55 protein-coding genes (1 of these 55 cut by a window edge) are annotated in these 56227 nt (G+C 73.7%); 32 read left to right on the top strand and 23 right to left on the bottom strand.

Annotated features, from left to right (window positions below; all coding sequences use genetic code 11):
- Window positions 1-196: 196 nt before the first annotated feature.
- From ACIGG8_RS34165 to ACIGG8_RS34175, 3 genes are all read right to left on the bottom strand, one after another.
- The gene (locus ACIGG8_RS34165) at window positions 197-409 is read right to left on the bottom strand and encodes a hypothetical protein (protein ID WP_396552512.1); all 213 of its coding nucleotides are present in this window, start codon (window positions 407-409) and stop codon (window positions 197-199) included.
- Window positions 409-1182 (bottom strand): MerR family transcriptional regulator, encoded by a 774-nt coding sequence (locus ACIGG8_RS34170; RefSeq protein WP_396552513.1) that lies wholly within the window; start codon window positions 1180-1182, stop codon window positions 409-411. Before ACIGG8_RS34170 ends, ACIGG8_RS34165 begins: the two co-directional genes overlap by 1 nt.
- Window positions 1183-1245: 63 nt before the next feature.
- Entirely contained in the window at window positions 1246-2526 is a 1281-nt protein-coding gene (locus ACIGG8_RS34175; protein WP_396552514.1) for an FAD-dependent monooxygenase, read from the bottom strand.
- 236 nt (window positions 2527-2762) lie between these two features.
- Here ACIGG8_RS34175 and ACIGG8_RS34180 point away from each other — a divergent pair, with 236 nt between their 5' ends.
- Window positions 2763-3155, top strand: coding sequence for a RidA family protein (locus tag ACIGG8_RS34180; protein ID WP_350519460.1), 393 nt, complete (start codon window positions 2763-2765; stop codon window positions 3153-3155).
- A 118-nt stretch (window positions 3156-3273) separates the two neighbouring features.
- On the opposite strand, the gene ACIGG8_RS34185 is transcribed toward ACIGG8_RS34180, so the two are convergent.
- Complete coding sequence (locus ACIGG8_RS34185; protein ID WP_396552515.1) at window positions 3274-4059, bottom strand: NAD(P)-dependent oxidoreductase; 786 nt, start codon at window positions 4057-4059, stop codon at window positions 3274-3276.
- Between the two features lie 65 nt (window positions 4060-4124).
- On the opposite strand from ACIGG8_RS34185, the gene ACIGG8_RS34190 reads away from it, so the two are divergent.
- Both ACIGG8_RS34190 and ACIGG8_RS34195 read left to right on the top strand, forming a co-directional pair.
- Entirely contained in the window at window positions 4125-5021 is an 897-nt protein-coding gene (locus ACIGG8_RS34190) for a LysR family transcriptional regulator (RefSeq protein ID WP_396552516.1), read from the top strand.
- A gap of 123 nt (window positions 5022-5144) precedes the next feature.
- The gene (locus ACIGG8_RS34195) at window positions 5145-6086 is read left to right on the top strand and encodes a hypothetical protein (RefSeq protein WP_396552517.1); all 942 of its coding nucleotides are present in this window, start codon (window positions 5145-5147) and stop codon (window positions 6084-6086) included.
- A gap of 86 nt (window positions 6087-6172) precedes the next feature.
- Here ACIGG8_RS34195 and ACIGG8_RS34200 read toward each other — a convergent pair whose 3' ends face one another.
- The gene (locus ACIGG8_RS34200) at window positions 6173-6961 is read right to left on the bottom strand and encodes a hypothetical protein (RefSeq protein WP_396552518.1); all 789 of its coding nucleotides are present in this window, start codon (window positions 6959-6961) and stop codon (window positions 6173-6175) included.
- Between the two features lie 252 nt (window positions 6962-7213).
- Between ACIGG8_RS34200 and ACIGG8_RS34205 the strand changes: the two genes are divergently transcribed.
- Both ACIGG8_RS34205 and ACIGG8_RS34210 read left to right on the top strand, forming a co-directional pair.
- Window positions 7214-7726 (top strand): SigE family RNA polymerase sigma factor, encoded by a 513-nt coding sequence (locus ACIGG8_RS34205; RefSeq protein ID WP_396552519.1) that lies wholly within the window; start codon window positions 7214-7216, stop codon window positions 7724-7726.
- Window positions 7719-8561 (top strand): hypothetical protein, encoded by an 843-nt coding sequence (locus ACIGG8_RS34210; protein ID WP_396552520.1) that lies wholly within the window; start codon window positions 7719-7721, stop codon window positions 8559-8561. Before ACIGG8_RS34205 ends, ACIGG8_RS34210 begins: the two co-directional genes overlap by 8 nt.
- A gap of 64 nt (window positions 8562-8625) precedes the next feature.
- Here ACIGG8_RS34210 and ACIGG8_RS34215 read toward each other — a convergent pair whose 3' ends face one another.
- Window positions 8626-9006: a VOC family protein gene (locus ACIGG8_RS34215; protein ID WP_396552521.1), complete on the bottom strand. Its 381-nt coding sequence runs from the start codon at window positions 9004-9006 to the stop codon at window positions 8626-8628.
- 176 nt (window positions 9007-9182) lie between these two features.
- On the opposite strand from ACIGG8_RS34215, the gene ACIGG8_RS34220 reads away from it, so the two are divergent.
- The 3 genes from ACIGG8_RS34220 to ACIGG8_RS34230 all read left to right on the top strand — a co-directional run bounded on the left by ACIGG8_RS34220 (window position 9183) and on the right by ACIGG8_RS34230 (window position 10657).
- A complete protein-coding gene (locus ACIGG8_RS34220) occupies window positions 9183-9644 on the top strand; it encodes a MarR family transcriptional regulator (protein ID WP_396552522.1) in 462 nt (153 codons plus the stop codon).
- Window positions 9645-9748: 104 nt separating this feature from the next.
- On the top strand, window positions 9749-9991 hold the full coding sequence (locus tag ACIGG8_RS34225) for a hypothetical protein (RefSeq protein ID WP_396552523.1): 243 nt from the start codon (window positions 9749-9751) through the stop codon (window positions 9989-9991).
- 144 nt (window positions 9992-10135) lie between these two features.
- A complete protein-coding gene (locus tag ACIGG8_RS34230; protein WP_396552524.1) occupies window positions 10136-10657 on the top strand; it encodes a cupin domain-containing protein in 522 nt (173 codons plus the stop codon).
- Between the two features lie 328 nt (window positions 10658-10985).
- On the opposite strand, the gene ACIGG8_RS34235 is transcribed toward ACIGG8_RS34230, so the two are convergent.
- The 5 genes from ACIGG8_RS34235 to ACIGG8_RS34255 form a co-directional block, all read right to left on the bottom strand.
- Entirely contained in the window at window positions 10986-11765 is a 780-nt protein-coding gene (locus tag ACIGG8_RS34235) for a hypothetical protein (protein WP_396552525.1), read from the bottom strand.
- Between the two features lie 55 nt (window positions 11766-11820).
- Entirely contained in the window at window positions 11821-12360 is a 540-nt protein-coding gene (locus ACIGG8_RS34240; protein ID WP_396552526.1) for a hypothetical protein, read from the bottom strand.
- 158 nt (window positions 12361-12518) lie between these two features.
- On the bottom strand, window positions 12519-12725 hold the full coding sequence (locus tag ACIGG8_RS34245; protein WP_396552527.1) for a DUF397 domain-containing protein: 207 nt from the start codon (window positions 12723-12725) through the stop codon (window positions 12519-12521).
- A 19-nt stretch (window positions 12726-12744) separates the two neighbouring features.
- Window positions 12745-12882 (bottom strand): DUF397 domain-containing protein, encoded by a 138-nt coding sequence (locus ACIGG8_RS34250; protein WP_396552572.1) that lies wholly within the window; start codon window positions 12880-12882, stop codon window positions 12745-12747.
- Window positions 12839-13738, bottom strand: a complete 900-nt coding sequence (locus tag ACIGG8_RS34255; RefSeq protein ID WP_396552528.1) for a Scr1 family TA system antitoxin-like transcriptional regulator — start codon at window positions 13736-13738, stop codon at window positions 12839-12841. The genes ACIGG8_RS34250 and ACIGG8_RS34255 overlap by 44 nt, the downstream gene beginning before the upstream one ends.
- A 208-nt stretch (window positions 13739-13946) precedes the next feature.
- On the opposite strand from ACIGG8_RS34255, the gene ACIGG8_RS34260 reads away from it, so the two are divergent.
- From ACIGG8_RS34260 to ACIGG8_RS34285, 6 genes are all read left to right on the top strand, one after another.
- Window positions 13947-14417: an ATP-binding protein gene (locus ACIGG8_RS34260; protein WP_396552529.1), complete on the top strand. Its 471-nt coding sequence runs from the start codon at window positions 13947-13949 to the stop codon at window positions 14415-14417.
- 17 nt (window positions 14418-14434) lie between these two features.
- On the top strand, window positions 14435-15001 hold the full coding sequence (locus ACIGG8_RS34265; protein ID WP_396552530.1) for a hypothetical protein: 567 nt from the start codon (window positions 14435-14437) through the stop codon (window positions 14999-15001).
- A 107-nt stretch (window positions 15002-15108) separates the two neighbouring features.
- Window positions 15109-16224: a hypothetical protein gene (locus tag ACIGG8_RS34270; protein ID WP_396552531.1), complete on the top strand. Its 1116-nt coding sequence runs from the start codon at window positions 15109-15111 to the stop codon at window positions 16222-16224.
- Window positions 16225-16716: 492 nt separating this feature from the next.
- Window positions 16717-16977, top strand: a complete 261-nt coding sequence (locus tag ACIGG8_RS34275) for a hypothetical protein (protein ID WP_396552532.1) — start codon at window positions 16717-16719, stop codon at window positions 16975-16977.
- Between the two features lie 19 nt (window positions 16978-16996).
- Window positions 16997-17782 carry a helix-turn-helix domain-containing protein gene (locus tag ACIGG8_RS34280; RefSeq protein ID WP_396552533.1) on the top strand — a complete coding sequence of 262 codons (786 nt, stop codon included), beginning with the start codon at window positions 16997-16999 and terminating at the stop codon, window positions 17780-17782.
- 139 nt (window positions 17783-17921) lie between these two features.
- On the top strand, window positions 17922-18335 hold the full coding sequence (locus ACIGG8_RS34285) for a hypothetical protein (protein WP_396552534.1): 414 nt from the start codon (window positions 17922-17924) through the stop codon (window positions 18333-18335).
- A gap of 343 nt (window positions 18336-18678) precedes the next feature.
- Here ACIGG8_RS34285 and ACIGG8_RS34290 read toward each other — a convergent pair whose 3' ends face one another.
- Entirely contained in the window at window positions 18679-19998 is a 1320-nt protein-coding gene (locus ACIGG8_RS34290) for a lipase family protein (RefSeq protein WP_396552535.1), read from the bottom strand.
- Between the two features lie 270 nt (window positions 19999-20268).
- Between ACIGG8_RS34290 and ACIGG8_RS34295 the strand changes: the two genes are divergently transcribed.
- The gene (locus ACIGG8_RS34295; RefSeq protein WP_396552536.1) at window positions 20269-20700 is read left to right on the top strand and encodes a hypothetical protein; all 432 of its coding nucleotides are present in this window, start codon (window positions 20269-20271) and stop codon (window positions 20698-20700) included.
- 202 nt (window positions 20701-20902) lie between these two features.
- Here ACIGG8_RS34295 and ACIGG8_RS34300 read toward each other — a convergent pair whose 3' ends face one another.
- Window positions 20903-21286, bottom strand: a complete 384-nt coding sequence (locus ACIGG8_RS34300; RefSeq protein ID WP_396552537.1) for a winged helix-turn-helix transcriptional regulator — start codon at window positions 21284-21286, stop codon at window positions 20903-20905.
- A 94-nt stretch (window positions 21287-21380) separates the two neighbouring features.
- Here ACIGG8_RS34300 and ACIGG8_RS34305 point away from each other — a divergent pair, with 94 nt between their 5' ends.
- The 3 genes from ACIGG8_RS34305 to ACIGG8_RS34315 all read left to right on the top strand — a co-directional run bounded on the left by ACIGG8_RS34305 (window position 21381) and on the right by ACIGG8_RS34315 (window position 24402).
- Window positions 21381-22043, top strand: a complete 663-nt coding sequence (locus tag ACIGG8_RS34305) for an NADPH-dependent F420 reductase (protein WP_396552538.1) — start codon at window positions 21381-21383, stop codon at window positions 22041-22043.
- A 372-nt stretch (window positions 22044-22415) separates the two neighbouring features.
- Entirely contained in the window at window positions 22416-23426 is a 1011-nt protein-coding gene (locus ACIGG8_RS34310) for an aldo/keto reductase (protein ID WP_396552539.1), read from the top strand.
- Window positions 23427-23598: 172 nt separating this feature from the next.
- Window positions 23599-24402, top strand: a complete 804-nt coding sequence (locus ACIGG8_RS34315; protein WP_396552540.1) for a DUF4253 domain-containing protein — start codon at window positions 23599-23601, stop codon at window positions 24400-24402.
- Between the two features lie 55 nt (window positions 24403-24457).
- Here the strand turns inward: ACIGG8_RS34315 and ACIGG8_RS34320 are convergent, their stop codons facing one another.
- Window positions 24458-26248 carry a beta-galactosidase family protein gene (locus ACIGG8_RS34320; RefSeq protein WP_396552541.1) on the bottom strand — a complete coding sequence of 597 codons (1791 nt, stop codon included), beginning with the start codon at window positions 26246-26248 and terminating at the stop codon, window positions 24458-24460.
- 256 nt (window positions 26249-26504) lie between these two features.
- On the opposite strand from ACIGG8_RS34320, the gene ACIGG8_RS34325 reads away from it, so the two are divergent.
- From ACIGG8_RS34325 to ACIGG8_RS34340, 4 genes are all read left to right on the top strand, one after another.
- A complete protein-coding gene (locus ACIGG8_RS34325) occupies window positions 26505-37232 on the top strand; it encodes a LamG-like jellyroll fold domain-containing protein (RefSeq protein WP_396552542.1) in 10728 nt (3575 codons plus the stop codon).
- Window positions 37233-37245: 13 nt separating this feature from the next.
- Complete coding sequence (locus tag ACIGG8_RS34330; protein ID WP_396552543.1) at window positions 37246-37803, top strand: SMI1/KNR4 family protein; 558 nt, start codon at window positions 37246-37248, stop codon at window positions 37801-37803.
- Between the two features lie 191 nt (window positions 37804-37994).
- Window positions 37995-38663: a hypothetical protein gene (locus ACIGG8_RS34335; protein ID WP_396552544.1), complete on the top strand. Its 669-nt coding sequence runs from the start codon at window positions 37995-37997 to the stop codon at window positions 38661-38663.
- 243 nt (window positions 38664-38906) lie between these two features.
- On the top strand, window positions 38907-39233 hold the full coding sequence (locus ACIGG8_RS34340) for a DUF1330 domain-containing protein (RefSeq protein WP_396552545.1): 327 nt from the start codon (window positions 38907-38909) through the stop codon (window positions 39231-39233).
- A gap of 7 nt (window positions 39234-39240) precedes the next feature.
- Here ACIGG8_RS34340 and ACIGG8_RS34345 read toward each other — a convergent pair whose 3' ends face one another.
- Complete coding sequence (locus tag ACIGG8_RS34345; protein WP_396552546.1) at window positions 39241-40194, bottom strand: NAD-dependent epimerase/dehydratase family protein; 954 nt, start codon at window positions 40192-40194, stop codon at window positions 39241-39243.
- Window positions 40195-40269: 75 nt separating this feature from the next.
- The gene (locus tag ACIGG8_RS34350; RefSeq protein WP_396552573.1) at window positions 40270-40464 is read right to left on the bottom strand and encodes a hypothetical protein; all 195 of its coding nucleotides are present in this window, start codon (window positions 40462-40464) and stop codon (window positions 40270-40272) included.
- 163 nt (window positions 40465-40627) lie between these two features.
- Here ACIGG8_RS34350 and ACIGG8_RS34355 point away from each other — a divergent pair, with 163 nt between their 5' ends.
- Both ACIGG8_RS34355 and ACIGG8_RS34360 read left to right on the top strand, forming a co-directional pair.
- A complete protein-coding gene (locus ACIGG8_RS34355) occupies window positions 40628-41149 on the top strand; it encodes a peptidylprolyl isomerase (RefSeq protein WP_396552547.1) in 522 nt (173 codons plus the stop codon).
- 30 nt (window positions 41150-41179) lie between these two features.
- Window positions 41180-41590 carry a hypothetical protein gene (locus ACIGG8_RS34360; protein WP_396552548.1) on the top strand — a complete coding sequence of 137 codons (411 nt, stop codon included), beginning with the start codon at window positions 41180-41182 and terminating at the stop codon, window positions 41588-41590.
- A gap of 33 nt (window positions 41591-41623) precedes the next feature.
- Here the strand turns inward: ACIGG8_RS34360 and ACIGG8_RS34365 are convergent, their stop codons facing one another.
- Together ACIGG8_RS34365 and ACIGG8_RS34370 are read right to left on the bottom strand one after the other, a co-directional pair.
- Complete coding sequence (locus tag ACIGG8_RS34365) at window positions 41624-42733, bottom strand: RICIN domain-containing protein (protein ID WP_396552549.1); 1110 nt, start codon at window positions 42731-42733, stop codon at window positions 41624-41626.
- 99 nt (window positions 42734-42832) lie between these two features.
- Complete coding sequence (locus ACIGG8_RS34370; protein ID WP_396552550.1) at window positions 42833-43969, bottom strand: alpha/beta hydrolase; 1137 nt, start codon at window positions 43967-43969, stop codon at window positions 42833-42835.
- A 224-nt stretch (window positions 43970-44193) separates the two neighbouring features.
- On the opposite strand from ACIGG8_RS34370, the gene ACIGG8_RS34375 reads away from it, so the two are divergent.
- From ACIGG8_RS34375 to ACIGG8_RS34400, 6 genes are all read left to right on the top strand, one after another.
- Window positions 44194-45177 carry a hypothetical protein gene (locus ACIGG8_RS34375; protein WP_396552551.1) on the top strand — a complete coding sequence of 328 codons (984 nt, stop codon included), beginning with the start codon at window positions 44194-44196 and terminating at the stop codon, window positions 45175-45177.
- 454 nt (window positions 45178-45631) lie between these two features.
- Window positions 45632-46501 carry a hypothetical protein gene (locus tag ACIGG8_RS34380; protein ID WP_396552552.1) on the top strand — a complete coding sequence of 290 codons (870 nt, stop codon included), beginning with the start codon at window positions 45632-45634 and terminating at the stop codon, window positions 46499-46501.
- Between the two features lie 72 nt (window positions 46502-46573).
- On the top strand, window positions 46574-47431 hold the full coding sequence (locus tag ACIGG8_RS34385) for a hypothetical protein (protein ID WP_396552553.1): 858 nt from the start codon (window positions 46574-46576) through the stop codon (window positions 47429-47431).
- Complete coding sequence (locus ACIGG8_RS34390; protein WP_396552554.1) at window positions 47428-48327, top strand: hypothetical protein; 900 nt, start codon at window positions 47428-47430, stop codon at window positions 48325-48327. Before ACIGG8_RS34385 ends, ACIGG8_RS34390 begins: the two co-directional genes overlap by 4 nt.
- A complete protein-coding gene (locus tag ACIGG8_RS34395; RefSeq protein WP_396552555.1) occupies window positions 48324-49358 on the top strand; it encodes a hypothetical protein in 1035 nt (344 codons plus the stop codon). Before ACIGG8_RS34390 ends, ACIGG8_RS34395 begins: the two co-directional genes overlap by 4 nt.
- 363 nt (window positions 49359-49721) lie before the next feature.
- Window positions 49722-50192 (top strand): hypothetical protein, encoded by a 471-nt coding sequence (locus ACIGG8_RS34400; protein WP_396552556.1) that lies wholly within the window; start codon window positions 49722-49724, stop codon window positions 50190-50192.
- A gap of 95 nt (window positions 50193-50287) precedes the next feature.
- On the opposite strand, the gene ACIGG8_RS34405 is transcribed toward ACIGG8_RS34400, so the two are convergent.
- On the bottom strand, window positions 50288-51208 hold the full coding sequence (locus ACIGG8_RS34405; protein ID WP_396552557.1) for an endonuclease/exonuclease/phosphatase family protein: 921 nt from the start codon (window positions 51206-51208) through the stop codon (window positions 50288-50290).
- 122 nt (window positions 51209-51330) lie between these two features.
- On the bottom strand, window positions 51331-51951 hold the full coding sequence (locus tag ACIGG8_RS34410) for a M15 family metallopeptidase (RefSeq protein ID WP_396552558.1): 621 nt from the start codon (window positions 51949-51951) through the stop codon (window positions 51331-51333).
- Window positions 51952-52109: 158 nt separating this feature from the next.
- Here ACIGG8_RS34410 and ACIGG8_RS34415 point away from each other — a divergent pair, with 158 nt between their 5' ends.
- Both ACIGG8_RS34415 and ACIGG8_RS34420 read left to right on the top strand, forming a co-directional pair.
- Window positions 52110-52784 (top strand): response regulator transcription factor, encoded by a 675-nt coding sequence (locus ACIGG8_RS34415; RefSeq protein WP_350519503.1) that lies wholly within the window; start codon window positions 52110-52112, stop codon window positions 52782-52784.
- Window positions 52781-53974: a sensor histidine kinase gene (locus tag ACIGG8_RS34420; protein ID WP_396552559.1), complete on the top strand. Its 1194-nt coding sequence runs from the start codon at window positions 52781-52783 to the stop codon at window positions 53972-53974. Before ACIGG8_RS34415 ends, ACIGG8_RS34420 begins: the two co-directional genes overlap by 4 nt.
- Window positions 53975-53988: 14 nt before the next feature.
- On the opposite strand, the gene ACIGG8_RS34425 is transcribed toward ACIGG8_RS34420, so the two are convergent.
- The 3 genes from ACIGG8_RS34425 to ACIGG8_RS34435 form a co-directional block, all read right to left on the bottom strand.
- Window positions 53989-54411, bottom strand: coding sequence for a carboxymuconolactone decarboxylase family protein (locus ACIGG8_RS34425; protein ID WP_350519505.1), 423 nt, complete (start codon window positions 54409-54411; stop codon window positions 53989-53991).
- 193 nt (window positions 54412-54604) lie between these two features.
- Window positions 54605-55708, bottom strand: a complete 1104-nt coding sequence (locus tag ACIGG8_RS34430; RefSeq protein ID WP_396552560.1) for an NADH:flavin oxidoreductase/NADH oxidase — start codon at window positions 55706-55708, stop codon at window positions 54605-54607.
- Between the two features lie 152 nt (window positions 55709-55860).
- On the bottom strand, window positions 55861-56227 hold the final stretch of the coding sequence (locus ACIGG8_RS34435; protein WP_396552561.1) for a hypothetical protein. It continues 1073 nt past the right edge of the window; the window shows 367 of its 1440 coding nt (coding positions 1074-1440); the start codon falls outside the window, past its right edge; its stop codon occupies window positions 55861-55863.

Raw genomic sequence — 56227 nt, forward strand, 5'->3', positions numbered from 1 at the left:
CCGCCGGACGGGCGTAGGCCACCCGGCCCACGCCCGACAGCAAGATCAACACCTAGTCCAACCGGGTGTCGTACACCTAGATCGTGATAGTCCCCTGCCCGCCGCGGTGTCCCCGGGGCGGGCAGGGCGGTGGTGTTTGCCCCGGGCGGGCCCGGTCCGGTCCACCCCCGTGGGGCCGGGCCGGGGCCGCCCGGGGTCACGGGGTGAGCAGGCAGGCCCGGACCACCAGTGCGGCGGTGATGGCGGGCAGGGTCGGCCAGGGCAGGAGGCCGGCCGTGGCGGCGAGGGTGGCCGGGGAGAGGACGGGCAGGGCGGCGGCCAGGTGGAGGCGCAGCTGCACGTGGTGGGGCAGCCGGTGCGGGTCGGCGGGGTCCGTGGGCGTGGGGTCGGTGGGCGGGGTGGCGGTCATCATGAGCTCCGGCGGGCCTGGTCGAGGTAGGTGCGCAGCGGTGCCCAGGCGTCGGCCGGGGCGTCGGGGACGCCGGACATCGCGGCGGGTTCCTCGCGCCAGGCGGTGCGGACGGCGGCCGCGAGGGTGGTGTCGCCGCCGCTGAAGAGGCGGGAGAGTTCGTCGAGGCGTCCGGCGATGCGGCGGACCCGGGGGTCGGTGGGGTCGACCCCGGCGGTGCGCAGGGCTTCGGCGCTGCGGTAGAGCTGGGGCCATTCGACCTCCAGCAGGTAGTGGGCGGCGGGGCCGAGGGCGGCGGCGTGGTCGGCGAGGGCGTGGACCTGGTCGTCGTCGAGGTGGCGGTGCAGGACCTCCTGGGCGGCGGGGCCGGTGGGGCCGGTGGCGCCGACGGCCTGGACCAGGCGCAGCAGGTCGGCGGTGTCGGGGGTGCGTTCGGCGGTGAGTTCGGTGTGCACGTGGGCGAGGCGTTCGCGCAGCGCCTGCAGGGCGGTGAGGGAAGCGTCGGTGGCGGCCAGGTGCTCGCGCACCAGCCGGACGGGGTCGATGCCGGCGTCCAGGCAGGTGGCGATGGTGTCCAGGCCCAGGCCCAGGCGGCGCAGGGCGAGGATCTGGTAGAGGCGGACGACGTCCGGCTCGGTGTAGGCGCGGTGGCCGGAGGAGGTGCGCAGGGAAGGGCTGAGCAGGCCGATTCCGTCCCAGTGGTGCAGGGTGCGTACGGTCAGGCCGCTGGCCTCGGCGAGGGGGCCGACCTTCCACGTCTGTTCGGTGGTCATGGCACGAGCATTCCTCCTGACGCCGCGTGAGGTGCAAGCCCCCCGTGCAAGCCCGGTGGCCCTTCAGGCCGCGGTGGTGCGGGCCGGCAGCGGGTAGTCGGGCAGGTCGATGGCGTCGGCCTTGGTGAACTGGGCGGCGAGCAGGCTTCGCAGCGGCCGGCGGCTCATCCAGCGCATGGAGGCGGCGCGCAGGCGGATCATGAGGGCGGTGTCGGGGGCGTAGCCGCTCAGGCCGCCGGGCGGCAGTTCCTGGGCCCGGGCGACGTAGGGGCGCATCAGTTCCTCGTAGCGGGCGAAGGCGGTGCGGAAGTCGCCGTCGGCGGCGGCGAGTTCGCCGGCGAGCAGGTAGGCGCCGACGAGGGCGAGGCTGGTGCCGAGGCCGGTGAGGGGGCTGGGGCTGTAGCCGGCGTCGCCGAGCAGGACGACGCGGCCGCGGCTGTAGTGGTCGAGGCGGATCTGGCCGAAGGAGTCGAAGGCGAAGTCCTCGGCGGTGCGCATTCCGGCGAGCAGCCGGTCCACCTCCCAGCCGGCGCCGGCGAAGCGGTCGGCGAGCAGGCGCTTGAGGGCGGCGCTGTCGCGGCGGTCGTACGTCAGCGGGGCGGAGCGGAAGCCGAGGGAGGCCTTGACCTCGCCGGGCAGCCGGCCCGGGCGGGCGCCGGCGACCAGGCCGCCGGGGGCGTTGTACATCAGGAACCAGCTGTCGAGGTCGCGGGCGAGCGCGGGGTCGTGGACGGTGAACCAGGCGTGGTAGCCGCCGAGCGGGTGGTAGTGGCTGCTGTTGTTGCGGCCGCTGCTGCCGCCGTTGCCGAGGCTGCTGCCGCTGCCGCTGCCGTCGGGGGCTTCGAAGGCGAGGCGGCGTACGGCGGAGTGCAGGCCGTCCGCGCCGACGACCAGGGCGAAGCGGCGGGCGGGGACGTTCTCGAAGGTGACGGTGACGCCGTCGGCGTCCTCGGCGAGCGCGGTGACGGTGTCGTCCCACAGGTACTCGACGCCGTCGGTGGCCTCCCGGAGCACGTCGGCGAGGTCGCCGCGCAGGATCTCGACCTCGGAGACGATGCCCTCGCCCTCGAACAGCTCGACGGGGATCCGGGCGGTCCGGCGCCCTCGCCGGTCGACCAGGGCGACGCCGCGCTGGTCGACGCACAGCGCGCGGACGCGTTCCGTCAGGCTCATCCGCTCGACGACGGTGCGTGCGGCGCCGCGCAGGTCGACGGCCTGCCCGCCGGGGCGCGGGCCGGGGGCGCGCTCGACGACGGTGGGGTTGAAGCCGTGGCGGCGCAGCCAGTGGGCGAGGGCGGGGCCGGCGATGCCGCCGCCGGAGACGAGGATGTCGGTGTTGTCCATGGGGGCTTCCCGTCGGTGCGTGCGTACGGTGGTCGGTGGTGTCCGATGCCGACGAATGTACGCCGTACGCATGGGCTCAACAAGCCCTGTACTGCGGGAACTTGGCTTTGGTGTACTAGTACAGTAGGGCACTCGGGGCCCGGTTCCGGCGGGCTGCGGCGCCCGGCTCCGGCATCCGCGCAGGCCGGAGGCCGTCAAGGACGGCCACGGGTGCACTAGTGCGGCACGATGGCGGCATGGAGAACACTCGACAGATGGTCAGTTCCGGCTCCCCCCTCGAACCGCGGATCGGCTTCTCCCGGGCCGTGCGCAAGGGCCCGTACGTCGCGGTCGCGGGCACCGCCCCGCTCGGCGAGAACGGCACCACGGTGGGGCAGGGTGACGTCCACGCCCAGACCGCCCGCTGCCTGGACATCGCCGAAGCCGCCCTCAAGGAGGCCGGCGCCTCGCTCCGGGACGTCGTGCGCACCCGCATCATGCTCACCGACATCACGCGCTGGAAGGAGGCCGCCCGCGCCCACGGCGAACGCTTCGCGACGATCCGCCCGGCCTGCACCTTCGTGGAGGTCTCGCGCTTCCTCGACGAGCAGTGGCTGGTCGAGATCGAGGTCGACGCGGTCATCGGCTGAAGGCGGGGCGGGGCCCGGGGAGGCCGGGGCTCCCGGCCGGGGAGGGCGGGCCGGGCCTCCCGGCCGGTGGCGGGGTGCGGACCCGCCACCGGCCTTACGGCGCCCGGGACTTCGGGCCCTACCCCCGCCGCAGGGCGCCCACCACCGCCGACAGGTCCTCCTCGGCGATCGACGGGTCCGCCAGCAGCACCTCCCGGGCCGCCGCCAGGACCGGGCCGCCGCCCGCCAGGGCCAGGTCCTTCGCGGCCAGGCGCACCGGGAAGTCCGAGTCCGTGCTGTGCGCCCGGGCCACCACCCCCGCGAGCGGCCCGGCCGCCAGCACCTCCCGCGCCACCTCCGGCGGCACGCCCAACTCCCCGGCCACCGCCAGCACTTCGCCGACCACCGTGACCGAGGCCACGATCGCCCCGATCGCCACCACCTTCAGCGCCGCCCCCGCCCCCGGGCCACCGCAGCGCCGCACCCGCCCCAGCTGCTCCAGGACGGGCTGCGCGCGATCCAGGTCGGCGTCCTCGCCGCCCGCGAGGACGGTCAGGCCGCCGGTGGCCGCCGGGCCCACGCTGCCGAGCACCGGGGCGTCCACCAGGGCGACGCCGTCCGGGAGTTGCTCGCGCAGGCCGGCGGTGGCGGCCGGGCCGATCGAGGACATGTCGATCCACAGCGTGCCCGGCGCCAGCTCCGGCGTGAAGCGCCCGGCCACCTCGGCGACCGCCGCCGGGTCGGAGAGCATGGTGACGACGACGTCCGCGCCCCGCACCGCCTCCGCCGGGGTGGCGGCCTCGGTGAGGCCCCCGGCGCGGCCGGGGGAGCGGTTCCAGACGGTCAACGGGTGGCCGGCGGCGGCGAGGCGACGGGCCATCGGCAGGCCCATGCGGCCCAGCCCCAGAAAGGCGATCTTCTCCATGGCCACCACGCTAGGCAGTCCCAAGCCAGGCGACAAGCGAATGTCCGGCATGGTAACCATGCGGAATGGACATGGCTTGGCTGGACGTCTTCCGCACCGTCGCACACCTCGGCTCCTTCACCGCCGCCGGAGAGCGGCTGGGCTTCACCCAGTCCGCGATCTCCCGCCAGATCGCCACCCTGGAAAGCGAGTTGGGCACCCCGCTGTTCGACCGCCTGGCCCGCGGCGTACGGCTGACCGAGCACGGCCGCGCCCTGCTGCCGCACGCCGAAGCCATGCTCGAACGCCTCGACACCACCCGGCGCGACCTCGCCGCACTCACCGAACTCACCGCCGGACAGCTGCGGGTGGGCGCCTTCGACAGCGCCAACGCGGCCCTCGTCCCCGGCGCGCTCGCCGCCTTCCGCACCGCGCACCCGCAGGTGGCGATCAGCCTCACCGAAGGCCTCTCCGCCCACCTGCTGGAACTGCTCGGCGACGGCACGATCGACCTGGCCGTCGTCGCCTCCTACGACCAGGACGCCTACGACGCGGACCAGTTCGACGTGCGGCCGCTGCTGGAGGACCCGGTGCTGGTAGCCCTGCCACGCGGACACCGCCTGGCCGGCCGGCGCCGCCTGCGGCTGGCCGAACTCGCCGACGAACCCTGGATCGCCGCCCGCCGCCACGCCGAGACCACCCTCCTCGCCGCCTGCCTGCGCAGCGGCTTCCAGCCCCGGATCGAGTACGCGGTCGCGGCCTGGACGGCCAAACTCGGCCTGGTCGCCGCCGGCCTGGGCCCCACCCTGATCCCCTCGCTGGCCGCCCGCGCCGCCCGCCCCGACATCGCCCTCGTCCCGCTCCACCCCGACGACACCCCGGTCCGGCACGTGCACACGGTGACCCGCCGCGGGCAGCGGGTGCCGCCGGCGGTGGCGGCGTTCGCGGGGTTCCTGCGGGAGGGGGCGGGGGCGGGGGAGTAGGGGGACGGTGGGGTCGAGCCGGGTGGAGGCCAGCAGAGGACCCCCGCGCAGCCGCGCCGGGCCCGCGCCGTACGGCCGATTCGTTCAAGGCCGCCGGGCCCTTCCCGGCCTACCGTCGTAGGCATGACCTGGGTGAACGACAGCATGCTCGAACGCGCCGGCCGGTACCTGTGGACCTCGGGACGCGTCCTGGAACAGCGGCGCTTCGCCTTCCACTTCGGCGCCGGCCCCGCCGGGGAGGGCACCGACGGCGAAACGCCCGCCGGGCTGCTCGCCGCCCTGGACGCCTACGCCACCGCCGACGACGGCTACGCCTTCGGTCTCGAACCCGACGTCCGCGGCCCCGCCCCCCAGCCCATCGCGGTGCCCGCCGCCCTGCAGGTGCTGCAGGAGGCCGGCGCCCTGCACGGCGAACGGGCCCGGCGGATCTGCGACTGGCTGAGCGCCCACACCACCGCCGAGGGCGGCGTGCCCGCCGTCCTGCCCACCCTGCGCCCCTACCCGCACCCGCCGTTCCTGCCCGTCCCCGACGACCCCGGCGCCGACCTGCTGGCCACCGGACAGATCGCCGCCCCGCTGCTGCGCGCCGGCATCGACCACCCCTGGGTGGCGGCCGCCGCCGACTTCTGCCGCCGCGCCGTCGAGCGGCTGGAGCAGACCCACCCGTACGAGGCCGGCGCCGCCGTCACCTTCCTCGCCGCCGCCCCGGACCGCGACTGGGCCCGCGGCCAGGCCCGCCGCCTGGGCGAGCTGGTCCGCGAGCAGCGCATCGTCCTGCTCGACCCCGACCACCCCGAACAGGCCCGCACCGCCCCCGGCTACGCCCCGGGCGAGCACCACCTGCCGCACGACTACGCGCCCACCCCGGACAGCCCGGCCCGGCCCTGGTTCACCGACGCCGAGCTGCACCGCGGCCTGGCACACCTGGCCGCCCAGCAGCAGGACGACGGCGGCTGGCCGATCCGCTGGGCCCGCTGGTCGCCCACCATCGAGACCCAGGCCCGCCCCGGCGTCACCCTCGCCGCCCTGCTCACCCTGCGCGCCTACGACCGCGCCGCCGGGTAGGGCACCCTTCTGCGGGAGCGACCGGCCCCGCGGCAGGGTCCGCGAGCGGGCCGGTCGGGACCCGGAGCGGAGGCCTGACGCAACGCCTACTGGTGGGTGTTCTTGACGGTGGGCTGCGTCTTCTGGTTGTAGATCTCCTTGCCGTTCGCGTCGTAGGCGTGGACGTAGGGGGCCGGGGGGAAGGCGTTCGCGTCGAGGCCGGTGGAGATGGCCGCCGTGTAGGCGAACGCGCCGCCGGCCATGACGGTGGGGTACTGCGTGGGGTCGTCGCCGTAGCTGATGGTGACCTTGGCGACGTCGGGTGTGTAGTGCCCGGCGCCCAGCGAGAGGCGCTGCCCGGTGCCGGCCGGCGTGCTGAAGCTGTCGAAGAACTCGATCAGGTGACCGGTGCCCCACAGGCGATCGTTGATGAACGTCGCGGGGACGGACCTGCTGCTGCCCTTGTGGCCCTTCGACTCGCATTGCACGTACTGGCCGGCGGAGTTGACGGCGATGACCACGCCGTCGGTGTCCGGCGAGGCGACGGGAGTGCGGACCGCGATCACCGCGTGGTACTGCGACGCGTCGGAGCCCAGGCAGGAGGCCAGGATCCCGGCGACGGTCCCGGCGTCGATCGGGGCCGTCGCCGTGCTGGTGACGGTGAAAGCGGCCGGGGGAGCGGTCACGCGGGGAGCGGACGAGCCGCTGCCGGAGACCACCGGGGCGTCGGCCGATCCGGCGCCGGGGGCCGTGGCGGTGGGCGCGCCGGAGGGCTTGCCGTGGGCCGTGGGGGTGGCCGTGGGGGTGCCGGTTGCGGCAGTGGCCATTCCCCCCGCGGTCGCGACGGCTGCGGCGGTGGCGGTGGCGGCGATGAGCACGATCGGGCGGATACGCATGGATCCGTGTCCTTTCCTGCGGGCGTCCGGTTGACGCCTGCGGCCCTGTACGCCTCCCGACGCCCGGCAGGTCGTACCCCGCACACGTGATCCAGGTCATAGGCCGCGGGTGCAACCCCGGGGCGGCGCTCGTGCGTACAGGGCGGGAGGCTCCGCCCAGGACGCACGGCTCCACCGCCGCAGCCGAGGAGTTCTTCCTCGCGAGCCGCCAGTGCCGCGAGCTGACGGACAGCCCCGGAGGAGAGGCCCTTGATGACGCCACAGGAGTTCGACGCGTTCTACGCGGCGTCCTTCTCCCGCCTGACCGGGCAGCTCTACGCGCTGACCGGAAACTGGTCCGAAGCACAGGACGTGGTCCAGGAGGCGTTCATCCGCGCGTGGGACCGAAGGCGCACCTTCGACCCGGACAGCGCCCCGGAGGCATGGATCCGGACCACGGCCCGGCGGCTGGCTCTCTCCCGCTGGCGACGTCTCGCCCGGGGCCTGCACCTGGCCGGACGCCACCACCGCCACGAGCCGCCCACCGTCGAGCCGCCCACCGAGGAGCACCTGATGCTGGTCACCGCGCTCCGTGACCTGCCCGAGGCGCAGCGAGGCGCCCTGGTCCTGCACCACATGTGCGACCTCTCCGTCGAGCAGGTCGCGGCCGAGACCGGCGCCAGCGTCAGCGCCGTCAAGAGCCGCCTCGCCCGCGGCCGGACCGCGCTCGCGGCCAAACTCGCCGACCGAACCCCGACCAGCGAGGAAGGAAAGCTCCGTGTCTGACCCCATCCACGACACCCTCGCCGACCGGCTGCGGCTGCTCGGCACGCAGATGCCCGCACCGGCCCTGCCCGCTGCGGAGATCCGCCGACGCGCCGACCGGCGCCGCCACCGCCGGTACGCCCTGGGCGCGGCCGCGGCCTGCACGGCGGCAGCCGTGTGCCTGGCCCTCCCGTCCGTGCTGCACTCACCGGGACCACAACACTCACCGGGACCACGACAAGGAGCGGCCACCACAGACGCCCCCTCCGTGTCGGCTTCCCCCCACCCCCCGGCCGCTTTCACCGTCACCAGCACGGCGACGGCCCCGATCGACGCCGGGACCGTCGCCGGGATCCTGGCCTCCTGCCTGGGCTCCGACGCGTCGCAGTACCACGCGGTGATCGCGGTCCGCACTCCCGTCGCCTCGCCGGACACCGACGGCGTGGTCATCGCCGTCAACTCCGCCGACCAGTACGTGCAGTGCGAGTCGAAGGGCCCCAAGGGCCACAGCAGGTCCGTCCCCGCGACGTTCATCAACGATCGCCTGTGGGGCACCGGTCACCTGATCGAGTTCTTCGACAGCTTCAGCACGCCGGCCGGCACCGGGCAGCGCCTCTCGCTGGGCGCCGGGCACTACACACCCGACGTCGCCAAGGTCACCATCAGCTACGGCGACGACCCCACGCAGTACCCCACCGTCATGGCCGGCGGCGCGTTCGCCTACACGGCGGCCATCTCCACCGGCCTCGACGCGAACGCCTTCCCCCCGGCCCCCTACGTCCACGCCTACGACGCGAACGGCAAGGAGATCTACAACCAGAAGACGCAGCCCACGGTCAAGGGCACCCACCAGTAGGCGTCGGTGGCTGTTGTCCCAGTCCTACGGCATCGCGGGAGTGGGGTGGGCGGTGCTGCGGCCGCTACAGCGGGGCCAGGCGGGTCTTGAGCAGGCAGAACTCGTTGCCCTCCGGGTCCATCAGGACGTGCCAGTGTTCGTCCCCGGTCTGGCCGATGTCGGCCGGGCGGGCGCCGAGCTTCAGCAGGCGCTCCAGCTCGGCGTCCTGATCGCGGTCGGTGGCGTTGACGTCGATGTGCAGCCGGGACTTGCCCGGCTCCGGCGCGTCCCGGCGGCTGAGGAAGAGCGTCGGCTGCGCACCGCCGAAGCCCTCGCGCGGCCCGATCTCCATCGAGCCGTCGTCCTCGCGGCCGAGCACGACGAAGTCCAGGACCTCGCACCAGAACCGCGCCAGCACCTCGGGTTCGCGGCAACCGAGCACGAGTTCACTGATCCGACACGCCATGAAGACAACCTGCTTTCCGTACGACATCCAGAACGGCCCGGCGACCGTACCGGATGCGACGAGCAGCGGCGACCCGATTTCCGGGCCCGCCCGCCTTGACCTCAAGGAGGCTTGAAGTCCTACGGTCGATCGCACCCTGACGATCCATTGCGGGACGCGTGGAAGGAGTACGGAACATGACGATCAAGACGTACGCACCGGAGGTCATCGCCGCCCAGCCCATCGGGGCGTGGAGCGGCGAGGCCTACCGCCGGGTGGTGGGCGGCCTGCGCGAGCAGCTGGCGGTGGAGGGCCTCACCCAGCCGCACTGGTGGACGCTCAACCACGTCGCCGGCAGGCCCGGCGGCTGGAAGCGGACCACCCTGATCGAACGGCTCACCCCCTACGACGACCAGGACACCGACTTCGACGCCGTCCTCGACGACCTGATCGCCCGCGGCTGGCTGACCGAGGACGCCGACACCGCTCTCACCCTCACCGGCGACGGCGAAGCCGCCCGCCTGCGCGCCCGCGAACGCAACCTGCGCATCCACGAACGCACCCACGAGGGCATCGCCCCCGAGGACTTCGTGACCACCGTCAACGTGCTGCGTCGCATGGTGGCCAACCTGGGCGGCAATGGGAACCTCCCCGACTGACCGTTCCCCAGCCGGAGATCGTTTGTTGACGGAGGGTCAAATGCCGTACGAGGCGGGCACCCTGGGGAGTGAGACCGTGCCCGACCGTCCAGGGGGAGACCACCATGGGGCTGATCCACGCATGGCGCATGCAGAAGCTCGTCGCGGACGCCAGGACCGCGTTCAACGAGGGCGACGCCACCTTCGTCGCCGTCCTGGACATCGACTTCCGCCACCCCGGCGCGACGATGAAGAAGATCCGCAAGGAGCTCGACGTGATGATCCGCAACGTGGAGGCGGTCGGCTGGCAGTGCGTCGGCGTGCAGCCGTTTCTCTCCTCCGTCGAGATCGGCTTCATCCGCAGGTAGTGAGCGCCCGCGCCGCCCGTCCCGTGCCGATCGTCCGGCGCGGGGCGGGGCCGTGCAGGGCCGCGGGGGGCGGAGGAATTGACCCATGGAAACAGCCACCGATTGCCACATGATCACCGGTCTATTCGGCCGTAGATTGATCACATGACGACGACGAAGAACACCAACACCGCCACCGCCGCCACCGCCGCCCCGATCCTGACCCGCTGCGCCCAGGCCGAGACCTGCGCCGACCCGAGCGCCACCATGACCCTGCTCGCCGAGACCGACCCGGGCCAGGGCGGCTTCACCGTCTACCGCTCCACCTTCTCCGCGGGCGCCGCCGGAGCCCCCTCGCACTTCCACACCCGGGCCTGGGAACTGTTCTTCGTGATCAGCGGCTCCCTGGAGGTGCTGGTCGGCGAGGACGTCACCGTCCTCGGCGCGGGCGACTTCCTCGCCGTGCCCCCGAACACCCCGCACGCCTTCGCCGCCGCGCAGGGCTCCGAGGCCGACGTGCTCTTCATGTTCACCCCCGGCATGGACCGCTTCGACTACCTGCGCCTGCTGGGCAGCGTCATGCGCGGCGAGACCCCGCCGGCGGCGATCGCCGCCTCCTCCGAGCGCTTCGACAACCACTACGTCGACAGCCCCGCCTGGCGCGCCGCCCTGGAGACCCGCGCCTGAGCGGCGGGCCCGGTGGCGAGCCCGAGCGGCGGGCCACCGTGGACACCCGGCCCGTCGAGCGGCGGCGGGCCGGGTGTGGAACGGTGGAAGACCGGGGGTCCCCGGTTGCGAGAGGAGTGGCCATGTCGTCGAAGCGCCGCCGCAAGAAGAAGGCCAGGGCCAGGCGCGGGGCCAACCACGGCCGTCGCCCCCAGTGCTGAACCGCGACTGAGCGCGGCCGTCGGCGGGCTCCCCGCCGGCGGCCGCGACCGCGCTCAGAGCCGCAGAAGTCCGCTCGGAGCCGCAGAGGTCCGCTCGGAGCCGCAGAGGTCCGCTCGGAGCCTCCCGCTCAGAGCCGACCGCGCCCCGCGAAGCCGCCGCGCGGCACCACGTGGTACGTCGCGTGGTCGCGCCCGTCCGCGCCGAGGACCAGCTCCAGGACCACGCCCCGCCCGTCCGCGCGGGCCTCGCGCAGCAGCTGCGCCGGGTCGCCGTCCGGCGGGGTCCGGTCCAGGACGTGGCGCGGGTCGTCCACGACCGGGTACGGCCGCGCCGGGTCGTGGATGCCGACGCCGGGCCGCTCCCAGTGCAGCCGGGCTCCCGGGCTGAACAGCTCGGGGGAGTCCATCGCCCAGCCCTCCGGGGTCCTGCCGCCGTCGCGGTACCAGCGCAGCGCGTGCTCGACCGTCCCGCCCGCGCTCGTCCGCTGTCCGGCGGGTGACCACGCGGCCACGTTCGCCGCCCCGATCCTGGGCAGGACGGCGGTGATGTCCTCCCGGATCACGAAGTAGGCCCGCGCGTACATCCGGCAGACCATCAGCGCGCGGCCCTCGGAGGTGGTGCGGAACAGGCCGAAGGCGGACGGGGCGAGGGAGTAGTCCGAGACCAGGGTCAGCACGTGCTCGACCCCCTCCACCGCGCCCAGCGCGTCCACCACCCCCTCGATCCGCTGCCGTTCCGAGGCCCGGGCCGCCCGCGCCCGCGGCGAGGAGGCGAGGGCGCGCATCCGCCGCTCGGTGGGCCAGTGCCCGCGCACGCCCTGCAAGGCGTCGAAGAGCTTGATCAGCGGATAGAGGAGGAGCTGCAGGAAGCCTTCCACCGGCCGGGTGTCCTCTCGGGTCGCACGCACGTTTGCCCCCACACCCTGTCCGGTCGGAGCCGTGGCCCGCAATCCGCTCCGGTACTCAACTCCCCGCCGGGCCGGGCTCCCGACGCGAGCGGGCCGCCCGGAAGAAGGCGTTCGCGGCGGGCAGGAACATCAGCACGACGGCGGAGAGCACCGAACCCACGTGCAGGGCCCGGCTGGCGCCGAAGACGAGGTCCAGCGGCCCGGCCTGCGCCAGCTCCCAGCTCAGGGAACGCCCCTGGGCCAGGGCCTGGATCGGCTGGAGCACCATCGACGCCGTGCCCAGGACGCCCAGGCCCAGCGCGAGCGCGACCCGGGCCCAGTTACGGCCCCGGCGCATCTGCCGGGCGGCCAGCAGCGCGGCGGTGAAGACCGGCAGACGGATCGCGAGGCCCGCGGCGACGCCGCCCCCAGAACCCGAGGAGTCGGCGAGCATCCTGCCGACCGCCAGGACCGTCTCGAACGCGCCGGCGGCAACGGCCGTGACCCACAAGGCGAATGCGGTCCGCACCGGAGCGGGCGGTAAGGCGGCGTCGAGCGGCGCGGCGGCGGTACGGGGGTGGGCGGGGGCCAGACGTGCGGAGGGGGAGTGGGGCATCGCGGGGCCTCGGTTCGGTGACGTGGGGTCAGGGACGGTCCGTTCGGACGCCCTTGATCCTCCTCGCACGACACCGCAGGGCCCCTCCGGCAGCCCGGCGGATTCCCCGGGGGGTTGTCCCTACCCTGCCTCTGCTGCGGCGCTGGTGTGGTTCCGGCTCACCCCTCGACCGGGAACTCGCCCTCGCGGATGGCGGCGATGAATGAACCCCACGCGGCCACCAGGAACACCAGGGCCGGCCCGTCGGGGTCCTTGGAGTCACGCACGGGGATCGAGCCGGGGAGGAATCCGGGGGCCACTTCGATGCAGTTGCCGCAGTTGCCGCCGTTGCCGCCGCTGTGGCTGCTCTTGCGCCAGGTCGGCATGCTGGCTCCTCGGTGGCTGTCAGGCGGGAAGGTCGCCCGTGCGGACGGCCGTGACAAAGGCTTCCCATGCCGAGGCGGAGAAAACGAGGGCCGGGCCGTCGGGGTCCTTGGAGTCACGCACGGGGACGAGGTTGGGGAATCCGGGGGCTACCTCGATGCAGTTGCCGCCGTTGGTGCCGCTGTAGCTGCTCTTGCGCCAGGCGGCTGCGGCGAGCTCGTTGCTCATCATCTCTGAAACCCTCCAGCGCCTCGGCGATCAGCCGAAGCGAGTCGCACTCTGACAGGCATTCGCCACGGAGCCGATCATAGCGACGCTGGTGCCTGGCCACGTTGGCAGGATCACTGCTCAGATGTCCCCGGTCGAGGCTCTCCGAGTAGACCAAACGCTGCCCGTCCGGCAGCTCCAGCAACACCATAGCCGTGTCGATGACAGTCCGGCGGTTCGAAAACGGCACCACGTGAATGACGATGTTCCGAAGCTGGGACACCCGCAGGAGATGCTCCATCTGGCATCGCATCACGCCCGGCCCGCCCACGACTGAGCGGATGGCGCTCTCATCGAGGATGACGAGCAGCAGTGGCCCGTCGGGCGTGAGAAAGCGACTCTGCCGACTGAGTCGAGCCCTGGTCAGCTCCTCGATCTCCTCCGGATCATCGGCTGCGTCACCAGCGGCGAACAATGCCCGAGCGTATTGCCAGCACTGCAACAGCCCGTACATCACGCTGTCCTGGTACGCCCGCATCCCGACGGAGATGGCCTCCACGTCGGCGTACTCCTGGAACCAGTCCGGATGCTCGATCTGGGCGTTCCAGTCGACCCGGTCGTACAGGCGCATCAGCAGATCGCCGGTGTTCAACAGCCGGCTGATCTCCTCGACCTCCTCGGCCGAGGGCTTCCGCTTTCCGCCTTCGGTTCGCGAGAGCACTGTCCGGTCGCAGTGCAGGAGTTTGCTGAGGTTCGCCTGCGTGTAGCCCAGGGCTTCCCGCGCGTACTTGATCTCCTCGCCGAACATGATCGCGGAGCTGGCAGTTGTTCCCCGCCGGGTCTTTCGCTGTGTCATCACTGCCCCCAGTTGTGCTCCGCACGTTCCGCACGCGGTTTTGGGCGTCACCGTACCTCCGGGCGCCGATCATTGATACCGGAACGCGATCTTTTGCTTGCACAGCGTGACACCGCGCTCCTTTCGCACGCCCCCCTTCCGCCCCCCGAGGTACTTCGCCATGCCCGTGTCCCACCGCCCCCGCACGTTCGCCGCGCGGCTGGACTCCCGTACGGACTCCACCCCGTTCGCCCGTCACTTCCTGCGCGCCTACCTCGCCGCGCTGCCCTTCGGCGACTGCTACGCCGGCACCGCCGAGCTGCTGCTCGGCGAGCTGTTCGCCAACGCCGTCCGGCACTCCGACGCGCCCGCCGACCGGCTGGTCGAGGTCCGCTTCTCCGTGGTCGGGGACCGGTTGCGCATCGAGGTCCACGACGCCGGCTCGGGCCGTCCCTTCCTGCGCGCCGCTTCACCCGACGCCGAATGCGGGCGGGGCCTGTTCCTCGTCAACGAGCTGGCCGAGCGCTGGGGTTGCTGCCCGCGTTCCGGTGGGATCGGCAAGTTCGTCTGGGCGCTGGTCGCGCCCGATCCCGACGCCGCCCCCGACGCCGCCCCCGTCCCCGCCCTCGCGCCCGCCGCCGTCGCGGTCTGAACCGGAGGCACCCCCTCATGCGACTCGCCCTCACCGCCCGGCACCTCCTCACCGCCGGCCGTACCCCCGCCGAGGCCTACGCCGCCCTCGCCCGCCGTACCGGCGAGCCCGAGCGCTGCGCCCGCGCGGTCTGCGCCGCGCTCGACATCCCCGCCGTCGAAACGGCCCGCCGGCTCGACGAGTGCCGCGACGCCCTGTTCGCCCCGCCCCACCCCCGCCCGAACGCCGAGGCCGACACGGGCGAACTCCTCGAAGCCCTGGGCGTGTTCGACGTGCCCGTCGTCCTCGACTCCCGGGACCGGGCCGTCATCGACCTCTTCCTCGCCGCGATCGACGCCATGGGCGGCATCCGCACCGGCCACCGGCACGGCCTGGCCCGCTGGTTCACCACCGGCAACCTGACCGCCGCCTACCTCTCCCTTGCCGCCGCCCACCCGCTGCCCCGCACCGGCGACCCGGCCCGCTACTGGAGCGTCCTGGTCTCCGCCGGTGAACTCCTCACCGCAGTTCCCCGCCCGGACACCCGCCTCAAGCTCGCCCTCTCCCACTGCCGCACCCGCGCGGCCCACGCCACCCGCCCGTGAGCCGAACCTTCCGTACGGGATTCCCAACGCGCCCCAGGTGGTAGGCACTTCCACGATCATTCCGGATCGGGAACGGGGGCCGTGGCGTGCGGTGGGTCGAGTCGCTGGTGCTTCTGTTGGTCCCGCCGTTCGTGGCGGGCGTGCTCTACCAGCCCGTCATGATGCTGTTGGACATCCCGGACCTGTGGAAGGGGTGGTGGATCCCGCCGCAGATCGCCGGCTGCCTGCCACGGGCCGTCATCCCCGGCACGGCCGACATCGACAAGTACGGGCGTGACCTGCACGCGCCGGTGGGCACGGCCCCGGCGACGCTGCAGGAGCACTGGCGCCGGGGGATCCGGAGGTCCTGGGGCATCGAGATGTGGCGCCTGGTCTTCGCCGTCCTCCCCGCAGCGCTGGCCGGGACGATGGCGTTGACCGGCCTCTACATCACCGCCCGCCCGAGCAGTGCGCAGGAGGCGGAGCTCTTCCGGGGGAACATCCTGTTGACCTTCTCCTTCTGCGCCGGGCTGGGCAGCGCGGCCGTGCTGTGGGTCTACCGTTCGATGCTCCTCTACCGGCGGCGGGTCGGCGAGAGCCTTCCGCTCACCTCGGCCGTCGACCTCGCGCGGCTCCTCAGGAAGTGCCAGGAGGCCGCCGACGGGACGATCCCGCTGCTGGAACTCGACCGGCACGTCACCCGCCACACCAACCGCCTGGGCTGGTTCGCCGCGTACGGCGTCGACCGCGAGCAGCGGCGCAACGCGCTGCGTCCGCACATCGCCGGTGTGCAGCAGGCGTTGGAGCGGGAGATGTCGAACGCCCTGCGGGACGGGCCGGAGGCGGTGCCCCGGCTGGCCCGGCTGGTCGCCACCCTGCTCGACCGGTCGGTGCAGGGCCGGTGGATGGGGCTGCTGGACGAGGCGGACCTCCCCGAGGCGCCGGGCGACCTGGTCACCGCCCGCGAGGGCAGGCACGACCGCGCGGTCGTCCTGGCGGGCAGCGTCGCGGCGGTGCTCATCGTGGGCGCCGCGACGGCCGCCGACCTGCCCGCCTCGGTGGTCGCGCCGGCCGCGCTGACCGCCCTCATCGGCCCCGCCGTGATGTGGGGCAGCGAGAAGCTCGGCACCCCGCGCGAACTCCATGGCGCCGTACGGGCCGGCCTCGGCGCCCCCGCCGCCCCGCCCGGCCCGGAACCGGCCGGGAGCACCGGCGAGCCGCCCGCTCCGACTCCCGCCCCCTGACGGCCCGTTGCACGGGAAGTCGACCCCGCCGACTTCCTGTGCAAACAGTCGCCACCAATGCAGAGAGACCGCCTCGGGCCACCAAGGGCCGGGCGGTCTCTGCTGTCCGGGCGGGCCCATGCGCCAACACGGCCCGTTGCCGATGTTCCCGAGATGTTGGAGTGAACAGCGCCCCCGGGTTCCGGACCCGAAGGTCCGGGTGACGCCGCTGCAAATCGTCACATCCGGCCAGGACGGCTTACAAGTGGACGCTGCACGAACGCGCATCAATATCCGGTTTCAAATCGCTGAACTGCCCCTTTCTGGTACGGCGTTGCCGAGATCGCGGGCGGGGGCCGGGACCCCGGCGCATCAATCCGCGCGATGTTCACCGAACCGATTGGGAATCACCCGTATGCCTGACAGAGTGTTACGCCACCGGGCACCCCGAGCGACGCCAACCGCGCGAAGTGCCCGTCCGTTGGAGTGGACAGTGATATAGGAGGATCCTCGATGACGAGGAAACGGAACCGGCGTGCCCGCATCCACTGCGCGGCCGGTGCCCCGAAGCCCGCGCGCCGCCCGCGCCTGCCCCGCCCGCACCTGCCCCGGCCGTCCGCGCTCGGCGAGCCGGCCGCGGTCGTCGTCGTGGTCGTGGTGACGGTCGTCCTGGCGGCCGCGCTGGTGGCGACCGGCATGTCCGCCGGAGCAGCGCTCGAACTGGCCACCGGAGGCTGGCTGCTGGCCGCCGGACGGCGACGGGAGCGGGCCTAGCGGAAAGCGCCCGCCTGCGATGGGACGCCCAGAGAAACCGATCGAGGCGACCGAACCGGCACTGGCCCGGCTGGCCGCCTGGCTGCGCGAACAGCGCGAACGAGCCGGCCTGACGTACCGGCAGCTCGCCGATCGGACCAACTACCACGCCACCACCCTGCAGCGGGCCGCCGGAGGGCGCTCCGTGCCGAGCTGGAAGGTCGTCGAGGCCGTCGCCCGCGAATGCGACGGCGACCTCAAGACCGCCCGGCGCAAGTGGGCCCAGGCCAACTACTGGGCCCACGTGCCCCGCCCCTCGGGGAGCCGGCGGCCGCGGGCACCGCGGCGGGTCGACCCCGAGCAGGTCGACACCTTCGCCGACCTGCGCCAGGCCATGCACGAGATGCGGCGCAAGGCCGACTGGCCCTCCCTGCGGGAACTGGACCGCCGGGCCCGCGGCAGGGGCAGACGCCTGCCCGCCAGCACGCTGGCCCTGGTCCTCAAGGGCGAGGCCCCGCTGCACAAACCCGTGTTCCTCGCCTACATGGAGGCCTGCGAGGTCAGGGAGGTCCGCCGCGTGCTGTGGGCGGCGGCCTGGGAGCGGACCAACAACGCCCGCACGCCCGTCCCGGTCAACTCCCGCATGCACCACAGCGAGTTCGCCCGGGCCATGCAGTCCTCCAGCGGCGGCACCTCGACGGAGATCCTGTTCCGGCTGTGGGTGACGCTGCGCAACAGCCTCGCCGCCGAACGGCCCGACGACCCCGGCCCCCGGGCCGCGGCGGGCCGCGAAGGCACCGACGACATTCCGCCGGTGCCCGTGTGACCGGGCCCGCGGACGGAGCGCGCCACCCGCGCTCCGTCCGCGGGCCGGCACCCAGCCGCGCTCCGTGCGCGGGCCGTCCGCCGACCCGCACCCGCCCGCGCCAACCTCGGGACACCTCGGGACACCTCGGGACACCACCATGCCGACACCACCCCGCACAGCGGCCGCCCGCGGACCGACCCTGGGCCTGTGGGCGCTGCACGACCTCCACCTGCGCCACTACCTCGACTACACCGCCCTGATCCTGCCGGCCGCCGACGCGCAACTGGTCGTGCGCGACGCCTTCGAGGAACTCGGCGGCCACTGGCTCGACGCCCTGGCCACCGCCAGCCCGGCCGCGTGCGCCTGGCAGGCGGTGCGCCGCCGGGTCCGCACCCTGGCCGGACCGCGACCCTTCGGGCCGGTCGCCCACCTCACCGCCGCGCAGCAGGACGTCCTGCTGCTGCACCTGGTCCTCGACCTGACCGCCGTACAGGTCGCCGACCTCACCGGCACCGAACCCGCCGCCGTCCACGTCCAGCTCCGCGCCCTCGCCGCCCGGGCGACGGCGTGACCGGGGGCCGGGGCGCACGGGCGGTCGGGCCTCGGGACCGGCGCGCCCGCCCCACCGGTCCCCGGCGCCCGGCGCCCGGAGACCGGCCCCGGAAACGCGGACGGGGTCCGGCACCCGGGTAGGTGCCGGACCCCGTCCGACGGTGGAGCGCCAGGCCCGGATCGCACGGACTCTCCCTACTGAAAGTAGGGCGTGCTCTGGTAGCACCGCTGACGCCTGGCGAGAGGTCAGTCCCCCTCGCGACAGGAGGAACACTAGCAGCTCAGGACGGGTGCGCGAGCCGCGGGACCGTGGCCGGCGGCCCGGCCGCCGAGGGGGGCCGGGCCGCCGGCCACGGCGGGGGTCAGCAGTTGCCGGGCGCCGGCTTGCGGGCGAAGCGGTCGGCGATCCAGCCCAGGTACTCCTGCTGGGCCTCGAACGGGATCGTGTTGTGCGTGGCGCCCTGGTACGTCGTGTACTCGACCGGCTGGGAGTAGCCGCAGGCACGCCTGACGTACTGCTCGGTGGAGTGCGGGTTGATCACCGTGTCGTCGGTGCCCTGCATCACCAGCACCGGAGCCAGGGTGGGCGTGTAGCCGGGCGTGTTCTGGTAGAAGCGCTCCCGCCAGGACTGCGGCACGTCCCTGATCGGCTGGAAGAGGGTGTCCAGCTGGTGCGCATCGCCCACGTTGTTCTGGATCACGTCGGCGAAGTGCTCGATGCACGCGGTGGCGTCGCCCTGGAGGGCCTCGATCCCGGCGGGCTTGAGGACCCCGGCGGCGTCCAGCTCCGGATAGGCGGCGAGGAACCCCCGGTACAGGTTGACGCGCAGGGCCGCGTTGTGGGACTCGGAGGAGTCGCTGCGGGGGCCGGGCAGCACCTTCCCTTCGAGCTCCGGACCGATGTCCGCGGCGGGGGCCAGCGCCGCCACGCCGACCAGCTCGACCCCCCGGGCGTACCCGGACGCATCCTGGTCGACGAACAGACCGGCGCCCCCGCCCTGCGACCAGCCGAGGACGGCCGTCCGACCGCCCGCGTGCGCCGAACGGATCCGGCGGGCGGCCAGGACCGAGTCCAGCACGTTGCGGGTCTCCGTCGCCCCCACCACGTACTGGTGCACGCCGGGTGTGCCCAGGCCCTGGTAGTCGGTGGCGACCACCACGTCACCGGCGGCCAGGAAGTCGGTCAGCGCCGGGACGCCCACGTCGATCGAGTACGGGCTCCCGTAGGTGAAGTAGTCGACCAGGTTGACGGCCGGGTCCGACACGGCCGACGGCGCGCACTGGCGGGGGCCTCCCACCGTGCCGTGCGCCCAGGCCACCACGTTGCGCCCCTCACGGGGCCCCGCGCCGTCCGGCCACACCACCAGGCCGGACACCGCGACCGGAGCCCCGTCGTGCAGCGTGGAGCGGTACAGGATCCGGCAGGCGCGCGCGTGCTCCGGGGCGGGGACCCGCCGCGCCCAGATCAGATCGCCGTGCTCACCCTCCGGCAGCGGGGACGGGGGTTCGTAGAAGTCCGGGCCGTCCGGGCCGACCCGGACCCCCGGTGCGCACTGGGCGCTGTCGCCGCCGTGGCCGTCCCCGTGCCCCCGGCCGTCCCCGGCCACCGCCGCGGTCGGCTGCACCACGGACACCAGAACGAGCAGGGCGCCCGCTGCGCCGGCCCGAAGCCATGCCCTCATCCGTCGATTCCTCTCCTTGCCCGAAGTGACATCACGTCACACACTGTGACGATGCTGGCCCGGCCCGGGGAGGGCGGCAATCGCAGCAGCCGGATGGCCGAGCGGCCGTCGGGACGCCACGGGGCCGTCGGGACGCCACGGGGCCGTCGGACGTCACGGCGCCGGAAGGCCGGTGCGCGCCCGGGTGAGCCGAGCGGCGGCCCCGGGCCGTAGACGTGGACGGGCGCCACCCGCCGGAGGAGGCGCCCGACCCGGCGTCAGGAGGCGGGCATGCTCAGGTACCACGGCGCGTGGCGGATCACCGTCATCGGGCGCAACGCCGACTTCGACCAGCGGGCGGTCGTACGCGGCCCGCACGGCTCCCGGGTGCTGGCCGGGCGCGTCGGCGCGGCGCTGCAGGTCGACGGGGAGAGCTGGACGCTGTCCCTGGAACACCACTCGTGGGAGCGCGGCTGGCGGCCGAACCTGCGCACCACCCCCGGGCCGGTCACCGAACGCGACGGCGTCCGCAGCCAGCTGCTCATCAGCAACGACTGCCACTGGCCGGGCAAGCCGCTGGACTACGTCAACTTCGTGCTGCGCCTGGACCAGCCGCTCGGCCCGGCAGCCGGGTCGGTGCCCGGTTCGGCGTCCGGCCCGGTGCCCGGTCTGGGGCCCGGGCGCGTCTCCTCCCCGTGGCACCCCGTGCGGTGGGCGATCTGACGGCCGACCGGGCGCGGCCGCCGACGGATGGCGACTGGGCGTGGCCGCCGGAGGACGACGACCGGACGTGACCGCCGGCGGATGATCGGGCACGGCCAAGAGCTCGCACAGATAGGCGGCGCGGGGCCCCGACAACAAGACGGGCACAGGGGGCGACCCACCGCTGGGACAACCGCCCGAACCCCCGCCCATGAGCGCACGCTTATCTGACCGCTGCTCCGTTGCCGATGCCAGTGCCGTGGTGCTCCTGGGCGGCAAGGATCTGATCGGCGTGATCGATCGCCCACTGGCCGAGGGCGGCCAGCGGTCCGTCAGAGAGGCTGCTGCCCAACTCGGACAGCTCGTACGCCACGGAGCGGTCGCCCGGCGTGGTGATCCGTACGATCAGGCCGTTGGTGCGCAGGCGGCGCAGTGTCTGGGTGAGGACCTTGTCGCTGACGCCCGCGATTGCACCCAGAAGGTCGATCCGGCGGCGCCTGCCCGCCCGCAGCGCCATCAGCACCACCGGGTCCCAGGTGTGGGCCATCAGCTCGGCCGCCAGGCGCACCGCACAGTCGGCGGCGAAGGGCTCGCAGTGGTCGTTCACGCGTCTCTTCCTACCGGATTCGGGCCTACCGATCGGTAGGCCCGAGGTCCCTACCGTAACGAGGTATCAGGCGTTCGAGGATTGGGAGAGCAACGTGCGAATCGGAATTCTGGGCACCGGCGTGATGGCCTCGGCGCTGGCGGAGGCGTGGACGCGACGTGGACACCACGTCCTCGTCGGAGGCCGTTCACAGGACAAGGCCCAGGCGATCGCCGAGCGGCTCGGCGACGCGGTCGAGGCGGTCGACCCCGCGCAGGTGGCCAAGGCGAGCGACGCCGTGGTCGTCGCGGTGGCGTGGGAGGGGATCGACCAGGTACTCACCCTCGCCGGAGCCGACGAGGGGTCACTGGCCGGCAAAGCCGTGATCGACTGCACCAACGCAGTGGACTACGCCGACGGCCTGCTCAAGCCGCCCACCGGGTCGGCGGTAGAGCACATCGCCGAGCGAGCTGTGGGCTGCCACGTGGTCAAGGCGCTGCACCTCTTCGCGGGGACGAGCTGGCTGGCGCCGACGCCGACGGGACAGCCAAAGCGGACCGTGGCGATGTGCGGCGACGACGCTGCGGCGCTCGACATCGCCGCCGAGCTGATCCACGACCTCGGTGGCGTGCCCGCCGTGATAGGCGGACTGGAGCACGCCCGGCAGCTTGAAGATGTGGCGGGGTTCGTCATGCGGCTGGTCGCAACGGGCCACAACCCCGTCACCGCTGTGCCTGTCGTCCCTGTCGTCCCTGTCGTCGACCGGTCACAGGACTGACGACATCGCTCATCGGCATGCGCTGTGCGACGGCCAACGCTCACATCTGGCTGACTCATCGGAGGTCATGCAGCGCCGTCACGGATCGAGATCCCTGACGGACTGTGGGCCGAGATCGAGCCACTCCGGGTACGCCGCCAGCGCCATCCCGGCCGATGGCCGATCCCGGACCGTGTGGCCCTCGACCGGATCTCGCACGTACGGCCGCCATGGTGGCAGGACAGGCACGGCCTCCCCGGTGATCACAGAGCGTCGCACCTCCGTGATCACCGAGACCTGTGCCCGCGTTGCTGCCGGGTCTCCTCACGCCACCTATCTGCGCGAGCTCTAAAGTCCCAGGTGAGAACCCGTCGCGCCCGAGGAGACCACGCCATGCCGACCGACCCCACCGCCGGAGCCCCCGCCCGCCCGCAGGCCGCCCGTCCGCAGCCCGCGCGCCTGGGACTGGGCACCGCCGCCGTCGGCCGGCCCGGCTACATCACCCTCGGGCGCGACACGGACCTGCCCGCCGACCGCACCGTCGAGGCACTGCGCGAGCGCACCCACGCCCTGCTCGACGCCGCGTACGCCGCCGGGGTGCGCTACCTCGACACCGCCCGCTCCTACGGCCGCGCCGAGGAGTTCCTCGCCCAGTGGCTGGACGAACACCCCGAGGCGGCGGCCGAGGTGACGGTCGGCAGCAAGTGGGGCTACACCTACACGGCCGGCTGGCAGGCCAGCGGGGTGGCCGCACACGAGGTCAAGGAGCACTCGACGGCGGTCTTCGACCGACAGGTCCGCGAGACCCGCGCCCTGCTCGGCGACCGCCTCGACGTCTACCTCGTCCACTCCGTCGTCCCCGGCAGCCCCGCCCTCACCGACCCCGCCCTGCACGAACGGCTGGCCGCGCTCGCCGCCGACGGCGTGCGGGTGGGCCTGTCCACCAGCGGCCCCGCCCAGGGCGACACCATCCGCGAGGCCCTCGCCGTCACCGTGGCCGGCCGCCCGCTGTTCACCGCCGTCCAGGCCACCTGGAACCTGCTGGAGACCTCCGCCGCCCCCGCCCTCGCCGAGGCCCACGCGGCCGGCTGGCTCGTCGTGGTCAAGGAGGGCATGGCCAACGGCCGCCTGGCCGGCCGCAACGCCACCGGCCCCGACACCGCCGCCCTGCGCACCCTCGCCGACCGCACCGCCGCCGCCCCCGACGCCCTCGCCCTGGCCGCGGCCGCCGCCCAGCCCTGGGCCGACGTCGTCCTGTCCGGCGCCGCCACCCTCGACCAGCTCGCCTCCAACCTCACCGCTGCCGAAGCCCGGCTGACCCCGCAGGACCTCGCGGCCCTCGACGCCATGGCCGAGCCGGCCGAGGCGTACTGGCGCACCCGCTCCGAACTGCCCTGGGCCTGATCAGCGGCCGGCGACGGCAACTGCCCGTAACGGCACGACGTTTCGGTGGACCGACCTTCCCCCTTCCCGGGACGGGGGGAAGGCCGGTCGGCCGTGCGGGGGTCAGGCCTGCGGCGCGGGCGCCCGCCCGCACCCGCCCGGATTGTCGGTGTCCGCTCCTACGGTGGGCGCCATGACGCAGCACCCGGACCTCGCCGCCGCCCTCGCCGATCTGACCGTCCCCCTGCCGCCCGGCCGCCTCGTCGGCGCCGACGACGGCCGCGAGCCGCTGCTGTGGATCAGCGACGCCCCCGCCCCCGCCGGGCTGTGGGCGCAGCTGCAGCGCGCGCACCCGCACAGCGGGCTGTGGCCGCTGCTGCTCAGCCCGCTGGACCGCGGCGACGCCGACTACCGGCCCTGGCTGTCCGGCGAGCTCTACCCCTCCGACGCCGCGATACCCGGGCTGTACGACCCGGCCGCGCTGCTGGGCAGCTGGTGGGAGACCGGCGAGGCGGGCGGCTACGGGGAGGACGGGGAACTGGCCGAGGCCCTGGCACCCTACGGGTTCACCTGGCCCGGCACCGCGCCCGCGGCCGACGTGCCCGAGGGGGTGGCGGGCGGCGAAGCTCAAGAGCTTGCCGACGTGCTGCAGTCCGTCAAGGACGTCCGCCTGGGTTTGGTGCGGGCCGGCGGCGGCGCCGAGGCGCTGGCCGTGTGCGGCTGGAGCGGGCCGGTGAACCACGTGGACGACATCGCCCAGGTCGCCGCCGTGCTCGCCGACTGGGAGCGCCGCTTCGGCGCCCGGGTCGTCGAAGTCGGCTTCGACACCCTGGAGCTGAGCGTCCCCGTGCCGCCCGCCACGCTCGCCGAGGCGCTCCCGCTGGCCGCCGAGCACACCTCGCTCTGCCCCGACCTGGTCTTCCAGGGCACCGGCAGCCTCACCGAGTACGCCGAGCAGCTGGTGGGCGCCCACCAGTGGTCCTTCTGGTGGGACTGACCCGACCCGCGCGGGCCGGGTCCGGTGGGCGCCGCTCCGGTGGGCGCCGCGGGGTTCAGTACTCGGCGCTGGGGGCCGCCGCGGTCGGCCCGAGGTCCGGGTGGTCGCGCAACTCCAGGGCCTCGCCGTGGTGTTCGAGCTCCAGCACGACCAGCTCGTTGCCGCCCGCCCGCCACAGCGGCGCCGGGGCGTAGAGGGTGCGCTGGGGGCCGGCGGTGCTGTAGCGGCCGAGCAGGAAGCCGTTGAGCCACAGCAGTCCGCGGCCCCAGCCGGGCAGGGCGACGAACGCGTCGGCGGGGGAGGGCAGTTCGGCGGTGAAGCGGTGGAATGCCGGCTCGCCGTCCGCGGCCGGGGTGTCCCCGGGGAAGCGCAGCGCGGACAGGTCCGTCAGCGGCAGCGGCCGGATCTGCCAGCCGAACAGCCGCTGGCCGCCGTGCGAGACGCCGCGCGTGATGCCCTTGCGGTCGTCCATGTTCGGGCCGTAGTTCACCCGGCCCAGCGCCTCCACCAGGATGTCCAGGGTGACCCCGTCCTCCCCGGTGGCCAGTTCCAGCGTCGCGCCGGGGGAGTTGCGGTCGAGGGTGCCCAGCGGGCGCCCGTCCGCGAAGACCTGCGCCCGGTCGGCCAACCCGTCGATGCGCAGCGGCAGTTCGGGGCGCGGGCCGGGTACCCGGGTGCGGTAGTGGATCAGGCCCAGGGACTGCCCGAGCAGCTCCATGGGCAGCGGCGCGGCCCGCTCCACCGGCTGCGACAGCGCGTCCAGCTCCGCCAGCAGCGCCGCCCGCCCCTGCGCCCGCTCCAGGCGCTGCGGCGCCACCCGGGGCGCGGGGGCGGGCAGTTCGCCCTCCGGCAGCCGGACGTAGCGGCCGATGACCTCACGCAGCGCGTGGAACTTCTCGGTCAGCTCGCCGGCCTCGCCGATCGGCGCGTCGTAGTCGTAGCTGGTGACGGTCGGCTCGTAGCCGGCGTCCAGCGGATGCGCGCCGGCGTGGTTGGCGCCGGACCACAGGCCGAAGTTGGTGCCGCCGTGCGCCATGTAGAGGCTGACGGACGCGCCGGTGGCCAGCAGTTCGTCCAGCGAGGCCGCGGTCTCCTCGGCGTCGCGCACGTGGTGGGGCAGGCCCCACTGGTCGAACCAGCCGATCCAGAACTCCATCGCGGTCAGCGGCCCTTCGGGCTGGTGGCGGCGAAGCACCGCCAGGCGCTCGGGGGCGCGCGAGCCGAACGTCACGGTGGCCAGGTGCCCGGGCAGGGCGCCGCCCTGCTGCATGGTGTCGTGGGCGCCGTCGGTGGTGAACAGCAGGCAGTCCACGCCGCGCCGCACCAACCCGTCGCGCAGGTGCCGCAGGTACGCGGTGTCGTCGCCGTAGCTGCCGTACTCGTTCTCCACCTGCACCGCCACCACCGGCCCGCCCCGGCTCGCCAGCAGCGGCAGCACCTCGGGCACCAGCGCGTCGAACCAGCCGTCCACCTCGGCCAGGTACGCCGGGTCCGCGCAGCGCAGCCGCAGCCCGTCCACCGCCAGCAGCCGGGCCGGCAGCCCGCCGAACTCCCACTCCGCGCAGATGTACGGGCCGGGGCGCAGGATCACGTCCAGCCCCATGTCCCCGGCCAGCCGCACGAACCTCGCCACGTCCCGCCAGCCGGTGAAGTCCACCCGGCCGCCGGGCAGTTCGTGGAAGTTCCACGGCACGTAGGTGTCCACGGTGTTCACCCCCAGGGCCCGCACCCGCCGCAGCCGGTCCTCCCACAGGTCGGGGTGGATGCGGAAGTAGTGCACCGCCCCGGCCACCACCCGGTGCGCCACCCCGTCCCGCACGAACCCGTCCGCGTCGTACCCGAGCATGCGCACACCCCGTTTCCCAGAAGGAGACCCCGGCCCACCCGAGCCTAGCCGGGCTAGGCGCCGTCACTCCCGGTGCCCGGTTCCCTACCGGTTCCCCTTTCTCTCGATTCGGAACGTGATCTTCCACACATGGGGCTATTTGTCTCTTTATCCGCCTACTGACGGTCCGATATATCTACTGCCGTTTCATTTACCTTCCCTTGAGTGTCTGGTGGGTCCCCGAGTGCTGCGCCGTTCCCTGGCAATCCTGCTGGCCATGACCATGGTCGTCCTCGGGACATCGGAAGGATCGGCCGCCGCCGAGACCCTCCTGCGCCACGCCGCCGCCGAAGCACCCGCCGACCCCGGACCACGCCCCAAGCAGCAGCAGGGCAGCGCCGACGGCCACGGCCACTCCGCGACCACCGGCTCCACCAGCGCGAACGACGGCACCGAGCACCCCGGCGCGGCCCCCGCCCCGGGCGAACTGCCCGAGGACAAGCCCGCCGCGCCCGCCCAGAGCGTCCTGCCGCCGCAGAGCACCGAGCTGCCCGCCACCGACGCCAAGGTCACCGACAAGCCCGTCGCCAAGCCCGCCGGCAAGATCGACCCGGCCAAGAGCTTCAATCCGGCCACCAGCAAGGAACTCCCCGAAAAGCGCACCGAACAGCAACGGACCTTCCAGAACACCGACGGGACCTTCACCACCCGCAACTACGCCCAGCCGGTCAACTTCCGCCGCACCGACGGCTCCTGGGCCGCCATCGACACCACCCTGATACCCGCCGGCACCGCCACCGCCGGCCGCGCCGCCCCCACCCAGAACGGCTGGACCACCACCTCCGCCGAGCAGCAGCTCACACTCGGCCTCACCGCCGACGCCGACCCGCTCGTCCGCCTCCAGCTCGCCGACGGCATCTCCGCCGGCTACGGCCTCCAGGGCGCCGCCCCCGTTCAGGGCACCGTCCAGGGCAGCACCATCACCTACCCCGAGGCCCGCCCCAAGGCCGACGTGACGATCCTCGCCGGCAGCTCCTCCTTCAAGGAGAACCTGGTCCTCAAGGACGCCACCGCTCCCACCGAGTGGGTCTTCCCGCTGCGCCTGCAGGGCGTGACCGCCTCCCTGGACGCCGACGGCTCCGTCCACTTCACCGACGCGGCCGGCACCCTGCGCGGCCGCATGCCCGCCGGCTGGATGCAGGACTCCGCCTTCGCGCCCAACACCGAGGAAGGCGCGATCACCGGCGGCGTCACCTATGAGCTTGTCCAGCTGCCCGCCGGCGGCCAGGCACTCAAGGTCAAGCTCGACGAGGCCTGGCTGCACGCCCCCGAGCGCGTCTACCCGGTCAAGGTCGACCCGCAGATCTCCTCCGTCCGGGCCCTGGAGACCACCTACGCCTACTCCGGCCATGAGCAGGACTTCTCCGGCGACACCGTCCTCAAGGTCGGCACCAACGACGGTGGCAAGCACCAGGCCTCGTCGTTCATCAAGTTCACCGGCATCGAGGACTCCCTCAGCAACGCCACCATCCTCAGCGCCCACCTGAGCCTGTACAACGCCTGGTCCTACAGCTGCACCCCGCGCACCGTCACCGTCCACCAGGTCACCTCCTGGTGGTCGCCCGGCGGCGTGCGGGCCTCGTCCGCACCCTCCACTGGCCCCGCCCTGGCCGCCCCCTCCTTCGCCCACGGCTGGCGGCCCAGCTCCTCCAGCGCCTGGGCCTGCCCGGAGGCCTGGGAGTCGATCGACCTCGGCGCCGACGGCCGCAACCTGGTCAACTCCTGGACCCACCACTGGACCGCGAACTACGGCCTGGCCGTCAAGACCGACGTCTGGGACAACTCGTCCTGGAAGCAGTTCGGCAGCGCCAACATGTCCGGCGGCCAGCCGTCCCTGGACGTCACCTGGTCCCGCTACGGCGCCGACTACGAACTCTGGGGCCTGCAGCAGCCGGTCACCGCCACCCAGGACGGCATCGTGCGCCTGCGGGTGTGGAACCGCGGCATGGACACCTGGACCCCCACGAACAACTACAAGATGTCGTACCTGCTGTACGACCAGTGGGGCAACAACATCACCGACTACGGCACCAACATCGCCTGGACGGCGATGCCCTATGACGTGCCCCCGGGCGGCAGCGCCGTCGTCGACGCGCACATCCGCACCCTGCCGCAGGGCGCGTACACCGTCGGCTTCACCATGGACCAGTACCAGGTGAGCAACTTCTGGGTCGACGCCTACGTGCCGCCGATCAGCATCCAGATCTCCTCGGTCAACGTCCCCCCGCACCTGACCCGCCTGGCCCCGCCCTCCGGCACGGTCGTCTACCAGCTCCAGCCCACCCTCACCGCCGAGGGCGAGGACCCGGACCGGGCGCCCAACCCCGAACTGGACTACCGGTTCCAGGTCTGCCGGGTCGTCGGCGGCGACGCCCACGTGGACTGCCGGCAGAGCGACTGGCTCAAGCACCAGCCCCGCTTCGTCATCCCGGCCGGCTGGCTGACCTGGAACGAGCAGTACGCCTGGTACGCCAAGGCCAGCGACGGTGAAGGGGAGAGCGCCTGGACCGACGCCTCCTCCATCCGCACCGTCCTGCCCCAGCCCAACCAGTACACCGCCGCCGCCGACGCCGGACGCAGCGTCAACACCGCGGTCGGCAACTACACCACCGCCGCCACCGACGCCGCCCTGCCCGTGATCGGCCCCGAGCTGGCCGTCACCCGCAGCTACAACTCCCTCGACCCGCGCACCGACGGCGCCTTCGGCGCAGGCTGGTCCACCCCGTGGGACATGCGCATCCAGGTCGAGTCCAGCAACTGGCTCGCCCTGCCCGGCAACGTGCTGCTCACCGCCGCCAACGGCTCCCGGGCACGCTTCGGCTGGGACCCGGGCACAAACGCGTACGTTCCCGGCGGCGGTACGGCCGCCGACCTGCGCAAGGCCGACGACGGCGGCTGGACCCTCACCGACCGCTCCGGCAAGGTCCACACCTTCGGCGCCGACGGCAAGCTCACCCGCGTCACCGACACCGCCGGCCACACCCAGGACCTCGTCTACACCTCCGGCCGCCTCGCCCAGGTCAAGGACACCACCTCCGGCCGCGCCCTGAACCTCAGCTGGACCGGCAGCCACGTCACCTCCGTGGCCGTCGCCGGCACCCCCGGCGGCTGGGCCTACCAGTACGACGGTGACCGTCTCACCAAGGCCTGCCCGCCCGGCGTCGACCTCGCCGCCGCCACCGGCTGCACCGTCTACGCCTACGGCACGGGCTCGCGCTACCGCACCGCCGTCCGCGACGCCGGCCCCTCCGGCTACTGGCGCCTCGGCCAGGCCGACGGCAGCTCCCTCACCAACGACGCCCAGGTCAGCGACCGCTCCCCGGCCGAGGCCCGGGACATCACCCCGGGGGCCGAGGGTGCGATCACCGCCGGCGGCAACCAGGCCGTCACCTTCAACGGGCGCTCCACCAGCTACGTCGAACTGCCCAACCGAGCCATCAGCTCCTCCGTCAACCGCAGCGTCGAGCTGTGGTTCCGCACGGCCGCGTCCGGCGTGATCCTCACCTACCAGAACCGCGCCATGGGCGAGGACCCGTACAACGTCGTCCCGGCCCTGTACGTCGGCTCCGACAACCTGCTGCGCGGCAAGTTCAACAGCCCCGGCGAGCCCGTCACCAGCACCAAGACCGTCACCGACAACGCCTGGCACCACGTGGTGCTGGCCGGTGCCCGCGACAACACCGCGATGTTCCTCGACGGCGAACTCGTCGGCACCACCGCCGGCGACATCGACCACCTCAACATGGACCGCGCCTACCTCGGCGGCGGCTACACCGGCGGCTGGCCCGGCGGCAACGGCGGATGGTCCTGGTTCACGGGCCAGATCGCCGAAGCCGCGATCTACGACTACCCGCTCACCGAGCAGACCGTCGCCGAGCACTACGCCCTGCGCACCGGCAGCGCCCAGCTCACCAGGACCACCCTGCCCAGCGGCCGCACCAGCGCCCAGGTCACCTACGACGCCACCACCGAGCGCGTCACCAAGGTCACCGACGCCGCCGGCGGGGACTGGAAGATCTCCGAGCCCAGCTACAGCGGCGGCTCCTTCCTCTACAGCAACGCCGTCAAGGCCTCCACCCCGGCCGCCTACTGGCGCCTGGGCGAACGCGACGGCGCCACCGCCGCCAGCGAGGTCGGCAACGGCCTGGCCGGCACCTACGGCGACGCCGTCACCAAGAAGGCCCCCGGCGTCTTCGCCCCCACCGACGACACCGCCGCCCGCTTCGACGGCTCCGCCAAGTCCCAGATCGAGATCCCCCAGGACGTCCTGCACGCCACCACCGACCTCGCCGTCGAGCTCTGGTTCAACACCACCACCCCCGGCGTGCTGATCGGAGACCAGAGCCAGAAGATCGACGACCCGGCGGGACCCGACGGCACCTGGACCCCGGTCATGTACATCGGCGCCGACGGCAAGCTCCGCAACCGCTTCTACGGCAACATCGACACCACCCTCGCCTCCCCGAACGCCGTCACCGACGGCGCCTGGCACCACGCCGTCTTCTCCGTCCAGGGCACCACCCAGACCATCTACCTCGACGGCCAGATCGTCGGCGTCCAGCACGGCAGCGTCGACCACCAGCAGAACAGCCACACCTACATCGGCGCCGGCTACGCCCGCTCCTGGCCCGAGTCCCCGGGCGACACCAGCCACTTCACCGGCACCATCGACGAAGTCGCCCTCTACCAGCACCCGCTGAGCGACCGCGACGTCGTCGCCCACTACCGCGCCCGCAGCGCCCAGGTCGGCGGCCAGGGCACCGGCTACCGCGGCTCCGTCGTCGCCGACTCGCCCGGCGGCTACTGGCGCCTGGACGAGACCGGCGGCACCGCCGCCGCCAGCGAGGTCGCCGCGGTCAAGGGCAACGGCACCTACGCCCCCGCCGCCAAGCCCGGCACCACCGGCGTGTTCGGCCCCGGCGACGGACGCGCCGCCCAGTTCGACGGCACCGCGTCCTCGTACATCGACCTGCCCACCCCGATCCTGCAGGCCACGACCGACCTCGCCGCCGAACTCTGGTTCCGCACCGGCGAAGCAGGTGTCCTGCTGAACGTCCAGAACGAACCGATGGGCGCCGCCCCGTACAACACCGTCCCGGTGCTGTACGTCGGCTCCGACGGCAAGCTGCGCGGCGCGCTCAACGGCATCACCGGCGGCCCCATCACCTCCGCAGGAACCGTCACCGACGGCTCCTGGCACCACGCCGCGATCAGCGCAGCCGGCGGCACCCAGTCGCTCTACCTCGACGGCACCCTGGTCGGCACCGCCACCGGCACCGTCGACCACCTCAACATGAACCGCACCTACCTGGGCGGCGGATACGTCGGCACCTGGCCCGGCGGCAACGGCGGATGGTCCTGGCTGAACGGCCAGATCGACGAAGTCGCCCTCTACCAGCACCCGCTGAGCGCCGAACGCGTCGCCGCGCACTACCAGGCCCGCTCCGACTCCTCGGCCACCGAGCTCGCCGCCCGCGTCACCCTCACCGACCCTGCCGGCAACACCAGTACCGACATTCATGACGCCACCCGCGGCAACCGGCTCATCTCCCGTACCGACGAGGCCGGTAACACCACCAGCTACACCTACGACACCGGCGGCTTCGTCCACACCGTCACCGACCCCAACGGCCACTCCACCGTCAGCGGCCAGGACGCCCGCGGCAACACCGTCTCCCTGACCACCTGCCGCGACGTCAACTCCTGCTGGACCTCCTACACCAGCTACTTCCTCAACAAGGACAACCCGCGCGACCCGCGCAACGACAAGCCCACCGAGACCCGCGACGCCCGCTCTGCCGGGCCCGGCGACACCACCTACCGCACCACCGTCGCCTACAACGCCCTCGGCCTGCCCGAATCCACCACCCGCCCCGACGGTCGCACCACCCGCACCGGCTACACCACCGGCACCGAAGCCGCCTACGGCGGCGGCACCACCCCCGCCGGCCTGCTCGCCAGCGACACCACCGCCGGCGGAGCCGTCACCTCGTACGCCTACTACTCCACCGGCGACCTCGCCCGCACCACCCTGCCCAGCGGTCTCACCCTCACCTACGGCTACGACACCGCCGGCCGCAAGACCTGGACCACCGAAATCTCCGACGCCCAGCCCACCGGCGTCACCACCACCTACGAGTACGACCAACTCGGCCGCCAGACCACCCAGACCGGCCCGAAGGTCACCGACGCCGTCACCGGCGACACCCACCAGACCAAGACCACCGCCACCTTCGACGCCGACGGCCGCCCCACCGCCACCACCACCGCCGACATCGTCGGCTCCGACGGCACCCGCTCCGCCACCAGCAGCTACGACAGTGCCGGCCGCCTGGAGACCGCCACCGACGCGACGGGCGGCGTCACCCGCTACGGCTACGACACGCTCAGCCGCCGTACCTCCGTCACCGACCCGCTCGGCCAGGTCACCACCTACACCTACACCCCGCGCAGCCAGCCCGCGACCACCGTCGTCAAGGGCTGGGACGGCGACGGCAAGGGCGTGCGCGACCTCACCCTCGAATCCCGCGCCTACGACCCCGCCGGCCGCCTCGCCTCCCTCACCGACGCCATGGGCGCCGTCACCAGCTACACCTACTTCGACGACGGCCTGCCCGCCACCGTCACCGCCCAGAACGTCACCCAGGCCGACGGCACCACCCGCTCCATCGTCCTGGAGGCCGACGAGTACGACGGCGACGGCCACCTCGTGAAGCAGACCACCGGCGGCGGCCGCACCACCACCGTCCGCACGATCGACCCCTCCGGACGCGTCACCCAGACCGTCCTCGACCCGGCCGGCCTGGCCCGCACCACCACCCTCGGCTACGACGCCGACGACCGCGTCACCACCAGCACCCTCAAGGTCAGCGACACCGAGAACAGCGTCCAGACCAACACCTACGACACCGCCGGCCGCCTCACCCGCAGCCAGCTCGCCTCCAGCGCCGGCGGCCCCACCGCCGTCAGCACCTTCACGCACGACCAGCGCGGCCTGCTCACCGCCGCCACCTCCCCCAACGGCAACGCCCCCGGCGCCGACCCGGCCGCCTCCACCACCACCTTCCAGTACGACGTCCTCGGCCGGCAGACCACCGCCACCGCACCCCCCGTCACCGCCGAGAGCGGGGGAGCGCCCGCCACCACCGTCCGCCCGACCACCACCACCGGCTACAACGCCTTCGGCGAGGCCGTCTCCGCCAAGGACCCGCTCGGCCGGGTCACCACGACCGCCGTCGACCCGCTCGGCCGCGTCACCGAGACCCGCCTGCCCTCCTACACCCCGCCCAGCGCCACCACCGCGCTCACCCCGGTCAGCCGCGTCGAGTACGACAAGCTCTCCCGCGTCACCGCCGTCACCGACCCGGCCGGGCGGCGCACCACCTTCGGCTACGACCGCCTGAGCCACCAGGTCCAGCGCATCGACCCCAACTCCACCGGCCCCCTCCAGCCCCCCGTGGACGACAACCCGCCCACCTGGGCCGCAACCTGGACCCCCACCGGCCTCCAGCTCTCCGCCACCGACCCGCTCGGCGCCCGCACCGAAGCCACCTACGACCAGCTCGGCCGCACACTCACCGCCACCGCCGTCGAACGCCGGCCCACACTCCAGAACCTGACCACCACGTTCACCTGGGACGACGCGGGCAACCTCACCACCCTCACGACCCCGGCCGGCAACACCAGCACCACCACCTACGACACCGCCGGCGAGGCCGTCACCAGCACCGACCCCGTCGGACGCGTCAGCAGGCGTGAGTACGACGGCCTCGGCCGCACCGTGCGCGCCACCGCCCCCCTCGGCGAATCCGTACGCATCCGCTACGACGCCCTCGGCAACCCCGCCGCCACCGACGACCTCGACCCGGCCGGCACCGTACTGCGCACCACCACCGCCACCTACGACCTGGAAGGACAGGTCCTCACCAACACCAGCCCCACCACAGGTGCCGTCACCAGCACCTCCTACGACGCGCTCGGCCGCCCCGTGAAGCTCACCGAGCCGGTGGCCGCAGGCCAGGCGATCACCACGACCTTCGGCTACGACGCAGCGGGGAACCGCACCCGCCTGACCGACGGCCGGGGCAACACCACCGTCTACACGTTCAACAGCTGGGGCCTGCCGGAGTCCACCGTCGAGCCCGTCACCGCGGCCCACCCGGCCGCCGCCGACCGCACCTGGACCACTGCTTACGACGTCGCCGGCCAGGCCGTACGCAGCACCGAACCGGGCGGCGTGGTGCGCACCAGCACCTACGACCCGCTCGGCCGCCTGGTCCGCGAGAGCGGCACCGGCGCGGAGGCCGACACAACCGACCGGGAGCTCGCCTACGACAAGGCCGGGCACCTGATCCGGCACAACTCCTCGACCCTGAACGGCCAGAACTACGCGTACGACGACCGCGGCCTGCTCATCAAGGCCGGCGCCGACCTGACGACGCCCGCCCAGACCTGGGAGTACGACGCGGACGGGCGCGTCACCAAGCGGACGGACAAGGACACCGACCTGACCGTCTTCGGCTACAAGGCCGACGGGCAGCTCGACTGGGCCAACAACCCCAAGCTCAAGACCAAGAACTGGTACGGCTACGACGGCGACGGCCGCCCGAGCAAGCAGTGGTACATCCAGGCCGACCCGGTCGACAGCACCAAGGACCAGGTCAAGTCCGAGCGGCGCCTGAGCTACGACCCGCTCGGCCGCCTGGCCGGCGACCAGCTGCTGGCCGTCGGCGGCGCCGGCACCCCGCTCGCCGGCACCGCCTACGAGTACGACCTCGACGACCGCCTGACCCGCAAGGCCGTCAGCGGCGGCGCCACCGACCCGGTCACGGACAACCGCTACGGCTACGACCTGGCCGACCGCCTCACCTCCTGGACTGTCGGCGCCACCACCACCGCCTACACGTGGGACGCCGCCGGCAACCGCACCGGCAACGGCACCGCCACCGCCGTCTACGACGAGCGCAACCGCCTGCAGTCCGACGGCACCAGCACCTATCGCTACACCCCGCGCGGCACCCTCGCCGCCGTCACCACCGGCACCAAGGAGGACACCCTCGCCGACGACGCCTTCGGCCGCCTGATCACCGAAGGCACCACCAGCTACACCTACGACGGCCTCGACCGCGTCACCGGCCGCAACGCCGCCCGCTTCAGCTACGACGGCGGCACCAACGAGCTCACCGGCGACGGCACCTGGACCTACGCCCGCGACACCGCCGGCAACCTGCTCGGCGCCGCCAACGCCACCAGCAGCGTGCGCCTGCGCACCGACCAGCACACCGACGTCACCGCCACCCTCGACAGCAACGGCACCAGCGTCACCGGCTCCACCACCTACGACCCCTTCGGCAAGCCCACCGCCACCAGCGGCACCGGCACCAGCCTCGGCTACCAGAGCGGCTGGACCGACCCCGCCAGCGGTGACGTCAACATGGCCGCCCGCTGGTACCGCCCGGGCACCGGCGGCTTCACCAGCCGCGACTCCTACCTCCTGGACCCGACGTCCTCCGCCCGTGCCAACCGCTACACCTACGCCAACGGCAGCCCGCTGAACGGGATCGACCCGACGGGGCACGAGGTGCCCAAGGCCGGCGCGGGCGGCGGAGGCGGTGGCGTCGGCGCGGGCGGTGGCGGCAGCAGGCCCGGCACCGTCATCGAGCGGCCGGCAGGCCCCAACAGGAGCGGAATCGACCTGGAGCGCGGCACGGCCCGCATCCCTGCCCCGCGACCGGGTGGGACGAACACCCAGACCGCGGGCAAGCCCAAGGCCTCCCAGGCTTACGCCGACCAGCTCAACACGTACACCGGGAAGGCCCCGACCAACAACCGCTACACCGCGGACTACACCAACCCGTCGGGCTACGTCGGGTACTACGGCGCGACGGCGGACGGCTCCTACGACCTCAGCGAGTACTGGCTGGAGAAGCGGGACGCCCGGCAGCGCGCGAGGTCCGACTCGTCGTCGTCGTCCTCCCCGCAGAGCCCGACCGGCCAGCCGGCCGCTGACGAATGGAAGCCCGCGGGCCGGGGCCGCCCCCAGTCCTCGGAGGGCAGGTGCACCACCTGCCGGCGGCCCACCGCACCCGTGCGCCCCGCCGTCTTCCACCCCGACCCGCCCAAGCCCCTCTTCGACAAGACCAGGGCAGCTGTCGAGCACCCCGCCCCCAAGCTCGACTGGACCCCGCCCGACCCCAACCAGGCCCCCAGCGTCATCGCCGCCTCCTACAGCTCCGCCGACCTCCAGGCGATGCTGGTCACCCAGCAGAACGTCACCCCGACCGTCGTCGCCGCCTCCGGCCCCCAGCCGGCTGTCGTCCCGGACAGCCCCACGGCCGCCAGGACCAACCTGAACAGCTGCCTGAACCACCGCCCGGCGGGCTCGGACACCGACAACAAGGACGGAACCGGCGCCGGGTGGATCAAGTACGGGGCCATGGAGGATGTCGCCGGAAGCCCTGGAACGAAGCGGCCCACCGCCGCCGAGGCTTGCCTGTTCGGCAAACCGAGTGCCGAGCGTGGCACTGGCGCGGGCGGGGCGATCACCGGATGGGCAGAGGCCCAGGAGACCGTGACTGATGCGGGCTGGGATCTTGACGACAAGGACTCGAACCTGCTGGCCCGTTGTCACTTCATCGCACGCGAGTACGGTGGTCGAGGCGTGGCTCAGAACCTCGCCCCGTGCTACCAAGTCGGTGTCAACACAACCCGTTCGGGCATGCGCGGCTTCGAACGGGGTGTTGTCGGCAAGGCACTGAATCGCGGGCTGGTCGTCGACTACATTGTCGAACCGATCTATAGGGCGCCGTCGAGTAAAATTCCCACGGGTTTTTTCATGGTTGCGGTCGGAGAGTATTCCGACGGCAGGCGGATAGGGCTGGGGGCACGAGTCGTGAACAACGAAAAGAAGAGCCCTGGTGGACAGTTGGTCCAGCTTGGCGATTAGACGGGAATGGTATATGGGCGACTTCATCGGCCGACTTCAGGCGATCATGGGGAATCCCGGTCGCGAACCGGTTGAGGTGCGTTGGGAGGGGGCCGTCGAGAGGTTCGGCATCCAACTGCCGGCGGACTTCCGGGAGCTGGTGGAACGGTACGGCCGCGTCCAGTACTTCGGTGACCTGCTGGTGGTGGCGCCCTCCCTCAGGGCCGGCGTCCCGGACGGGGAGCGGTTCGATGGTCTTCACCAGTTCAACACGGACGTCGGGGAGATGCTGGAGGAGTGGTACGAGTGGTCCCCCGAACTCGGCCGTCCGTACGAGCCGTTCCCGGCGGATGGCGGCCTGTTCGCGTGGGCCAACAACACTTCCTCCGATTACTTCTGTTGGGACACCTCGGCTGCCGACCCGAATCAATGGCCCGTCGTGGTGTGGCGCTACACGACGGGTGAGATGAACCGCTTCGACGGAGGCATGGCAGATTTCCTCGCCGCCGTCCTGACGGGAGAGCTCCCCGATTCCGGCGAGCTGATCGACCGATCCATGGGTCCGGACATGTGGCGCTCGCTGTCGCCTTGAGCGGCCAGGTCGGAGGCGGATCCCTCGGTGGGATCCGCTTCTCCGCCGGAGCCCGAGCGCCCCGCCGACGAGCCGCCGGAGTATGGGGCGCGACGTCCATTCGGTGACCGGGGAGGACGGGAAATGACGAGCAGCATCGGCCGTCTCGGGGAGATCATGGGTGACCCCGGCCATGAGCCCTTCGAGGTGCGGTGGGCGGGTCCGTCGAGCGGCTCGGCGTCGAACTGCCCTCGGACTGGCGTGCGTTCGTGGAACGGTACGGGCACGTCCAGTACCACGGCGACCTCGCGGTGGTGACACCGGCGCTCGGTAGTGGGTGCAGGGCGACGATGGATTGGTGCGAATTGACTGAGTGGATCGAAAGGCTCGTGGCGGCGAGGACCGGTGATCATCGATCGGACCCGGATTCCGCTCTGGCGGCGCCTCCGGGACTGCGGCCACCGGCCGGTGCGAGTCGGATCGCGGAGCTCGAAGGGTGGCTGCGGCAGCCGATCGAGCCGGGTTACCGCGAATTCCTGGAGTTCTCCGACGGGATGGACAACTTCCGGTCCGGAATGCCTCTCCTGGGATGGCGGGACTGGCCGTCAGGGGACACGCTGTCTCGCGCGCTCCGCTTCCTGGACACCATCACCGGCATCGACGTACACGTTGACGAGGGGCTCTCGGAGGACGCTGTGCTGGCGCCGGTGTTGGTGAACGGCGACGGCACGGTGGGGATCTTCATGGTGTGGGACGAGGAGTCGCCGGAGAAGCGGTACTTCTGGGTCGGGAACGGCGATGCCGCCTTCTTCTCGACACTCTCCGAGGTCTTCGACGTCGCCTCGGGTGTCCGGTCGTGGAGCGACTTCTCAACCGAATGAGGCGGCGCGGCACCAACGGCTGTGACCCGTCCCCGCCTCGGCGCGAACTCCGGGCGGGGACGGTGGGGTTCAGGGCCGACGGATGGCGATGTGATCGGACGGGCCGTCCAGTATCGGTAGGGGTGAGTGCGTCACCCCCTACCGATACGTGACTGATTCGGCCCCCGCCCGGCGCGGCCTACTGTCGGAGACGTCAGACGCAGACGCGGCCCGGTGCCGCGACGAACCCCTCAGGAGCACGCCATGACCGCCTACGCGATCGCCCAGGTCCACTCGGTCGAGTTCGGCCCCGACATCGTCGAGTACCTGGAGCGCATCGACGCCACCCTCGACCCGTTCGACGGCCGCTTCATCGTCCACGGCGGCACGTACGAGACGGTGGAGGGGCGTTGGGGGACGGGCGGGACGATCGTCATCGAGTTCCCCGACATGGAGCGGGCCCGCGCCTGGTGGGACTCGCCCGCCTACCGGGAGATCCTGCCGCTGCGCACCCGGCACATGGCCGCCGACATCATCCTCGTCGAGGGCGTGCCGGTCGGCTACCGCGGGGCGGACGCGCTCAAGCACTGACCTGCCGTCAGGACCCCAGCCGTTCGCGCCACCACGCGACCGTGGCCTCGACCTGCTCCTCCAGTGGCGTCGCCCGGACCTCGAACACGGTCTCGTAGGCGGTGGAGTCCATGAGGAACGGCCGGTCGAACTGGTAGCGGGTCTCGCGCAGTTCGCGAAGCAGGGGGGAGAACAGGCCGGCCGCGCCCAGCAGGACGGGGGACAGGCGGCGCACCGCGACCGGGGCGGTGCCGGCCTCGGCGGCCAGGTGTCCGACCATCGCGCGCACCGACGCGGCGGGGGCGGTGGGCACGTGCCAGGCCCGGCCCCAGGCCCGTTCGTCGCCCGCGACCTCGGCCAGCGCCCGTGCCACGTCCGGCAGGTAGGTCCAGCTGTGCGGGGCGTCCGGGTCGCCGAGGACGGCGACGGGGCGGCCCTTGAGCAGGCCCGGCATCGCGCGCGCGGCCAGGTGGCCGCCGTCGGTGACGCCGGGGCCGAAGAAGTCGGAGGCGCGGACCTCCACCGCCCGGATCCGCCCGGCCTCGTGCAGCGCCCGTGCCTGCTCCCAGGCGGCCGCCCGCACCCGACCCTTGGGGCCGGTCGCGGCGAGCGGCAGGTCCTCGGTCAGGGGGCGGGCGGGGTCGGGCTGCGGCCCGTAGCCGTACAGGTTGCCGAGCATGACGAGGACCGCGCCGCTGTCCTCGGCCGCCGCGCACAGCGAGGCGGACAGGGCGGGCCAACGTGCGGCCCACTGCGGCAGCGGCGGCGCGGCGCAGCCGTGGATGGCCACGGCGCCGTGCGCGGCAGCGGTGAGGGCCGCGGGGTCGCTCGCGTCGAGGGCGAGGTGCTCGACGCCCTCGACGGCCTGTTGGGCGGGGCGTCCGGAGCGGGTGACGACCCGGACCTCGTGGCCCTGTTCGGCCAGCAGGCGGGCGGTGGCGGCCCCGGCGGGCCCGTGTCCGACGACGAGATGGAAGCTCACCGGCCCCACCCTATCGGCGCCCCCGGCGGCAGGAGACGGCGCGTCAGGTGTCCGGGGACGTCCCTCCGTCCCGCCTCAGTCGCCGCTGTCGCCGCTGTTCTTGTTCTTCCGGCCCCAGCTGCGCAGGAGGGCGGGCAGCACCTCGCCGGCGCGGACGGTGACGCTCGCCACCACGCGCGTCCACGCCGGCCCGCCCCGGTCGGCCCACACCACGCACCCGCACCCGGCGACGGCCAGCACCAGGATCCCGATCAGCACCGCACCGATCATCTCGGCCACCTGCCCTTCCTCCGTACGACCGTCGTACCCCTCCGGTACGTTCCACGTGCGGATCCTTCCACCCGGTTCGGCTGCGAACCCCGAGGCTGTGCCAGGATGCCGTAGCCGGTCCCCCCGACCGCCCCACGCGTCCACCGCACCCGAGGAGTCACCCGTGGCCACCGCCCGCTTCGCCACCCTGCACACGACGGCGGGCCCGATCCGCCTGGAGCTGTTCCCGTTCCACGCGCCGAAGACGGTCCGCAACTTCGCCGAGCTGGCCGAGGGCACCCGCGAGTACACCGACCCGCGCACCGGCGAGCCGGGCAGCGGCCCGTACTACGACGGCACGCTCTTCCACCGGGTGATCGCGGGCTTCATGATCCAGGGCGGCGACCCGACCGGCACGGGCTCCGGCTCTCCGGGCTACGCCTTCGCGGACGAGTTCCACCCGGAGCTGTTCTTCACCAAGCCGTACCTGCTGGCCATGGCCAACTCCGGCCCGGGCACCAACGGTTCGCAGTTCTTCGTCACGGTGGGTACCCCCACCCACCTCAACCGCAAGCACACCATCTTCGGCCAGGTCGCCGACGCGGCGTCCAAGGCCGTGGTGGACGCGATCGCCGCCGCCCCCACCGAGGGCGAGCGCCCGGTGCAGGACGTGGTGGTCGAGTCCGTCGAGATCACCTGGTCCTGAGCCCGAGGACCCGAGGAGCCGAGGGCCCCGATGAGCGTCGCACCGCAGAGCTTCCCGTCGCACCCGATCCGCGGGGTGCAGGCCCGCTACGTCCGCCAGACCGGCTGCCCCTGCGACGTGGCCATCGTCACCGTGGACTTCGAGCCGTGGGAGGAGGGCGTGCGCCTGGAGGTGGCGCCGGACGCCACGGTGCACGGCGACTCCGACCCGCACTACCTGGCGCTGTTCCACGCGGCGCTGGCCGAGGGGGTGCGCGAGGAACTGGCCGAGCGGGCGCCGGGACGGACCGTGGCGCTGGCGGTGGTGGTGCACTTCACCGTCGTGCACGAGATCGACTCGCGCGAGCACTCCTTCCGGGTGGCCGGACGCCTGGCCGCGCGCGAGGCGCTGGCCCGGGAGGGCGGCGGTCCCGGGGAGGACGCGGACGGCCGCCGCCCGTAGTGCGGGCGGCGGCCGACGGAGGACGGGTGCGGGTCAGCTGCAGCTGGTGAACGTCGGGCTGGTGTTGGCGACGTAGAGGGTCGGCCCGGCGTTGGGGTCGGAGGTCACCGGGATGGTGATGGTGTCGTCGGCGGTCCACGGGATGCCGTGGGCGTCGAAGGTCCAGGAGCCGGTCACCTTGCGGGCGACCTCGGCGAGCGTCACCCAGCCGTACTGCTGCGTCGGGACGGTGACGTTGACGGCGTTGTTGACGCTGCGCGAGCCGTTCCAGACGTTGGTGAAGGTGATGGCGGACGTGACGGCTGCGGTGAACACGCCCGGGGTGCCGCCGGAGATGGTGGAGCTCAGCGTGCTGCCGATGGTGCTCGACCAGCCGCTGGTGTCGTTCACGGCGAAGGTCTGCTGGACGGTGCCGCTGGTGTTGTTGAACCAGACCGCGGAGGAGCACACCCGGGGCAGCGGCGCGGCCGGGGCCTCGCTCTGGACGGCCCAGGAGCAGGTGGAGGCGTCCTTCTGGCACTGCTTGGCGGCGTGGTCGACGGCCAGGGCGCGGGCGGCCTGCGGGAAGCCGGTGGCCCACTGCTGGTTGACGGTGCCGTTGCAGGCGTACTGGTCGGTCCAGGCGTCGTCGTACTGGGCGCCGCTGAGCAGGTCCAGGCAGGTGCTGTCGCCCGCGTGGCGGATGAAGAACGCGTCGCCGCCGCCGGGCGCGGGCTGCAGGAACCAGCGCTGGCTGGCCTGCCCGCCGCAGGTCTGCTGGCGCAGGACCGGGACGAACCAGGAGGCCAGGTCGATGCACTTGCCGGTGTCGTTGTTGACGATGGTGAAGGTGTAGTCGGAGGTGTCGACGTTCAGCCGCCAGGACTGGTGGTAGCCGGGCGCGGAGTTGGTGACGACGTAGACGCCGTCACCCGTGTTGCCGTTCTGGACGTCGAGCTGGCGGCCGTTGCTGAGCGACTTGATGGTCAGGCACTGCTGCGGCGTGGCACACGCGGCGGCCGGGGCCGCGGCGGGCGCGGGGGCCGGCGCGGCGGCGTGCGCGGGGGCGGCGGCCAGGCCCAGGGCGGCGCAGCAGGTCACCAGGAAGGCCGCGAGCAGGCGCAGCCAGGGCGCCGTACGGCCGGGGGTCGTGGTGGTGGGCAAGGAGGGTGTCCTTTCGTCGGGCGTGGAGACGCGGGTGGAGACGCGGATGGAGACGTGAGGGGAGAAGGGGAGGGGAGAAGGGGAGGGACGGGCCGGGGCTCAGGGCGCGGCGGCGAAGGCCGCCTCCAGGCGCGGGACGTAGTCCACGAGGTCCTGCGCCCAGCAGCCCGCGGTGTGGCCGCCGTGGCAGTCGGCGCCCCAGCCGGTGCCGTCGCCGTAGTCGACGTAGTGGTACGGCAGCTTGAGGGCGTCCAGGCGGTCCTTGACGCGCTTGGCGGTGCCCTCGGCCCAGAACTCCATGTCGGCGGGGTTGCCGTTGCCGTTGCCGGTGTAGACGGCGATGCCGGTGTGGGCGAGCAGGGCCAGCCGGGAGGCCGGGTCGGCGGCGTTCCAGCGCCAGTCGGCGTTGAACACCGGGTACGGGGTGCCGAAGATCGCGTCGCTGGAGACGGTGGGCCCGTAGTCGAAGCCGCAGGGGTGGCCGTCGCTGGGGCCGCACAGCACGGTGCCGGCGTTGGTCAGCATGGCGACGACGGCGCCGCGCAGGATCATCTCGTCGGTGGACAGGTCGTTGGCGCCGGACATGGTGAGGACCTGGCCGAACAGCTCGGGGCGGTCCTGGGCGTAGTGCAGGGCGCCGAAGCCGCCCATGGACAGGCCGCCGACGGCCCGGTGGGCGCGGTCGGTGCGGGTGCGCAGGTTGGCGTCGACGAAGGGGAGGACCTGGTTCAGGTGGAAGGTCTCCCAGTTCTGCGCGCCGGCGGCGGTGCCCTGGTCGAGCCAGTCGGTGTACCAGCCGCGCAGGCCGCCGTCCGGGATGACCGTGATCATCGACTGTGCGGCGGTCAGCGCGGGGTAGGCCAGTGCCGGGTCGTTCGGGCCGTCCGAGGCGCCGTGCAGGAAGTACAGCACGGGGTAGCGCCGCTCGGGGTGCTGCGCGTAGTCGGCGGGGAGCAGGATCCGGATGGCGTGCTGCCCGGAGACCTGGGGCGTGGTGACGGTGATGACGAAGTCGGTGGCGCTGCCGGTGGCGGTGCCGACCTGGGTCAGTCCGAAGCCGTCCGTCAGCGGCGGCGGCCCGGCGGGGTCCGCGGCCTGCGAGCGGGCGGCGGGATCGGCTGCACTCGGCACGGCGGCGGCCGCGGGTGCGGCGAGCAGCAGCAGGCCGGCGGCCAGGGCGGCGACGGCCGTCCGGGCGCGGTGCCGCCGGGCGGGCAGGAGCCGGGCTGGGGTCATGGGTCGTCCTCGGCCTTCGACGGTCGGTGGTGGCGGGCTGTCCTGACGGTCCGCCTCACAGGGGATGTCTGAACATCGACAACTCTCGCCACGCGGGCCGCCTCCGCGCCAGATCCCCCGGCGGCGCACCTGGGCCACTGGCGCATGTGGGCCACCCACCGGGTAGGCTCCCCCGGCCACCCGGTACGGCCGGGCGGCAGGACACGACGACCGGGGGGTGGATCGTGCACGACGTCCTGGAACCGGACAGCGAACGCGGCCGCGTCTACCGCTGCCTGGTCGGACGCCCGCGCGCCCGCGTCGCCGACCTGGCGCACGGCACCGGCCTGGACGAGGACACCGTCCTCGCCGTCCTGCGCGACCTCGCGGACGAAGGCGTCGCGGTCGCCTTCGACACCGCCGGCAGCGCCGACGACCGCGACCACGCCTGGGAGGCGCTGCCGCCCGGCCGGGTCGTCGAGACGGTGCTGCAGCGCGACGCGCTGCGCCAGGCCACCGCCCGCCGGGCCGGCGCCGAACTGGAACGCCTCTACCGCTTCGCCCGGCGCGACACCGGCAGCTACGGCGCGCTGGAGGTCGTCGAAGACCCCGCCGAGGTGCTCGCCGCCAGCCGCCGCCTGCAGCTGGTGGCCCGTCACCAGGTGCGGGTCATCGACGTACCGCCGTACTCCGGCAACAGCGCCCACTACGCCGACCAGGAGGTGCTGCAGCGCCGCCGGATGGCCGCGGGCGTCGTCTACCGCGCCATCTACCAGGGCTGCGCGTTCGAGGACCCGGTGGCCGGGCCCAACATGGCGCGCATGGTGGAGGCGGGGGAGCAGGCCCGCACCCTGGACGAGCCGCCGCTCAAGCTCGCCATCGCCGACGACGACCTCGCCATCGTCACCCTGCCCGCCGACGACCGTCCCGGCGTGGTCTCCCTGCTGATCCGCCCCTCCGGCCTGCTGCACGCCATGGCCGGCGTCTTCGAGACCCTGTGGCGCCTGGCGGTGCCGGCCAGCGTGGCCGGCGTCGACCTGCGCATCGACGAACGCGACCGGCGCATCCTCACCCTGATGGCGAGCGGCGCCACCGACGACGCCATCGCCCGCCGCCTGGGCCTGGGCCGGCGCACCGTGGTGCGCCGGGTGTCCACCCTCCTCGCCCACCTGGGCGCCACCACCCGCTTCCAGGCCGGCGTCCAGGCGGCCCGCCGGGGGTGGCTGTGAGCCGGGGCCGGGGCCGGGGCCGCGGCCCGCCGCTCGCCCCACAGGTCCGCGCCCCTCGCCCACTCGGCCAGGTGAACGGCGAAGGCGCCCGCGTTCCCCGTCCGCCATCGGGCGTCCTCCCCCCGTCGTGCGGTCCGCCCGAGGATGCTCCTACCGCCGGGGAACCCGGCCACACCCCCGGGCCGGTTTCCGTGCCGAGCGGTGAGGCGGCCGCGACATCGTCACACGGCCCGCGGCCCGCGGCCCGCGGCCCGTTGCGGTTGGATCACGACGTGTCCGGTTCGTCGGCCAATGGGGGAGAGTGCGGTGATTCATTTTGTTGGCAGCGCTGTCAGGTGACTCTCATAATTCCTGCTGACACGCGTGACGGACGGTCCGGAGAACCCACTGGGGGAGCGGTTCCCACGAGGGACCCCGCGCGTGGGAATCCGCATTCTTTCCCTGGGGGAGTCCCTTGTCCGAGCCCGAGAACGAGAGCGCCGCCGCCGAACCTCCGGCACCGGCACAGCCGCCCGTGCCCGCTGAGGAGCCGGCCACTGCGCCCGCCGAGCCGCAGCCGCCCGCGCGCCGGCTGCCGCGTGCCGTCGGCGTCGCGCTGGCCACCGCCGGCCTGCTCGCCGTCACCGCGGCCAGCGCCGCGGTGACCGTCGCCGTCGGCAAGCCCGACAGCCACCCGGCCGCCGCCCCCGCCGCCCCCGCCGTCACCGCCGCTCCGACGGCGAGCGCGAGCGCCACCGCGAGCCCGTCGCCCACCGCCGAGCCCGTCCCGGTGCCGACCGCCGTCCCCTCGGTGCCGGCCCCGGTCAGCACCGTCAAGGGCACGGTCAGCGGCGGCAAGCACGCCGGCGACCTGCGCTACTTCCTGCTCCCCATCCCCGCCGGCGGCGAGTCGTACGGGCCCGCGGACGGGATGACCATGACCGACGAGGACGTCGCCGACATCTTCGGCAAGCAGGACGGCATCAAGGACATCCTCGCCTCCTACGGTTACAAGGAGGGCGCGACCCGGATGTACCGGACGGCCGACGGCAAGGTCGAGGTGACCGTCACCCTGCTGCACTTCGGTTCGAGCGCGATGGCGACCGACTTCGTCAAGGGCTACACGGTCAAGTCCCAGGACCCGATCGACCTCGACGGCCTCCCCGACGCCCGCGGCTACCTGAAGAAGCCCAAGCAGCAGGCGTACACCGGCTCGATGACCGGTATCGCCAGCCAGGGCGACGTCCAGTACACGATCGACGTCGACGTGAAGGGCACGCCGGACAAGGCGCTGCTGAGCGAGCTGATGAAGCGCCAGCGCGACTGGCTCGCCTCGGGCGGCTGAGCCCCGCGCGCCCACGCGCGCCGCCGCCCGACCTCCGACGCCACCCTCCCCTCCTCCTCTGGAGCCACTTCCGTGACCACCGAACCCGCGGAGCCGGTACCCGCCGTGCCCGCCGCGCCGTCCGTCCCGCCCGCGCCACCCGCGCCCGCACCCGCGCCCGCCGTCCCGCCCGCGCCCGCCGCCGGGACGTTCGCCGACGATCCGTCCGTCGCCGGGCCGGGCGACCTGCTGGAGACCGGCCCCGCGCGCACCCCGCGCACCCCGCGCCGCCCCCGCCCGGTGCTGCTGGCGACCTGCGCCCTGGTGCTCGGCACCCTGGCCGGCGGCGGCGTCGGCTACGCCGTGCAGGCCCAGCGCCCGCCCACGCCGCTGCCGCCGCTGCAGGTCGCGCGCCCGTCCTACCCGGCCGGGACGGTCGACCCGGCCGCCCTCGCCGCCGAGCAGCCCGCGCCGCTGGCCATCGACGGCGACCTGACCAAGCTGCTGATCACCGCCCCCGACGGCAGCGTCCCCTGGGGCGACAACCCGGACAAGCCCAGCTGGACCTCGATCGGCGAGATCGCCGAGCACAGCGGCGACGCGGCCTTCGCGTTCCGGGACCTCGCCTCGCGCGGCTTCCGGCGCGCGGCCGAGGTGGACTGGAAGAAGGACGACATCCGCTACCGCGTCGCGCTGATCCAGTACACGGCGGACCACGCCGACGAGGCGAAGTCCTCCAGCTGGGTGCCGTTCGCCGACGGCGCCAACGGCGGCTACAAGGTGGAGACCGCACCCCGCCACTGGGCCGAGAGCACCGACCAGTACTACTACGGCGAGGCCGTCGCCAAGCGCGGCTCCTTGCAGATGACGATCGAGGTCTTCGGCACCCAGCAGGTGAGCGCCGACGTCCTCAAGGACCTCGCCAAGCGGCAGTGGGAGCGCCTCGCATGAACGACGACACCGTGACCGCGAACCCGGCCGAGCCCGAGCAGCCGCCCGCCGCCGAGCAGCCGCCCGCCGAGCCCCCGAGCCCCGCCGAAGTGCCGGCCGCCGAAGCGCCGGCCCCCGCCGAAGTGCCGGCCGCCGAAGTGCCGGCCCCCGCCGCTCCGGCCCCCGCCGCCCGCCTGCTGCTGCGCGCCGGCGCCGCGACGGTCGCGGCCGCGCTGGTCGGCGTGGCCATCGGCGTCGGCATCATCAAGACCCAGTACGACGACCCGGCCCCGGCCGCCGCCGCGCCGTCCACCGCTCCCACCCCGAGCGCGACCGCCACCCCGTACGGCGCCAAGTCCAACGGCAGTCACTTCGGCTCGCTGCGCGACCTGCTGCTGCCCGTCCCGGCCGGCTACGAACCCGGGCCGGACGACGGCGTCTACGGCAACGACACCGAGCTGAACGGCGAGCAGCTGGCCGCCCAGCTGGACGCCGAGCTCCAGCAGGTCCCCAAGGAGAAGCGCGACAAGCTGCGCTCCTACTGGGAGGGCCTGCACGTCAAGGCCACCGGCGTGCGCTCCTACCTCGCCGGCGGGGACGACCTGGTGATCGGCCTGAAGCTGCGCCAGTTCAACCAGCAGGAAGTGCAGCGGATCAACGAGTACACCGCGGTCTTCACCGGGGACACCGGCCTGTTCCGGATCGGCCCGTCCATCCCGGGCCACCCCGAGGCGCACTGCTACCTGATGCCGGCGCCGCCGTCCGCGCCGATCGACTACCTGGAGTGCTCGGCCGCCGAGGGCGACCTGCTGGTCGTCATGAACGCCGAGGGCGTGGCACCGCTGCCCAAGGACAAGATCGTCGCCCTCTTCACCCTGCAGCTCGACCGCCTCGCCCGCCCCGGAGCCGCCGTATGACCGACCACGCCACTCCGCCGCAGTCCGCCTCGGACCCGCTCCCGCCGTCCGGGACGCCCGCGCCGCCGGTTCCCTCCGCTCCGCCGATGCCCGCGTACGGCGCCGAAACCGCCATCGGGGCCGTCGAGTTCACCCAGCCCGCGCTGACCCCGGAAGCCGTCGCGGAAGAGCGTGCCCACCGGGCCCGCCGCCGCAAGGCCGCGGTGCGCTGGGGCTGCGCCGCCCTGGTGTTCGCCCTCGCCGGCACCGGCACCGCCCTGGCCGTCACCGCCCCCGAGCGCACCGACATCCCGGGCCTGGCCACCGCGGGCGACGGCCGCTACACCTTCCCGCCGCTGACCCTTCCCCCGCTGCCCTCCGGTAAAGCAGCGCCGGACGGCAAGGGCAAGTCCCTCCACTACGCGGACCTGCGCCACCTGCTGCTGCCGGCTCCCAAGGAGGCCGGCGGCTCGGTGACCGCGCCGACCTTCCCGGCCCCGGCGGCGACCCCCACCGCCCCGGCGTCCCCGTCGGCGTCGGCGTCCCCGTCGGTGTCCGAGCCCGCGACCCCCGCCGCCACCCCGGCCACCCCGGCCGCCACGGCCGTCGCGGGCTGGGTGCCCTGCGACGCGATCCTCGCCGAGCAGCAGGACCCGGCCAAGCTGCGCGAACTGCTCCTGCAGAACGCCTGCCGCGCGGCCACCGTCCGGGAGTGGACGGCCTCCGACGGCACCCGCACCCAGATCCGGCTGCTGCGCTTCGGCTCCGCCGGCGAGTCCTGGGACACCTACACCTCGCTGCGTTCCAAGGGCCGTCCCAAGGCGGCCGTCGACACGAAGTCCACCGACCACCACGACTGGGCCGACGTCCCCGGCGTCGAGCTGACCGCCCTGGAGTCCACCGCGACCGCCGCCAAGGGCAACCCCACCGCCCGCGTCGCCTACCTCTCGGCCGCCGACATCCTGGCCGTCGTCACCATGACCAACCCCGGTGGCATCCCCAGCGCCCCGTTCCGTCAGGTCGTCACCCTCCAGTCCGACCTGCTGGCCTGACCGTCGGGCAGGCCGTGCCCGGGCCCGGCGTGGGCCCGGCGTGCGCGGGAAGTCGGCCCGCCCGACTTCCCGCGCACCGAACCGGCCTGCCCCCGTGCCGACTCGGGACCGATCCGGGACGTTCCGAAGCCTTGTCGGCCACCCCGCCGGGGCGGAACCTGGGACGGCGGCCGCCACCGACGGCCGCCGGGACGGCCGCCACGGCCGGTCGCTACGGGGGGACGCGATGAACCGCATGCCGGGGGCTCTGTGCGCGGCGGTACTGCTGGTGGCCACAACCGCCTGCAGCCTGATCGGGAGCGGCGGGCCCGACCGCCACAAGGTGGCCCTGCCCGAACCGCCCCGCCGTCGGCCCGGTGGATCGTGGACCGCCTGTCCCGGGAGGGCGTACGGCCCGAGCAGTGCCCGGCGCCGACCCTGTCGACCCTGGCCGTGCTCGACACCGACGGCCGGACCCGGGCCGAGGTCTTCTGGCTGATCGACAGCATCGACGCCTGCTGGGCGGCCGTCGACCTCGCGGACAACGCCGGAGGGACGGTCGGGTTCGGCTCCATCGAAGGCATGACCGTCGGGCAGCCCGTGCCCTCCGGCCCGCCTCCGGGAACGGAGTGGTACGCCGTCACCGCCTTCCACGGCCGGGTGGCGGACGTCAGGGCGACCGGCGCCACCGACCACGTCCTCGGCCCCGTCCACAGCCGCACGGTCGACCTCGGCGGCGGCAAGCTCGTCACCTTCGTCTCCTACGGCATCCGGATCCCCGAGCAGGGCGAGATCCTCACCCTGTACCTGTGCCCCCCGACCGGCGACTGCCGCGACGTCAGCATGACCGGCTGACGGGAGAAGCGCAGGAGCCGCCGGGGCCCGTCCTCTCCTCCCCGGCCGCCGGGCCGGGGAGCGTCGCCCCGCAGGCGGGGGTTCGAAGACGGGCCCTACGCCCCGAACCTCGCCGCCAGGGGCAGGTGGTCACTGGCGGTGGCGGGCAGGGTCCAGGTGGCGGCGGCCGGCAGGCCGCGGGTGAGGACGTGGTCGATGCGGGCCAGCGGGAAGGCCGCCGGCCAGGTGAAGCCGAGACCGGTACGGGCGGGGGCGAGGCGGCCGGTGAGCGGGGCGAGGGCGCGGTCGTCGGCGGCGGTGTTGAGATCGCCCAGCAGCAGGACCCGGCGCAGCGGCTCCCCGTCCAGCGCGCTGCCGAGCGCGGCGAGGTCGCGGTCGCGGTGCCCGGTGGCGAAGCCGGCGGCGGTCACCCGCACCGAGGCCAGATGGGCGACATAGACGGCCAACGGCCCGCCGGGGGCCTGGACTTCGGCCCGCAGGGAGCGGTTCCAGCCCGGGTCGATGACCAGCCGCCGTGCCTCCGTCACCGGGTAGCGGCTCCACAGCGCGACGGTGCCGCTGCGGGCGTGGTGGGGCAGCGCCGCGTCCAGCACGCCCCGGTAGGCGGGCAGGGCGGTGTCGGTGACCTCCTCCAGCGCGACCAGGTCCGGGTGGACGGCGAGCAGCGCACGGGCGGTGCCGGCCGGGTCCGGGTTGTGGGCGTTCACGTTGTGGGTGACCACGGTCAGGCCCGCCCCGCCGGCCGGCACCCCGCCCGCCGGCGCACCGCTCGCCGCCGCCCCGCCGGACAGCAGCAGCGGCCCGAACAGCACCGCCCACACCGTCGCCGCCACCGCGCCCGCGCAGGCCGCCAGCGGTGCCCGGCGCAGCGCCGCGCACAGCAGCACCGCGACCGCCACCAGGGCGCCCCAGGGCAGGGCGCTCTCCCACAGGCTCCCCAGGCCGACGCCCAGGTCCGGCAGCAGCCGGTGGCCGCCCAGGGCGAGCGCGGTGAGCAGCCCCAGCACGGCGGGCACCCGCCCGCGCCGCCACCGGGGCACCGACCGCCACCGGGGCACCGACCGCCACCGCGCCGGCCGCTCCACGCCCTCGGGCGCACCGGCGGTCGCATCCGCACCGGCGGACACCACGTGCCCCCTCACCCGGCGGCGTCCGGCAGCTGCGCCGGGCACGTCCCGCCCGGCGCGGTGAGCAGCTCGAAGTGCCACATCTCGTTGGCGTACACCTGGCACAGCCCGTACCGGGCGCCGTTGCGGATCAGCCAGTCGTCGGCAGCGGTCGGGCCGATGTCCACCGCCCTGCCCGTGACGTGCGCGGACTTCTCCGGCGTGTTGACGAACTGCCGGGCCTGCTCCACGCTCCCGTACCTGGCCACCGCCCGGTCCAGCAGCCGCTGCTGGTAGGCCTTGCTGCGCCAGCCGGACGTCACCGTCATCTCCACGCCCCGCTCCCGCGCGTCGCCGGCCGCCCGCCGCAGGGCCTCCAGCAGCGGCTTGTCGAGGTTGCGCACGGCCGGGGCCCCGTCGTCGAAGGGGCTCAGCGTCGTGCCGTCGGGGATCGCCCCGTCCGCCGCCGTCCCCGCCGGGGAGGGGGTCGCGCCGACGGTGGCCGCCAGGGTCCGCAGCGCGGCCCCGGTGCCCGGCGGGTCGGCGGCGCACGCGCCGGCCAGCACCAGCACCGCCGCCGCCCCGGCCCCCGCCGCCGTCCGCCGCCCGCCCCGGGCCCTCCGCCCGGGTGCCGTCCTGCGCACCGCGTCCATCCCTGCCTCCCGATGTCCCTCGTGGTCCTTCGTCCGTTGCCGGACCATTCGACGGGGCACGGTGTTGCGAGGACGTCTGCGCAGGCCGATACGTTTTCGATAGGCCCCATCGGGTCCAATAGGGGGACGAACGACACGGACAGGCGGGAGAACGGCACGTGCGGGTCCTGGTGGTGGAGGACGAGATCTACCTCGCCGAGGCGGTCCAGGCCGGACTGCGGCTGGAGGCGATCGCCTGCGACATCGTCACCGACGGCGACGCCGCGCTGGAACGCCTGGCCGTCCACGCCTACGACGTCGTCGTCCTCGACCGGGACATCCCCGGCACCCACGGCGACGACGTCTGCCGCAGCATCGTCGAACGCGGCCTGGGCTGCCGCGTCCTGATGCTCACCGCCGCCGCCCGCCTGAACGAGAAGGTCGCCGGCTTCGAACTCGGCGCCGACGACTACCTCACCAAGCCCTTCGACCTGCCCGAACTCGTCGTCCGGCTGCGCTCACTGGCCCGCCGCCCGGCCCAGGCCGCCCCGCCCGTCCTGGAGTACGCCGGGCTGCGCCTGGACCCCTTCCGCCGCGAGGTCTACCGCGACGGCCGCTACGTCGCCCTCTCCCGCAAGCAGTTCGCCGTCCTGGAGGTCCTGATGACGGCCCGCGGCGGCGTCATCAGCGCCGAGGACCTGCTGGAACGCGCCTGGGACGAGAACGCCGACCCCTTCACCAACGCCGTCCGCATCACCATCTCCGGCCTGCGCAAACGCCTCGGCGACCCCTGGGTGATCCAGACCGTGCCCGGCGTCGGCTACCGCCTCGGCGACGAGGACACCACCCGATGACCACCCGGCCCGGTCCCCGGCCCGGCCCCCGCCCCCGCCGTCTGACCGCCCGGATGCGCCTGACCCTCAGCTACGCCCTCTTCGCGGTCACCGCCGGCGCCCTCGCCCTCGCCGTGGTCTACGTCGGCATGCGCTACATCCCGAACTACCCCCTGACCTCCTCCAACCCGCGCTATCGCTCGGACGCCCCCTCCCGCCAGGAGATCCTCGACTCCCTGCTCACCGCCGGCGGCTACGCGCTCGCCCTGATGACCGCCGTCGGCCTGGCCGGCGGCTGGCTGATCGCCGGCCGGGTGCTGCGCCCGCTGCAGGACATCACCCTCGCCGCCCACGCCGCCGCGAGCGACGCCCTGGAACACCGCATCGCCCTCACCGGCCCGCGCGACGAGTTCACCGACCTCTCCGACGCCTTCGACGAGATGCTCGAACGCCTCCAGCGCTCCTTCGAGGCCCAGCAGCGCTTCGCCGCCAACGCCTCCCACGAACTGCGCACCCCGCTGGCGATCACCCGCACCATGCTCCAGGTCGCAGCCGCGGACCCGGCCGGCCAGGACTGGGGCAAGCTCGTCACCCGCCTCCAGGACACCAACCAGCGCGGCATCGAGATCAGCGAGGCCCTGCTCCAGCTCGCCGACCTCGGCCACACCCCGCCCGACCTCACCCCCGTCGACCTCGCCGACACCACCCGCGACGCCCTGGCCGCCGTCCACGACGAGGCCCGGGCCTCCGGCACCACCCTCACCGCCGACCTGCGCCCCGCCCCGACCACCGGCAACCCCGTCCTGCTGCGCCAGGCGGCCGTCAACCTGCTGCACAACGCGCTGCGCCACAACCTGCCGGCCGGCGGCCGCGTCACCGTCACCACCGGGCCCGACCCCGAGCGGAGCGGCCGGGTGCGCCTCGCCGTCGCCAACACCGGCCCCCTCCTCACCCCGCAGGCCGTGGCCACCTTCACCGAACCGTTCCTGCGCGGACGCGGGCGCACCGCCGAGACCGACCCGGCCCGCCGCGGCCACGGGCTGGGCCTGGCGATCGTGGCCGCCGTCACCGAGGCCCACCACGGCGAGCTGCGCCTGACCCCCGACCCGGCCGGCGGCCTGCTGGTGACCCTCGCCCTGCCGCAGACCCCGCCCACCGCCGGGCCTGCCGGGCCTGCCGGGCTTAGCGGGCCTGCCGGGTCCGGCGGCTGAGGGCCGCCGGTCCGTCAGGTTCCGGTGACCGGAAGCAGGCCGCGCTCGGCGAACACCTTCTTGGCGACGAAGGTGGCGTTCAGGGCCTTCGGGAAGCCGCAGTAGGCGGCGGAGTGCAGCAGCGCCTCGACGATCTGCTCCGGGGTGAGCCCGACGTTGAGCGAGGCGTTGACGTGGACCTCCAGCTGCGGCTCGCAGCCGCCGAGGGCGGTGAGCATGCCCAGGGTGACCAACTGGCGGTCGCGCGGCGCGAGCTGGGGGCGGCTGTAGATCTCGCCGAAGCCCCAGGCGACGACCTGGTGCCCGAGCTCGGGGTTGATGTCGTCCAGCGACTCCACGACCCGGCGCCCGACCTCGCCGTCGATGCGGTCGAGCACCTCCATCCCGTGCGCGAAGCGCTCCCGGCGGGTTCCTGCGTCGTTCGCGGCCGTGTCCATCGTGCTGCTCCTCTTCCGGCCGCCCCTGTCGGCGGCCACGTCCCTCGCTACCGGTCCGGTGCCCGCCGACTGCGGCGGGCCGGACCCACGGCAGAACCGTAGGACTTGGAGTGCACTCCAACTCAAGCCCGACACCCCCGGCCCGCCGGGAGGACTGTCGCAACGGCCCGGCGGGCGGAGATGTGCCGGGGCGTCAGGCGCGGTGGTACTGGACGGGGGAGGGGACCTCGCCGCCGAGCTCGGCGGCGGCGCGGCGGGCCCAGTACGGGTCGCGCAGCAGTTCCCGGCCGAGCAGCACGGCGTCGGCGCGGCCCTCGGCGACGACGGCCTGCGCCTGGGCGGGGTCGGTGATCAGGCCGACGGCGGCCACCGGCAGTCCGGCCTCGTTGCGCACGGCCTCGGCGAAGGGCACCTGGAAGCCGGGCGCGGCCTCGATCCGGGCGTCGGGGACGAGGCCGCCGGTGGAGACGTCCAGCAGGTCCACGCCGTGCGCCTGGAGCTCCTTGGCGAGGCGGACGGTGTCCTGCGAGGTCCAGCCCTCGCGCCCGTCCTGCGGGTTCTCGGTGAGCCAGTCGGTCGCGGAGACGCGGAAGAAGACCGGCAGTTCCTCGGGCCACACCGCGCGCACCGCGTCCACGACCTCCAGCGCGAAGCGGATGCGGCCCTCGAAGGAGCCGCCGTAGCCGTCGGTGCGGCGGTTGGTGTGCGGGGAGAGGAACTGGTGGATCAGGTAGCCGTGGGCGCCGTGGATCTCGGCGACCTGGAAGCCGGCGTCCAGCGCGCGCCGGGCGGCGTCGGCGAACTGCCGCACGATCGCGCCGATCTGCTCCCCGGTCAGCTCCTGCGGCGCGCCGTGGCCGGGGGAGAAGGGCTCGGCGCCGGGGCCGACCGGCTGCCAGCCGTGCTCCTCGTCGGCGGCGAGGGCGCGCCCGCGCTCGACCCAGGTCCGCTCGGTGGACGCCTTGCGCCCGGCGTGGGCGAGCTGGATCCCGGGGGCGGTGCCCTGGGACTTCAGGAAGGCGGTGATCCGGCGGAAGGCCGCGGCCTGCTCGTCGTTCCAGATCCCGAGGTCGTACGGGCTGATGCGGCCCTCGGGGCTGACGGCGGTGGCCTCCGTGATGATCAGCCCGGTTCCGCCGGCGGCGCGCGCCGCGAGGTGGGTGAAGTGCCAGTCGGTCGGCACGCCGGCCGCGTCCCCGTCCGGCAGGGCGCTGTACTGGCACATCGCCGGCATCCAGATCCGGTTGGGGACGGTCAGCTCCCGCAGGGTGTACGGGGTGAAGAGGGTGGTGCTCATGTCGGAGACTCCCGGTGGGGTCGGCGGCGCCGGGGGCGGCGTGCATGCCCGCGCAACTGATTGCAGCTGCAACTTATGTCCTCAAGATAGTTGCACGCGCTGGGCATTTGCAAGGGCCCCGCCCCCGTCCTGCCTCCGCCCCCCGTCCTGCCTCAGTCCGCGCCCAGCAGGGCCCGGGCCCGCTCCGCCAGGCCGTCGGCGTGGCACCGCACGGCCAGCTCCAGCCCCCGGGCGAGCGCCGCCCGGCCGCCCGCGCCGCAGCCCCGCGCCTCCCCCAGGTCGACCAGGGCCAGCGCGTGCTCGTAACGGGCGGGCGAGCGCTCCAGCAGACCGACCGCCTCCGTCAGCAGCTCCACGGCCCGGGGCCGCTCGTGCACCGCGGCGCACAGCCGCAGCGCACTGCCGACGGCCGAGTCCGTGCCCGACACCCGGGCCCGGCGCACCCCCTCCCCGGCCAGGCCGCGGGCCCGCTCCGGCTCCTCGGCGGCCACCGCGCGCGCCAGGTGGCCCAGCCACGGC

This window comes from Kitasatospora sp. NPDC085464, from assembly GCF_044541955.1.
Taxonomy (GTDB): domain Bacteria; phylum Actinomycetota; class Actinomycetes; order Streptomycetales; family Streptomycetaceae; genus Kitasatospora.

Coding starts and splice junctions, on each gene's coding strand:
- ACIGG8_RS34165 (WP_396552512.1), bottom strand. CDS start 409: ATGACCGCCACCCCGCCCACCGACCCCACGCCCACGGACCCCGCCGAC.
- ACIGG8_RS34170 (WP_396552513.1), bottom strand. CDS start 1,182: ATGACCACCGAACAGACGTGGAAGGTCGGCCCCCTCGCCGAGGCCAGC.
- ACIGG8_RS34175 (WP_396552514.1), bottom strand. CDS start 2,526: ATGGACAACACCGACATCCTCGTCTCCGGCGGCGGCATCGCCGGCCCC.
- ACIGG8_RS34180 (WP_350519460.1), top strand. CDS start 2,763: ATGGAGAACACTCGACAGATGGTCAGTTCCGGCTCCCCCCTCGAACCG.
- ACIGG8_RS34185 (WP_396552515.1), bottom strand. CDS start 4,059: ATGGAGAAGATCGCCTTTCTGGGGCTGGGCCGCATGGGCCTGCCGATG.
- ACIGG8_RS34190 (WP_396552516.1), top strand. CDS start 4,125: ATGGACATGGCTTGGCTGGACGTCTTCCGCACCGTCGCACACCTCGGC.
- ACIGG8_RS34195 (WP_396552517.1), top strand. CDS start 5,145: ATGACCTGGGTGAACGACAGCATGCTCGAACGCGCCGGCCGGTACCTG.
- ACIGG8_RS34200 (WP_396552518.1), bottom strand. CDS start 6,961: ATGCGTATCCGCCCGATCGTGCTCATCGCCGCCACCGCCACCGCCGCA.
- ACIGG8_RS34205 (WP_396552519.1), top strand. CDS start 7,214: ATGACGCCACAGGAGTTCGACGCGTTCTACGCGGCGTCCTTCTCCCGC.
- ACIGG8_RS34215 (WP_396552521.1), bottom strand. CDS start 9,006: ATGGCGTGTCGGATCAGTGAACTCGTGCTCGGTTGCCGCGAACCCGAG.
- ACIGG8_RS34220 (WP_396552522.1), top strand. CDS start 9,183: ATGACGATCAAGACGTACGCACCGGAGGTCATCGCCGCCCAGCCCATC.
- ACIGG8_RS34225 (WP_396552523.1), top strand. CDS start 9,749: ATGGGGCTGATCCACGCATGGCGCATGCAGAAGCTCGTCGCGGACGCC.
- ACIGG8_RS34230 (WP_396552524.1), top strand. CDS start 10,136: ATGACGACGACGAAGAACACCAACACCGCCACCGCCGCCACCGCCGCC.
- ACIGG8_RS34240 (WP_396552526.1), bottom strand. CDS start 12,360: ATGCCCCACTCCCCCTCCGCACGTCTGGCCCCCGCCCACCCCCGTACC.
- ACIGG8_RS34245 (WP_396552527.1), bottom strand. CDS start 12,725: ATGCCGACCTGGCGCAAGAGCAGCCACAGCGGCGGCAACGGCGGCAAC.
- ACIGG8_RS34255 (WP_396552528.1), bottom strand. CDS start 13,738: ATGTTCGGCGAGGAGATCAAGTACGCGCGGGAAGCCCTGGGCTACACG.
- ACIGG8_RS34260 (WP_396552529.1), top strand. CDS start 13,947: ATGCCCGTGTCCCACCGCCCCCGCACGTTCGCCGCGCGGCTGGACTCC.
- ACIGG8_RS34265 (WP_396552530.1), top strand. CDS start 14,435: ATGCGACTCGCCCTCACCGCCCGGCACCTCCTCACCGCCGGCCGTACC.
- ACIGG8_RS34275 (WP_396552532.1), top strand. CDS start 16,717: ATGACGAGGAAACGGAACCGGCGTGCCCGCATCCACTGCGCGGCCGGT.
- ACIGG8_RS34280 (WP_396552533.1), top strand. CDS start 16,997: ATGGGACGCCCAGAGAAACCGATCGAGGCGACCGAACCGGCACTGGCC.
- ACIGG8_RS34285 (WP_396552534.1), top strand. CDS start 17,922: ATGCCGACACCACCCCGCACAGCGGCCGCCCGCGGACCGACCCTGGGC.
- ACIGG8_RS34290 (WP_396552535.1), bottom strand. CDS start 19,998: ATGAGGGCATGGCTTCGGGCCGGCGCAGCGGGCGCCCTGCTCGTTCTG.
- ACIGG8_RS34295 (WP_396552536.1), top strand. CDS start 20,269: ATGCTCAGGTACCACGGCGCGTGGCGGATCACCGTCATCGGGCGCAAC.
- ACIGG8_RS34310 (WP_396552539.1), top strand. CDS start 22,416: ATGCCGACCGACCCCACCGCCGGAGCCCCCGCCCGCCCGCAGGCCGCC.
- ACIGG8_RS34315 (WP_396552540.1), top strand. CDS start 23,599: ATGACGCAGCACCCGGACCTCGCCGCCGCCCTCGCCGATCTGACCGTC.
- ACIGG8_RS34320 (WP_396552541.1), bottom strand. CDS start 26,248: ATGCTCGGGTACGACGCGGACGGGTTCGTGCGGGACGGGGTGGCGCAC.
- ACIGG8_RS34325 (WP_396552542.1), top strand. CDS start 26,505: ATGACCATGGTCGTCCTCGGGACATCGGAAGGATCGGCCGCCGCCGAG.
- ACIGG8_RS34330 (WP_396552543.1), top strand. CDS start 37,246: ATGGGCGACTTCATCGGCCGACTTCAGGCGATCATGGGGAATCCCGGT.
- ACIGG8_RS34340 (WP_396552545.1), top strand. CDS start 38,907: ATGACCGCCTACGCGATCGCCCAGGTCCACTCGGTCGAGTTCGGCCCC.
- ACIGG8_RS34350 (WP_396552573.1), bottom strand. CDS start 40,464: ATGATCGGTGCGGTGCTGATCGGGATCCTGGTGCTGGCCGTCGCCGGG.
- ACIGG8_RS34360 (WP_396552548.1), top strand. CDS start 41,180: ATGAGCGTCGCACCGCAGAGCTTCCCGTCGCACCCGATCCGCGGGGTG.
- ACIGG8_RS34370 (WP_396552550.1), bottom strand. CDS start 43,969: ATGACCCCAGCCCGGCTCCTGCCCGCCCGGCGGCACCGCGCCCGGACG.
- ACIGG8_RS34390 (WP_396552554.1), top strand. CDS start 47,428: ATGAACGACGACACCGTGACCGCGAACCCGGCCGAGCCCGAGCAGCCG.
- ACIGG8_RS34395 (WP_396552555.1), top strand. CDS start 48,324: ATGACCGACCACGCCACTCCGCCGCAGTCCGCCTCGGACCCGCTCCCG.
- ACIGG8_RS34410 (WP_396552558.1), bottom strand. CDS start 51,951: ATGGACGCGGTGCGCAGGACGGCACCCGGGCGGAGGGCCCGGGGCGGG.
- ACIGG8_RS34420 (WP_396552559.1), top strand. CDS start 52,781: ATGACCACCCGGCCCGGTCCCCGGCCCGGCCCCCGCCCCCGCCGTCTG.
- ACIGG8_RS34425 (WP_350519505.1), bottom strand. CDS start 54,411: ATGGACACGGCCGCGAACGACGCAGGAACCCGCCGGGAGCGCTTCGCG.
- ACIGG8_RS34430 (WP_396552560.1), bottom strand. CDS start 55,708: ATGAGCACCACCCTCTTCACCCCGTACACCCTGCGGGAGCTGACCGTC.